Raw genomic sequence first — 55,926 nt, forward strand, 5'->3', positions numbered from 1 at the left:
GGTGGGGGCGCTTGGCCTATGCCGACTAACGGCAGGCGCAACGTAGGTTCGTCACCACGTATCACTGCGTGGACATCCCCGACCCGTCATCGAGAACGAACCAGACGCCTTTACGAAGAGGCCCCCGGGGCCCCGTCCGGAAGACGCCCCAGTCCGAGGCGAGCGCGGCGACGAGGCACAGCCCGCGCCCGCCCCCTTCCTCCGGCCCGGCCTTGCGCACGCACGGCCACTGAGGGGAGTTGTCCCACACCGAGCCCCGGACGAAGGTCGGTTCGACCACGACCTCCAGGTCCACGCGGGGGGCGCGGGTGTGGCGCACGACGTTGGTCACCAGCTCGGCCACGATGAGCTGCGCGTCGTCGATGTACTTCTGGTGACCGGTCACGCTGAGCAGGACGGAGATCCAGTTACGCATCAGCTTGGGGGCGAGTGTGTCGCGGGGGGCACGCAGTTCGAACGGGCGGCGGTGCGCGGGTGGTACCAGGAGGGGTGCGAGTGGTGGGGGGTGCATGGCTGATCTCCCAACGCGGGTTCGATTCGCGCTGCTCGTCACCGTGGCTCGACCGCACGCGAGTTCGGTCAACTCGCTTTCGTACGGCTGCACTTCGGGATTCCTTCGACGTGCCGCGCGGTACGGGGAGGACCATAGGGGGCGGCACTCAAGTACCGCAAGGGTGAGGCGAACAGCTCACCCTTGCGGTTGGTCTCGTGCCGCGATCGGCGGCAAACTGCTCACCGAGGACGAAGGAGAGGCGCCATGCCGGGACGGAGCTACCCAACCGCTCGCCAACGACGGTTGGGCGCAGAACTACGCAAGATGCGGGAACGAGCCGGCATGTCCGGCGCCGAAGCCGCCGCGTTCCTGGGCGGACAACGCGCACAGATCAGCCACATCGAGTCGGGACGGTTCGGCGTTAGCGCAGACCGAGTTCGCCGCCTCGCCTCTCATTACTCGGCGACCGACCGGCACCTGATCGATGCCCTCGCCGCCATGGCTGATGAGCGCGGGAAAGGCTGGTGGGAGGAATACCGCGGCATCCTCGCACCCGAGTTTTTGGACCTGTCGGAACTGGAACATCACGCCAGCTATCTTCGAAGCATTCAGTTGATGGTTATCCCAGGCATCTTCCAGACCGAATCCTACGCGCGATCACTGATCAGCAGCGGCATTGACGATTTGCCCGGTTCGGAAATAGACGCTCGGGTTCAGCACCGGATGCAGCGGCGGCGGATCTTTGACCGTCCGAAGCCCGCGCCATTCGAAGCGTTCATCCACGAGGCCGCACTTCGACTGAGGTACACGGACGCCGACGTGATGCGGGAACAGTTGGCGTTTTTGAATGAAGTTTCGCTGTGGCCAACAGTCACTATCCGAGTCATTCCGTTTTCCGCGCGGATCACTGGATCTGCGGAGTCGGCGTTGTATGCCGGCGCCGACCTTCCCGCGCTTGATTCCGTCCAGAGGGACCACGCGTTCGGTAGCGGAATCTTGGACGCAGAGGCTCACCTAGTGAGGTATCGAGCCCTGTTTGACTCCATCGCGTCCATCTCTCTCGACGCGGAGGAGTCCAGTAAACTCATCCAACGCACCGAACAGGAAATGTGAATGAGCGACGCAATCGCATGGCAGAAATCTTCGTTCTCGGGGGCAGGCCAGGGTCAGGACTGCATTGAAGTGGCTCCCGTGGACGGTGCAATCAAGATGCGGGAGAGCGACCATCCCGAGGTAATCATCACAACGAGCGTCCAGAAACTGCGCGCCTTCGTCCTGGGCGTCAAGGCCGGAGAATTCGATCACCTGATCTGATCTGCGCCATCGCCACCCATACGTCAAGCGCCCCCATCTGCGCAGGTGGGGGCGCTTGACGTATGCCACTTTACGGCGGGCGCAACATGCGGCCGTCACCACTGAAGCGGACGAGACCAGGACTCGGCATGTGGGCCGCTTTCGGCTAATACGCGGAGGGAGGTGGACCGACGTACGCACGCGGCCCACACTTGGACGCACCCGGAGAAGAGACTTTGATTCACCGAATAAGATCGGAAATGAAGCGCTTCCCCGTGAGCAAGCGACAGGGCCTCAACCACAAGGACACAAAGGAGCCGTGAAAGCGTGAATAAGACGACCTACTGGCAGAAGTCGTCATTCTCCGATCAGGGCGGCGGAAACTGCGTGGAAGTCGCGGCACGTGACGGTCTGATTCTCATGCGCGAGAGTGACGATCCTGCCGCGACACTGAAGGTCGGCCGGGGTCACCTCTCCGCACTGATGAGCCGGATCAAGGCGTCAGGGTTCGAACGACAGGGCTAAATTAGACCACCAGAGCCCCCGCCCATATCCGTACGGGCGGGGGTTTTCCGATTTATAGCCCCCCCCTTCGACATAACGCCACCTCACGCTTTATCCCCCAACCTGTTGGGGGTTCACGGCTCTAATGGCTAACGTCGCTTACACATTCCCCGATATCCCTCCCCCACCCCGTCAAAGTTGGGGAGAGGGACACCGAAAGAGGCAGCGTGGGACCATTGAAGCGCAGCATTGGCGAATGGGCGATCAATCGAGCGCCCGAGCGACATCTATATGGTTACGCCTTCATGCACACCAGTGACGGGCGTTTCCTCGTGCTCAAGCGAGAGGGAGAGGGTTGGGTGCTTCCCGGCGGGCCAGCGGAATCCGGTGAACTGGCGGTCTCCGCGTGCATGAGCCATGCTCTTGCCGCGACCGGCATCACCGTAACGCCGCACGGAATCCTGACGGTCGACCACCCCTCCGCCTGCACCGACATCGGTGGTTTCCGTGAGGCCGTGTTCATCATTTTCGACTGCGGCCCCTATGACAACAACCCTGACCAGTACGTCCGACTCGACGTCGACCACTATCGGGACCACCGATGGGTGACCGCTGAGGATATGGCGGAAATCTCCACCGGCTCCCAACAACGCCGCCTTACCGCAGCCCTGACGGCTTTGCGGACCGGCACCGTCCAGTACCTCAACAACGGACGCCCGGCCACCGCCGCCGCCCCCTGAGGCGGTTGATCGCGATGACCGACGCCCACTACAGGGACGAACTCAAACAGGCCTGCGCCGACCAACTCACCGCCGACGGACACCTCCACGGATGGCTGCGCACCGCATTCGCGATCGTGCCGCGCGAGGCGTTCGTGCCCGACCGCGTGTGGTGGCCCGTCATGGGACCTGACGGCACTTTTCCCGTCCGGGACCGCACAGCGGACCCGAGGGCGTGGTTGGAGGCCGTTTACGACCCACACCGACCCCTCATCACGCAGATGGACGACCACCTCGACCCGTCCGCCGGACCGGCCGCCGGCCGATTCAGCTCCTCCATCTCCGCCCCTGACATCGTGTGCCCGATGCTCCACCACCTCGACGTGCCCGGCGGGCACGGCGTGCTGGAGATCGGGACCGGCTCCGGGTACAACGCCGCGATGCTGTGCGAGCGGGTCGGCTCGTCCAACGTCATCACGGTCGAGATCGACGAGCGGATAGTCCACCACGCGCGCCAGTCGCTCTACGCGGCCGGGTATCGGCCGCACGTACGGTGCGGCGATGGGACGCGGCAGGTACACGGCGCCGCCCCGTTCGATCGCGTCATCGCCACCGCCAGCACGCGCGCGATTCCGTACGCATGGATCGAAGGGACCGTGCCCGGCGGCGCGATCCTCGCCCCCCACGCGACCACGACCGGCCCCTCCGGTCTCGTCCTGCTCCGGGTGGACGAAGCCGGGGCGGCTGCGGGGCGGTTCGTCGAGCTGGTCGACTTCATGCCGCTCCGTGGGCAGGTGTCCCAAGGAGACGCGGTGGCGCGGCTCCGCGAGTCGACCTGGGACGCTGCCGAGACGGCGACGGTCGAGGGGGATCTCGGCAACCTGGGGGACAACCGCAACGGCCTCTTCGCGCTCTGGGCGCGGCACCCGACGCTGCGAGCCGCCCGCAACCCGGAAGGGACGTGGTGGCTGTCCTCGACGGACCTCACGTCGTGGGCGGCTGCCCGGCCTCGCCCTGACGGTGAGTCGTTCCGCGTCAAGCGCCATGGCCCGCACGACCTGTTTGCCGAGCTGGCCGAGGGCGCAGAGTGGTGGCGCGTCTCCGGCTGGCCGGAGGTGGCGCGGTTCGGCCTGACGGTGACGGGCGAGGGCGAGACGGTGTGGCTCGACTCGCCGGGCCGGCCGGTCGCGGCCGGTCTCGGCTGATCGGCCGCGAGCGCCGACCCCTCCCCGCGATGTCGCCCGACTGTCCCCGCTCAAGCACAAGAACCTCAACGTCCCGGGCCGCACAGCTTCACCGCCTCGCAGCCGGTGGAAGGCTTGCAGCCACTGCGCGACCCGGACGCGGTGGGCCCCGGCAGCGCGGAGAACCGAAGAGAGGCGGGCGTGAGCAGCAGCGGGCAGGGCGGAAGAGCGAGAAGGAGGTACGCCCAGCCAGGACGCCAGTCCACGCAGCACACGGCCCCGGCCGCTGCCCGGAGGCAGTGCAGCCGGGGCCCTGCTCTCGGCAGTGGGCAGACCGTCCGTTTGCACCAGGGGCCCAAGATGGCCTTGACAGCGCGGGAAACCCGGCCCTGCTGGGTATCACCGGCCCACAGGTATGCGTCGTACTCGGTGAGCTTGACCATCTGACCGGTGACGGTGGCGGTGAAGGCGAACCGGGCGACGCGGCGGGCGGCTTCGGTGGCGTGGCCGTGGCCCCAGGTGTCCTCGCGGAGGATGTAACTGAGGCTGCCCATGACCGGGGTTCGTCGGCGCAGGGCGATCCGGCCGATCAGCTCGCCGTCGATGACAATTGCCCAGGTCCACTGCCGTCGGGGCCTTTCGGTCGCTCCTGCGAGGGCCGCACGGATCCTGTCGTGTGCCTCGCCGAGTGTGAGGGCCCTGCCGGTGGTGTAGCGGACCGAGGCGCCGCGATAGACGCGCTGGAGGGCCGGGGCGTCCTCGGGGACCAGGTCGCGAAGGATCACCATGCGGCGGCCAGTTCCTGAGCGGTGGGCCGGTGGGCGGGGTCTGCGGACAGGCAGGCGGTGAGGGCTTCTTCGAAGGCGGAAAAGGGCCACGGCCGGACCTTGCTGATGGCTGTCGTGCTGCCCTTGGCGATGGTGCGCAGCTTCTCCAGCCGGGGAAGGTCGTCGTCATAGGTGACGGGGCGGTGGCCGGTCCAGCACCAGAACAGGGAGGCGCCCAGGCTCCAGAGGTCGGCGGCAGGCGTGGCCTGGATGTGGGCGTCGGCGGGGGTGGCGAGGATCGCGGCGGCGATTTCGGGGGCGGTGGTGTGGGTGAGTGCGCCCCGGTAGGGGAGGCGGGGGCCGGTCGGCGGGCCGCAGGCGAGGGCGTAGTCGATGACCGCCGCGTGGACGTCCCGGGTCACGAGGGTGTTGGTGGGCTGCACGTCAGCGTGGGCCCAGCCGACGGCGTGCAGCCGGGCAAGGTGTTCGGCCCAGGTGCGGGCGATTCGCAGGAGCCGGGGGCGGGCCGAAGCGCGGTCCCCTTCGGATTCTCGGGTGGGGGCCAGTGCCTTCCACAGCGGCGTGCCGTCGATCCAGCGGACGGCGAGCCACCGGCCGCCCGGCCACGCCCCGGCATCGACCCGATAGCCGGGGCTGAGGGCCCCGGCCTTGGTGAGGCGGAGGAGGTGGTCGTCCTCCTGGGCCATTTCGGCGGCCTTGTCCCGGGCGTCGACGCTGTCGGGGCTGTTGGCCTTCAAGGCGACCGCGCCCCGGGGGCCTTGGATCTTCCAGGCTCGCGAGCCGCGCCGGTCGCTCAGGAGGCGTGTGGCGGTGGGCTTGCCGATGTGCCCGGTGAGGAGGTCGATGGCTTCGTCGGGGGGAGAAGGCGTCGGGCCCATGTACGGATCTCCGTCCATTGCGGGGGAAGGTGCGCGAACACGTCGCGGCCGTCGTCCTGGGCCGTGGCGAGCGCGGCGGCCAGGTGGGGGGTCGCGTGCAGAAAGCGCGGGTCGCGGCGCCGGACGGCGGCCCGCACGGGGAGGAACGAGACGGGAGCGGCCGGGATCCGGGCACCGGCCGCGGTGATTTCTTCTTCTCCCGCACAGAACTTGCCGAATCATGACCCCGACCGGCACTTGGACGTGGACATCGAGACAGTGCAGGGCTGGGAGTCGGGCCGACGGCCAGTGGCGAACGTGCGGGCCGGGACGCTGCTGGACTTGCGCCGACGGTTGCCCGCGCTGAGCGCGGATGCCGGACTGGTGGAGGGGCTGAGCGCCGCGATGGATGCGGACCGGTTCCTGGCGGCCAGGCTCGGCGAGGACGTGGCGGGCCGCATCCGCTGGCCGGATGGGTACACCCCCGTCAGACCGCGCACCTGCTCGCCTGGGCGCTGACCGGGACCGTTCCGCCGGCTCTTGCCGGATGGTTGACGGTACCCCGGTACGGGCCGGTCGGCATCGCACCACGACTGACGGTGACGGGGCGGGCGGTGTTCTTCGATCATCTGCGAGGCACCACCGAGACTGGAGTGGCAGAACAACTTCCTGCGCTGAGGCGCCGGGGCAGGCGTGCGCGGGTCCGGCGCTGGAGGGCCGCGCCCGTGACTTCAGCGTCCCGTGCGGGCTCGCCGGGCGCGTCGGGCGCGTCCCCGTCCTCGTCTGGCTCCTGACGCCTGCCCCTTCCACACTCGCTGAATAGAACGTTCGTACTAGTCCTGTGCTAGGTTCCCCTCACCCTGAGTGGAACGTTCGATCTAGCGAGGTGTCCATGATGAGCAAGCGGGAAGTGACGGTCATCGGTCTCGGTCCGATGGGGCGGGCGATGGCGAACGCGTTCCTCGATAAGGGCTACCGGGTCACCGTGTGGAACCGGACCGCGAGCAAGGCGGACGAGTTGGTGGCCGCCGGGGCCGAGCGGGCCGCCACGGTGCAGGACGCGCTCGCCGCGGGCGAGTTGGTCGTTCTCAGCCTGACGGACTACGACGCGATGTACGCGATCCTCGAACCGGCCGCCGGGGCGCTGGCCGGGCGGGTCCTCGTCAACCTCGGTTCGGACACGCCGGAGAGGGCCCGGGAGGCCGCGCGGTGGGCCGCACGGCATGGCGCGCGGTTCCTCACCGGGGGTGTGCAGGCTTCGCCTCCGCAGATCGGGCAGCCGGGGGCGTCCACGTTCTACAGCGGGCCCGAGGAGGTGTTCGAGGCGCACCGGGAGGCATTGGAGGTGCTCACCGAGACGAACTATCGCGGTGCGGACCCGGGGCTGGCGGCCCTGTACTACCAGGCGACGGTGGGCATCTTCTGGACCACCGTGCTCGGCTGGTTGCAGGCCCTCGCGCTGGCGGACGCCCATGGTGTCTCGGCCGGGGAACTGCTGCCCTCGGCGTCGTCCGTGCTGGCTGGTATGCCGGACTTCATGGGGTTCTACACGCAGCGGATCGACGCGGGCGACTTCGCGGGCGATATCGAAAAACTCGCCATGGGGGTGGCGAGTGTCGACCACGTCGTCCAGACGGCGAAGGACGCCGGTGTCGACACCACGTTGCCGGCGGCGCTCCTGGAGGTCTTCCGGCGGGGCGCCGCCGCCGGCCATGCCGACGACAGCGCCACGAGGTTGGTCGAGATTCTGAAGAAGCCCGCCGTGTGATCCGACCGGTGGGCCTTGGATGGCCGGGTTGGCGCCTCCCCCGGTCAGCGCTGGGGGGCGGGTGCCGACAGGCCGTCCAGAGCGACCACGGGCAGTGCTGCCGTGGGGTCGTCCGGGGCGTCCAGGCACACGCCGGTGCGCAGGTCGAAGGCCTGCTTGTGCATGGGGGAGATGACGACGGGGCGGCCGTCGCGCGTGCCCATGATGCCGTTGGCCATGACGTCCGCGCCCGAGAACGGGTCGCGATTGCCGACCGCGTACACCTCGCCGGTGGCCGGGTCCTTGAACAGGGCGGCCCGGCTGCCGTCGGGGAGTTCGGCGGCGCGTCCCCGGCCCGGTTCCAGCGCGTCGCGGAAGGACACGCCGTCGTCGGGCGCGGGCAGGAACGTCTCGAACCGGGCCAGCTTCTCCGGGTCGTCCAGGACGGCGCGCCACTCGTCCCGGTAGGCGGCGACGTGCCGCGCCATCTGCGCCTCCAACTCGGCGCACAGGCCGAGGCCGTCCTCGACCAGTACGTGCTTGAGGTGGTCCAGGCCGCCGTCGATCCGTTCCCGCCACGCCGAGGTGCGTTCCAGGCGCTCGGCGGTGCGCAGGTAGTACATGAGGAAGCGGTCGACGAGGCGGAACAGTTCCTCGGTGGTCAGGTCGGCGGCCAGCAGTTCGGCGTGGCGGGGGGTGGCGCCGCCGTTGCCGCAGACGTAGAGGTTCCAGCCGTGGGCGGTGGCGACGACGCCGATGTCCTTGCCGCGGGCCTCGGCGCATTCGCGCAGGCAGCCGGAGACGCCGCCCTTGATCTTGTGCGGGGCGCGCAGGCCCCGGTACCTCAGCTCCATGTCGATGGCGAGCTGCACGGAGTCCCCCTGCCCGAACCGGCACCAGCGGCTGCCCACGCACGACTTCACCGTCCGCAGGGACTTCCCGTACGCGTGCCCCGACTCGAACCCGGCGTCCACCAGGCGCCGCCAGATCGCGGGGAGCTGGTCGCTGCGGGCGCCGAACAGGTCGATCCGCTGGCCGCCGGTGATCTTCGTGTAGAGGCCGAAGTCCCGGGCGACCTCGCCGATGGTGATGAGCTGGTCCGGGGTCAGCTCGCCGCCCGGGATGCGGGGGACGACGGAGTACGTGCCGTCTTTTTGCAGGTTGGCGAGGTAGAGGTCGTTGGAGTCCTGGAGGGTGGCCTGTTCGCCGTCCAGGATGTGGGACAGGCCCAGTTCCGGACCGAGGGCCGCCAGGCAGTTGGCGACGACGGGTTTGCAGATCTCGCAGCCGCCGCCGGTGCCGTACTTCTCCAGCAGTGCGCCGAAGGAGCGGATGCGTTCGGTGCGGATCTTCTCGTAGATCTCCGAACGGGTGAGGGCGAAGTGTTCGCACAGGCCGCGGGGGCGGCCGGCGCCCCGGGCCGCCAGTTCCGCGTCCAGGACCTTGCGCAACGTGGGCAGGCAGCCCCCGCATCCCGTCCCGGCCTTCGTGTGGCGCTTGACGCCCGCGAGGTCGGTCAGCCCGTGCGCGGCGACGGCCTCGCGGACGGCGCCCTTGGTGACGTTGTGGCAGGAGCACAGCACCGCCTCGTCGGGCAGCGCGTCCGCGCCCGGCGCCGCCCCGCCCGCATCCGCGGGGAGCAGGAACGTCGCCGGGGGCGCGGGCAGCGGGCGGTCGGCTCCCGCGTACGGCTGGAGCGCGCCGTACGCCTCCGCGTCGCCGACCAGGATGCCGCCGAGCAGGCGGCCGTCGGAGCCGAGGACGAGCTTTTTGTATACGCCTTCGCGGGTGTCGGAGAAGACTACGGCGGTGATCGGGGCGTCTTTCCTGTTCTGGCTGTCCTGCCCGTTCTGGCTGTCCTGCCCGTTCTGGCTGTCCTGCCCGTTCTGGCTGTCCTGGGCGGCCTTCCCGTTCTTGTCCTCCGCGCTCTCGGCGCTCTCCGCTTTCTGCGCGTGCTCCGCCGCGAAGGGGTCGCCGAAGGAGGCGACGTCCGCGCCCATCAGCTTGAGCTTGGTGGAGGTGTCGGCGCCCGTGAACCGGGCGGTGCCCGTGCCCGCGAGGTGGTCGGCCACCGTCCCGGCCATCCGGTAACCGGGGGCGACCAGCCCGTAGGTCCGCCCGTCGACCGTCCGGGCGCACTCGCCGACGGCGTAGACGTACGGATCGGAAGTGCGGCACCGTTCGTCCACGACGACGCCGCCGTGCTCGTCCACCGCCAGGCCCGCGCGCCGCGCCAGCTCGTCGCGCGGGCGCACACCGGCGGAGAAGACGACCAGGTCCGCCGCGACGCGCTCCCCGTTGGACAGCAGCAGGCCACGCGTGACGCCGTCGGCGTCCGTCTCGATCTCGCGGGCGGCGGTGCCGGTGTGGACGGTGACGCCCAGGGACTCCACGGTCCGGCGCAGGGCGTCCCCGCCGTCGTCGTCGATCTGGAGCGGCATCAGCCGGTCGGCGAACTCCACGACGTGCGTCCGCAGCCCGAGGGTGCGCAGCGCCCCCGCCGCCTCCAGACCGAGCAGGCCGCCGCCGACGACTACGCCGGTTCGCGCCGGGGCGTCGGCGGGGGTGGGCCCCGCTCCGTTCTCGGCGTAGGCCCTGATGGCGGCGACGTCGTCGAGGGTGCGGTAGGTGAAGACGCCGGGGGCGTCGGTGTGCGCGACGGGCGGGACGAAGGGGACGGAGCCGGTGGCGAGGACCAGGGCGTCGTACGGCACGTCGCGCCCGCTGCGGGTGGTCACCTTGCGGGCGGTGGTGTCCACGGAGACGGCCGGGTCGCCCAGTCGGAGGTCGATGCCGTGGCGGGTGAAGAAGTCGTCGTCGGTGAGGGCGAGTTCGTCGGCGGGGGTGCCGGCGAAGACGGAGGAGAGGTGCACCCGGTCGTAGGCGGGCCGGTTCTCTTCTGCGAGGACGGTTACCTGCCAGCGGGGGGTGTCCGGGGCTGCGGGGCCGTCCGCGCTTCCGGGGGCGTTCGGGGATGCGGGGCTGTCCGGGTCTCTGGGGCCGCTCGGGTCTTTGGTCCCGCCCGGGTCTCCGGTCCCGCCCGCCCCGTCCGGACCCGCCAGTGCGTGGCGCTCCGCCAGTTCTTCCAGCAGTCGCTGGCCGACCATGCCGTGGCCTACGAGGACGAGTGTGTGCGTCATGGCGGGGACCTCTCGTTACGAGCCTGTGCGGCCGGTACGGCCTTCCGCCGTTGCCCCGCACTGCCCGGGCAACGTCACCGGCCGAACTGGCACACTTCGGACCCTAGACCGCGCTCTCGGCCGCGATTTGCGAAAACGGTCCCTCGTTACGGGCCGATGGTCCCTTCCTGCGCCCGGAGCACAGCCGTACCGTCGACTCGCTCCATCGGGTGCCGTGGGCGCCGTGCGCCGTGGGGTGCCCAGGTGGCGCGGATGCCGGTGAGCAGGTGGCGCGGATGCCGGTGACCAGGTGGCACGGATGCCGGGGCGGGTGAGGGGCGCCCCATTGGGGTAGCGGACGGCTCCGGCGTGCACGACGGTTCCGACGCGGTGGCTTCCGAACGGCCGTTATGACGTGGCCGAATGGCCGTTATGACGTACCGCCTGGCCGTTATTTCGTGGCCGCGTGGCCGTTATGACGTGACCACCTGGCGGTTCCGGCACGGACCGTCCCGGGTCTCCTCATGCGGCGCCACCGGCACGCGGGCCGCCCCCCTCCATGGCCCGCACCGACGTACCCGCGTACGCGCCGACGCGCGAACCGGCACCGGCGTCCCGTCCGATGGCGCAGACGTCATCACCGCACGCAGAAAGGCCCCGCACCATGCTCTCCCCCCACCCCGGCGCCCCCGCGCTCGTCCTCGCCGTCCACGGCAGCGCGTTGCCCCAGGCCGTGCGCCCCATCGAGCTGCTCGCCCTCAAGGTGACACAGTGGTACGGCGTAACCCCGCTCATCGGGCACCTCGACGTCCGGTCTCCCGATGTGGGTCAGGTCCTGTCTCGCGTGCGGCGTGCCGGAGGGGCGAGCGCGGTGGTGGTCCCGTTGCTGCTCGGCGACGGCTATCACCGGACCGTGGACCTTCCCGCTGTCGTGGACACCGCCCGCTCCGAAGGGCTGGCGTGCGTCCTCACCGACGGACTGAGTGACGAGCCCGCCCTCGCCACCGCCCTCTACGAGCGGCTGCGGCAGGCCGAACGCCGCGCGGGCGGCCTGGCCGATGCCGTCCTGCTCGCCGCCGCCGGCTCCGGCCGCCCCGGTGGCAACGCCGGTGCCGTCCGCACGGCCGACCGCCTTCGGGTGCTGCTCGGCGAGGAGCGCGGCCCGGTGCCGGTGGTAACCGGGTACTGCTCGGCGACCGGGCCGTCCGTCACCGAGGCGTACCAGTGCCTGCGCGCCCAAGGACACCGACGTGTCGCCGTGGCCACGTACCTCCTCGCCCCCGGCCGTTTCACCTGCGCCCTGCGCGACCTGGGCGCCTGGGCGGCGAGCGCGCCGCTGGCGGATCACCCCGTGGTGGCCCGACTGGTCGGGGAGCGGTACGTGGCGGCCCGCAGCGTCTTTCTCACTGCGTCGGGCGAATAGTCCGACCGGCTACCGCTCTGCTGTCGATCCGTCCGCGCCCGTGCCCATGCCCGTGCCGCGCCCATCCCCTCCGGGCGAACCGGGGCCCCACCCTGAGGCCACCCCCACCCCGGCCTCGGGTTATCCCCACCTCTCCCCTCCACCACCCGGCGGACCTCAAATCCAACCGGACGACGCTGTCGGCGGCACCGCCCCAACAGCAACAGTTGCCGTATGAATGAACGGTTGAACGGACGCCCCCCTGTAGCTGTGCGGGCTGCTCGCTGGAGCGCCTCGCATCCATGGCGGGCGATAGCGGGCTGGCTGGTGTTCGTCGTGCTGTGTCTGGGGTCCGGCATCGCCGTCGGCACGCACAACGCGACCACCGAGGACTACCGGGTCGGTGAGGCGGGACGGGCCGAGGCGATGGCGGCCGAGGGGCAGTTGCAGCGCAGGCCCACCGAGCAGGTGCTGATTTCGGCGAAGGCGGAGGCCGGGGACGAAGCCGGGAACGGTGACGGGGACGGAGCCGGGAACGGGAACGGGAACGGAGCCGGGGACGGAGCCGGGGCCGACTCCGGCTCCCGGGCCGGAGCGGCTCTCGACGAGACGGCCGCCCGATCCGCCGCGCGGGAGCTGACCACCAGGATGGCGAAGCTCCCCCAGGTCGCGTCCGTCGCCGCACCCCGCCTCTCCTCGAACGGCCGGGTCCTCATGGTCGAAGTGACCATGACCGGCTCGGAGCTGGCGGCGAAGAAGGACGTCGGCCTGTTGCGCGCGCAGACGGCCGAGGTGCAGCGGAACCACCCGGACCTGCTGGTGGAGGAGACCGGCAGCCCCTCCGTGGGGCAGGGGGTGGACGCGCAGCGCGGCAGTGACCTGGCGCTCTCGGAGGCGATCACGCTGCCCGTCACCCTGATCACGCTGCTGCTCGTCTTCGGCTCGGTGGTCATGGCCCTGGTGCCGCTGGTGCTGGCGCTCTCCTCGATCGCGGCGGCCATGGGGCTCTCGATGCTCGCCTCGCACCTCTCCCCCGACGCCGGGGTCGGCAACAACGTGATCCTGCTGATCGGCCTCGCCGTCGGCGTCGACTACACGCTCTTCTACCTCAAGCGCGAACGGGAGGAACGCGCCCGCGCTGGCGGCCGGCTGAGTCCCGAGGCCCTGGTCGAACTGGCCGCGGCGACCTCGGGCCGGGCGGTGGTGGTCTCCGGGCTGGCGGTGGTCGCCTCCACGGCGACGCTGTACCTGGCCTCGGACGTCATCTTCTCGTCCCTGGCCACCGGCACCATCGTCGTCGTCCTGGTCGCCGTGGCCAGTTCGCTGACGGTGCTGCCCGCGCTGCTCGTCAAGATCGGGCAACGAGCGGAACGCCGGGCGGAGCGCCGTGCCTCGCGTTCGCTTGATGCCTCCCCTCGTCCCCCTCGTACGCCCCGATGGCAGCGGAAGACCGGGAACGGCCGGATCGGCGCCGCCCTGATGCGCCCCGCGAGCCGGCGGCCCGCGCTGACGCTCGGCGTCTCCGTACTCGTCCTGCTCGGCCTGGCCGCCCCGCTCGCCGGGCTGAAGCTGACGGAGATGAGCCGGGACACCCACTCCCGCGCCGTCCCGGCCATGCGGACCTACGACCGGCTGAACGCGGCGTTCCCTGACCTGCGCGTGACGCACCAGGTCGTCGTCCGCGCGACGGCGGACCGGGCGCCCGACGTGCGGCGGGCGCTCACCGACCTCGGCCGCCGCGCGCAGGCCGACCCGCTGTTCACCGGGCGGCCCAGGCTGCGCACCTCCGCCGACCACCGCGTCTCCGTGCTGGAACTGTCCGTGCCGCACCTCGGCAACTCCGACGCGGCCCGCCAGTCGCTGGCCCACCTGCGGGAGACCTACGTCCCCGCGACGGTCGGCGCGGTGCCGGGAGCGGAGAGCGGGGTCACCGGGGACGTGGCCCGGTACGCGGACTATCCCGCGCACCAGAGCGGCAAGCTCCCGCTGGTCATCGGCGCGTTGCTGCTGGTCACCTTCGTCATGACGGTGTTCGCGTTCCGGTCGGTGGTGCTCGGGCTGGTCGGGGTGGTGCTCAATCTGCTGTCCGCGGCGGCGTCGTTGGGGCTGCTGGTCGTGGTGTTCCAGGGTGAGTGGGCGGAGGGGCTGCTCGGGTTCGAGTCGACCGGGTCGATCGGGTCGAGGGTGCCGCTGTTCCTGTTCGTCATCCTGTTCGGGCTGTCGATGGACTACCAGGTGTTCGTCGTGAGCCGGATCAGGGAGGCGGTGCTGCGCGGCGTGCCCACCCGGCAGGCGGTGCTCGACGGCATCGGCAAGTCGGCGAGCGTGGTGACCAGTGCGGCGATGGTCATGGTGACGGTCTTCGCCGCGTTCGTCTTCCTCCACCTCATCGAAATGAAGCAGATCGGTTTCGTCCTGGCGGCGGCCGTGCTGCTGGACGCCTTCGTCATCCGGATCATGGTGCTGCCGTCGGTGATGCTGCTGCTGGGAGAGGCGAGCTGGTGGCCCTCGCGGGGGGCGGCACGGTGGGGTCGGCCGGTGTCCGCGCCCGCTGTTCGCACGGTTCCCGCCGCTCCCACCGTTCGTGCTGGTTACGAATACGGGCACGAGCATGAGCGTGAGAACGGACACGAGCGCGAGCCCGAGCACGGGAACGAACACGGGCACGCTCAGACGCGCTGAAGGACGCGACGGGCCCGGCCTTCGGTTCGGGTCTGGGTCCGGGCCCAGGTCCGGAATCGGGCCCAGGTCCGGATCCGTGGGCGCGCGAGGCCGCTGCCGGGGCCGCTGCCGGGGCCGCCCGATCCAGTGCCCGCGGACGCCATACGCCGCCCCTGCGCCCCTGCCCTGCCGCCGTACCGCCCCGGTCCGCCTCGGACCGATCAGCGCCGGACCGGGGCGGACCGCGGCGACGAAGGGATGCGCGGCTCCTCGCCTCGGTATCAGATAGGCCGCCCGGCTCGTCGCCCCCATCTCAGGGAACGGCAGGAGAAAGCCGGATCTCAGTCGGGCAGCCCCCAGAAGGCCCCGTGCAGACCGACCTTGGCGAAGTAATCGCGCGCGGCGGCGGGGTCGCGGCGGGTATAGCCGGGATCGAGGCGGCCGGTGTACCAGTCTGCGGCGAGGCGCCACAGGGTGCCCAGATCCATGGTGCAACCGTGCACTTGGTCCGTGTCCCGCAACCAGGTGTCGACGCAGTCAGCGGAGCAGAACAGGCGCTGATTGCGGCAGGTGTGCACGACGTCGTCCCAGGCCCGGTGCATGGGGGTGAGGAAATGCGCGACCTGGCTGCCCGGCGGAGGCGCGTTGCGGCCGACGACCCAGGCGTGTGGGGTGTCGCAGGCCGGGCAGCGGGTGGCGACCAGGACCTCGGGCTCGTCCTTGAGCAGGTGGGGAATGGCGAACGAGTCCCAGGCGCAGCCGCCCCACCACAGGGTGCGCGCCCCCATGACGGAGAAGCCGAGTGGCACGGAGGCGAAGGGGTGGGCCATCAGGACCTGATCGCGATCCTGTGGGTCCAGGACCAGATCATGGCTTGCGTGAAGGGCGCCCAGTTCCCGACGTACCTGTTCGGGGGCCAGTCCGGTCAGTGCGGCGAGTTCCGGCACGCTCGGAGCACGGCCGGTGCGCGCGAAGCCGTCGTAGACGGCCAGGCGGACCCGCTCCGTCCCGTGCGGGGATGTCGGTGCCGTGGGGAGGTTCTCGGTCATTCCCGTGACTCCTTTCCGTGACTCCTTCGCCGACGGAGGCTCGTACGGCGGGAGCTCGTACATCGGAGGCTCGTACATTTATGCGCATGATTCCCTGGTCGCGGGCCGGCAGCCCTACGAACCCCTTCAGCGCCGCGGCCCTCGGCCCGCCCGCCCCCACCGACCCCTTCTGGGTCGCCACCCTCCGCCGGTGGAACACGGTGTGCTGGGTCCTGTTCGGCGCCATGGCCCTCGGTCTGGCCACGACGGGCGGCCCCGGCCCCGACCGGTACGCGGCCCTGGCCCTCCTCGGCTGCGTCATCCTCAGCTACGCCGTCGTCGACCGCCGCCCGCACAACCGCGTGGTCCGCCCGCACACCTACCTGTGGGTGCTCGTCCTCGGGCTGGGCGGGATGGCGTACCTGCGCAGCGGCTACGCGGCGCTGTTCATCGTGACGCTGCCGCACTTCTGGCTGTTCGCCCGGACGGTGCGCGCGTCGACGGTCTTCATCGGGCTCGTCACCGGCACGACGCTGACGGGGAGATGGTTGCAGGAGGGCTGGAGCGCGGAGTTCCTCAGCTCGACGCTCGTCTCCACCCTCGTCGTGGCAGCGGTGGGCGTCCTGATGGGGCTGTGGGTACGGGCGGTGGTCGAGCAGAGCCACGAGCGGGCCCGGCTGATCGGCGAGTTGGAACGGGCGCAACTTCAGCTCTCCGAGGCGCACCAGCGCCAGGGCGCGGCGGAGGAGCGGGAACGCATGGCGCGGGAGATCCACGACACCCTCGCCCAGGGGTTCGCGTCGATCATCGTGCTCGCCGAGGCCGCCCGCGCCGGGCTGCCGACCGCCCCCGACCACAGCGCCCAGCAACTCCGCTCCATCGAGAACACCGCCCGCGAGAACCTCGCCGAGGCCCGCGTCCTGGTCGGCTCCGCCCAGCACAGCCACGCCGCGGCGGGCTCGGTGGCCGATACGCTGCGCCGGACCCTGGACCGGTTCGCCGAGGACACCGGGCTCGCGGTCTCCGCCGAACTGGACGACGTCGACTGCGACCAGCCGGCCCGCATCGCCCTGCTGCGCTGCACGCAGGAGTCGCTGTCCAACGTCCGCAAGCACGCGGCGGCCTCCACGGTGGGCGTCGTCCTGACGCGGCAGCCGTTCGGGGTGGAACTGGAGATCACCGACGACGGACGCGGCTTCGTGGTCGAGGAATCCCAGGGCTTCGGCCTCGTGGGAATGCGCAAGCGCCTCGCGGAACTCGGCGGGCGGCTCACCGTCACCAGCTCGGTCGGGGACGGCACACGCGTTCTCGCGGTGTTGCCGATGATTCCTGAGGAGGGGGAGGTTGCGGTGGGGGTGGCGGGGATGTCGTGAGTGGAGTGACGAGGATGAAGAGACGGGGATGGGGAGACGACCATGACGGGGCAACGACCATGACGGGGGCGACGCGGAGTGAGGGCACAAGCGGCATGGCAGGCATAGGACTGAACGGCGGGACGGCTCCCGAAGGGCGCGGCAGCGGAACGACTCCCGCAACGCACGGCGGAGGCGCGCCCGGCACCCGGAAGCTCCGCGTCATCGTCGTCGACGACCACGCGGTGATGCGGGCCGGTGTCGTCGCCCTGCTCGCCTCCGAACCCACCATCGAGATCGTCGGCTCGGCGGACGACGGACGCGCCGCCCTCGAACTGGTCGCCCGCCACGAACCCGACGTCGCCCTCCTCGACCTGCGGATGCCCGTCCTCGACGGCGTCGCCACCACCACGGAGATCGTCGCCCGGCACCCGCGAACCCGGGTCCTGATCCTCACCACGTACGACACCGACGCCGAGATCGAACGCGCGGTCGAGGCGGGCGCCATCGGCTACCTGCTCAAGGACACCACCCGCGAGCAACTGGCCGACGCCATCCACGCGGCCTCACGCGGAGAGACCGTGCTCGCCCCACGCGTCGCCGCGAAGCTCGTCGCCCGGATGCGGCAGCCCGCACCCATCCCCCTGACGGCACGCGAGTCCGACGTCCTCAACGCGGTCGCCGACGGCCTCACCAACGCCGAAATCGGCGCCCGCCTCCACATCGCGGAGGCCACGGTGAAGACCCACCTCCTCCGCCTCTTCGCCAAGCTCGACGTGAACGACCGCACGCGCGCCGTGGTCGTCGCCTTGGAACGGGGGTTGTTGCGGCGGTCGGAGTAGGGGGGACCTGTTACGGGTCGCGGGTCAGGGGGCATGAGGTTCGCAGCCAAGTCGATGCGCACCGACTCGGCCGGGACCCGGTGCATGCACGGGTGGTGTCGTCACGCACACGGATGTTCTTCCGGCTGACGCGTGCACTGCATGATCTCCGCGGTTTCGCCGACGGACGTGGAAGCGTCCCTGGCCACGGCGTCCTGGAGCGTGCCCACGGTGCTTTCGTCGCGTGGCGTCCCTCTACCGGCCACCCAGGTGCGGACGAGCTCGGCGAGCTGGCGTTTCAGGAAACCGGTCTCCTTCGGCTGCTTTCGGCTCAGGTCCTGCTGCCAGGTCGCGGTCAGGTGCCGTACCGGGTCCTCGCGATAGGCGGGCGGTGTGGTCCCGCCGGTGGTGAGGTGGGAGATCACGGCCGCTCGCCAGGTGTGCGACGTGGCCTGCGGGATGTCATCCGCGATGCCGTCCAAGTAGCCGAGACCAGCGCCGCAGTCACGAGCCGATACGCGGAGAGCGGCCCCTGTCGCCTGCAGGGGCACACCGGCGAGGCCGATCGCGCACTGACGGGTCTGGGCCGTGCGCAACGTGGCATAGGCCGAGGGGTTCTCGGACACCGCGCGCATCGTCCGGACGACATCGACGCGCTTGACCGGCGTCCGCACGACGGCACCGTCGCGCCACGGGGCGTCATGGTCGTCGTAGTCGCCGTTGACGCCGGCGAGTATCTCGAACGTGTCCGCGCTGTAGTCCGCGAGCGCGGTGGCGACGGGCTCGCGGAGCGCCGGGGCGATGACGGGGTCCTTGCGCTGCGCGATGTCCTCGCTGATCGCGGTGACGGTCGCGCGCATGATCCGTGCCTGGGCCAGGGTGTGCCGGCCCGGCGTCGGCCCTGTGGCCGCGCCGCGCAGGGCCGCGCCGAGTTCGCCGCAGCTCATCCCCGGACGCATTCGCGCGCCCAGCTCCTGCCGCAGGGGCTCACTGTTGAGCAAGTGCTCGCAGCCGGGGTCGCTGTCACGGGTGGCGAGGACGTAACCGGTGGTGCCTCCGCCTACGAGGATCAGCGCCAGCGCGGCCCACAAGGCGATGCGCTTCCGCGACGTGCGGGGTTTCTCGGGCGCGGTGGGCTTCATCGGTCCAGTGCCTTGTTTGCTACTGCGCGGATGGTGTTGTGGTCGTTCCGTGCTACGAGATACCTGCTGCATTTGCCATTGACGTCGGCGAGGATTTCGTTCGTGTCGGTTGCGTTTTTCGTATCGTTCGCGTTGTTCGTGTAGGCGGCTGGCGCCTTGCTGTTCATCCCACTCCCCCGGGTGCCCTTCGGTGCTTCGCTCTCAATGACGAGACGGCCGTAACTCGCCCGGGGGTTTGGTTCTGCCCGGACTCGTGCTTGATATGACGGCGGTGGTGCCGCTTTCGGAATGACCAGCCACATACCGAGGTCCACCGCACCGGCCCGCTGATTCGGCGGGTCGGCACGGTGGGCATCAGCTCAATTCGTCGGCGGCTTGGCGAAGTTCAGGGTACAGCCGTGTGAGCGCGCCGAGCGTTCGGCGAAGTGCTTCAGAGCGGCTTGCTGGGCGGCGGGATCCGGTTCGGTGAGCCGGTCCCCGTCACGCAGCGTCTCGGCGCTGAAAAAAGCGGTGCCTCCCTGCTTCGGGCAAGCTGTAGAGGTCCAATACGCGCCTTCTGTACCGTTCGCGCGTTTGGTGAACACGAAGTCGCGCAGCGAGACTTTCGCCGTTCCCTTCTCGACAAAGGGACCGTAATAGGCAGCCAACCGGAAGCGACCTTGGCCCTTCTTATCGGCCATGATGCAGTCCTCAATAGGGGCGAGAGGATCGGCGGTGGTCTCATAGGTGGGAGCGTTGATCCCTGCACAGGTGCCGGTGCCCTTTCCCGCCGGTGTGGGTGCATTGGGCGGGACATCCGGGACTGTTTTAATGTCTCGTCCGGACGGCACTTCGCATCCAGCCTGCTTGGCGGCGTTTGCCGCGGTCTGCGTGACAATCCGCGCAAAACGAGCCCGCTGTTCGGGTGTTCTGGTGTCCTTGCTGCTGCCTCCCATCCGGGCCATCGCCTGTACGTTGACGGCAAGGTCGTCGCGCGCCTCACCACCACATCGCACGACGACCGTCGCCACGCTGTATGGCGTGGTGAAATTTCCCAAAACACCCCGCCAACCGTTACCTATAGGGGTGACGAACGGGCCAAAGGCGTAACTCTCAGTGCGGGCGAGGTCGGTCAAGAGATCCCGGCTCGACTTGCCTCGACCAAGATTCACCTTGAGCCATCCGAACCTTCCCTTCTCCTCTCCCACACGCGTGGAAATGGAACACCGGCGGTCGTCCCGGGCGTTACTTTCCCACGCCTGGCGGGAGGTGAGCCGGCCCACACCGAGATACTCCTCCAATTCGCCCTGGGGGACGATGCCGCCACAGGCCTGGGAAACCGCTCTCCCGTCCCGCCATCTTTCGAATGTCCCGGTGTAGTAGAGGGCGCCCGCCGCCACCCCCAAAACGGCCACCGATGCCGCCCCGACGCGGAATATCTTGCTGTTCTTCCAGCTCCCGCGGGCGCCCATCAGTGTTCCGATCTCAGGACCGCCATGGCTCCGACGCGCCCGGTGATGTAACTCTGCTCGGATTCCTGCTTGATCTGGCGGATGGTGTTGCTCTCCGAGTCCTGGCCGCGCACCGCCGCCCATCGGTCGATGAGCTGGTGCGTACCGTCCACGCCGGCCGCGTTCTTCGAGGCGGCTTCGCCACCCGCGTTCGCGTCGGCCGTGGCTTTGACGTCTTTGGACCAGTCGTAGGTGCCCTGGTCGAGAAGGCGTTGCGCGGTGTCGCCCACGACGGGGACCGCGGTCAGGGGAATTCCCGCACCGTGGTAGACGTATTTCGCGGTGTCATCCGCCCACTGCTTCTTGGTGTCCCGTTCGTCGTAAATGACGTCGGCGCCGATGGCGTTGTAGGCGCCCAGGACACTGCCCGCGTCGCGTGCCGGGGTTTCCCAGTCCGAGTGCGCGCCGCCCGGCGTGGCGGGAGATTTGCCCATTTGCTCTGCCGCGTAGAAGCGCTCAGCCTCGTAGATGTGCGCGTAGTTCTCGGAGTCGTCGGACACTCCGCGCAAGACGCGGAGCACGCTGGCGTGGGGGACGCCGATGTGGTACTTGTCCTCCCCATCCTTGTGCCAGGCGTCCGCCCGCCCGTGCTCCCTGCTGCCGTAGGTGTCCCCGTGGCCGCCGGCGAGGATGTTGTGGGTGTCCTCCGTGTAGTCCGCCAGCGCGCGAGCCATGGGCCGCTGCATGTTCTCGGGGATCTTGTCGCCCTTCCCACCCTCGTCCAGGCGCTCGATCGTGTCGTGCATGATCCGGGCCTGCGCCTCGGTGTGCCCGCCGTACCTGGTCTTCTCCGCGCCGGGCTGGGCGCCGGTCGTAGCGGCTTCCAGGGCGTTGCCGAAACCGGCGCGGGAGTTGGTGGCGTCAAGGTGCTTGACGTCCCCCACCGGCTCCATGCCGCGGAAGGTTTCCTGGACCTCCAGGTCCGGCCAGTCGCGCTTCTTGAGCAGGTATTCCAGCCGGTCGTGGTCCCCGTCGGTCTTGGGGTCGAGGTAGCGGGTGGCGGTGTCCGGGTCCTTGCTCATGACGTTGAGCATGTCGTCCACCGGGTCACTGATCTTGACGCGGTCCACGTCGGCGCCCGCCGCGACCTGCTTGTGCTTGTCCCACAGGCCCGGGTCCTTCTTCTCCGCCGCGATCATGTCGTCGGTCAGGCCCATGGTCATGTGCGCCGGGTAGCCGCTGCCGTCGCCGTGCTTGAGCAGGCCGGCCAGCGCCTGGTAGCCCAGGGGGCGATCGGAGCCCTTGTGATGGTCGCCGATCTGTTCGGTGCCGAGGTCGCGCATGTCCTTGCGCCACCTCTCGGAGAAGCCCTTGTCCTGGTTGGCCGCGCCGATGCCGTTGGCCAGCGCGCGTTCGACGACCCCGTACTGCTTGCGGTTGCCTTCGTAAACGTCGTCGTCGCCTTTGAGGTGATCGAGTTCGGTGGCGAGTTCCAGGGTCTTTTTCGGGCCGAGACTGTTCAGCAGCATCCGGCTGAACTCGGGGTCGTTCTGGTTGTGCTCCATGACGCGTTCGAGCTCGTTGAGGTCGTGCTGGGACAGTTTCCCGTCCTTGTCCAACTTGCTCAGCAGGTTGGTCGCACGGGCGGACTCGTCCGCGTCGATGGAGGTGACGGCCTTGCCGTTGAAGTCGCCGTCGTTCTTGCCGATGTTGTGGCGCAGCGCGAGGGCGGCGGACCGGTCGGCCTCGGCCGCCTCGTTGAGGACCTTTTCCAGGCGGGCCTTGAGGGCTTCGACCTTGCGGTTCTGATCCGCGATGGCCGCCGGCCCGTCCGGGTCGTGCACCGCGCCGGGGTCCTTGGACAGGTCGTGACGCGGGGTGATCTCGCCCTTCGCGCTGACGAACAGGCCGTCCCGCTTGGCGTCCTCCTCGGCGATGCGCTTCAAGTCGCTTTGGTGCTTCTTCAGCTCGTCGTGCGCGTCCATCAGTACGCCGCGGATGCCCTTGGCCTCCTGCAGGGCGTCGCTGAACTCCTGATTGACGGCGGCGACCCGGGCCTGGGCAATGGCAGAGGTCCCGTCGAAGCTCATCCACCCGGCCTTGTCGAAGGGTTTGACGACCTTGTCGTCACATGCCTCGTCCATCGCCTTGAGCTTGGTGATGTACTGGTCCCACTGATCGGCCGCCCAGGACAGGCTGGAGACGTCGAGGTTGTAAAGCTGTTCGTACGTGATCATGTGCGGGCGCGCCTCAGCCGAAGGGGGAACGGGTCTTGGAGAGGGCGTTCATCGTCTCGGTGTTCGCCGTCTCGGTCTTCGTGTAGTTGTCGGCCGTGCTGGTGCACTGCGCGTGCAGATCGCGGCAGACCTGCACCAGCGCGTCGGACTGCTTGGCCCACCGGTCCTTCGCCTCGAAGATGGCGTTGCCCAGCTCGCCACCCCAGGAATCGCCGATCATGCCCATGCCACCGATGTGCAGGGCGCTGCAGGCCCCTTCCTTCTTGGAGTTCAGCTCCCCGGCCAGTTCCAGGGCTCCCGCTCCGGCCTGCCGCAGCGAGCCCGGGTCGTCGATCTTCGTCGAGAACAGGTCGCTCACTGCTCCGCCTCCCGACGCGATCGCCCGGTGGCAGCCCTGTACAGGGACGGGTCCGTACTGATCACTTCTCCCCCATGCATGTCGTGACAGCCAAGGCACCAGATCTTTGGCGGATCTTTGGCCTATGAAATGACTTCCCGACACCCTACAGGCCACGTCAGCACGCGGCTCAGGAGTCACAGGAGTAGCAGGAGCGTCTTAACGCATCATGTGCACCACAGTTGGTTCCCTGTGGTGGTTTGCGGGAGGCGCGGAACCCTGCGCCGTTCCCTGGGGGTGCGGAACCCTCCGCCGCGCCCTGGGGACGCGCGATAGGGGCACGAAGTGTCCGCGCACAGCAACGGGCGCGGCCACGCCCCTCCCAAGGTCGTCATGGCCGCGCCCGTCGTTCACCGCATCGCCGTCGTTCACGTCTTGCCGTCGTTCACGGCCTTGCCGTCGTTCACGGCCTTGCCGTCGTTCACGGCCTTGCCGTCGTTCACGGCCTTGCCGTCGTTCACGGACTCGCCGTCGTTCACGGACTCGCCGTCGTCCGCTGGGGAACTCCCGCGGACGTCACCGGGTCGGGTTGCCGATGCCCGCGAAGCACCGGGCAACCCTGAAGCCGAGGAGATCAGACGGAGTCGAAGCGCCACATCTGCTGGCTGGCGCCCCGCCAGTGCTCCAGGGTGACCTGGGTGCCCTCCTTCTCCTCGCGGAGGGTGGCGGTGCCGTCGATGTACGGGAAGTGGATCCGGTACTTGCCCTCACCGACCGGCTCGATCGACCACTTCTCGTAGTACGGCTGGCCGGCGATCTGCGGCGGGAAGATCCGGAGGTCGCTCAGGGCGAAGTAGCTGGTCCCCGAGGTGATCTTGCTCTTGATGATGTACAGGTTCGCGCCGTTCGTCGACTGGAGCTCCCACTGCTGGTTGTCGCCCTTGTGGTAGGGCCAGCCGATGATGGGGGTGTTGGGCTCGGGGTTGGCCCCACTCAGGTCGGCGACCCGGTCTTCGAACGCGGCGTTCCTGATGACGTACACGCCGTTGGGCAGGAGCTGTGCCATGAACCCTCCTAGAGAGACGAGCGTGCCTGAAGAGGAGCGCCCTCACCCTAAGAGGCCACCACGAGCCCCGAAAGGGATGGTTCAGGACGAGACATAGCCTTTGGTTATGGCTGGTCCGTAACAGCGTCAGTTGTCGCTCATGTACCTATAGCCTGTTAGGCACCTGGAGCATGGGGTGCATCCCGTTCAGCACTTGCCTCCTTCGTCGCCCGGTGCGCTCCGCTCCCCTCCGTGCCCCTCCACGGGCCGCGTACGCCAGGAAGACGTGTGCGCGGCACCGGGCGGGAGCGGACCGGCCCGCCATTCCGGACGAACCGGGGCGGGCCGCGTCCACCCCCAGGACGGGCCGATCCCGATCCCCGTCGACTGGCCGAGGCTCGTCCTCATCGTTGTGCGACGACGCAGGAGTGCGCTGGCTCAGAGGGTGTGCGGGCGCGGCGTGTGGTCGATCTCTGCGTGCGTTCGATGTCTGCGTGCGTTCGATGTCTGCGCGTGTGCGGTCGCGGCGTGTGCGTGCATCCGGCGCGTACGTGTACCCGGCGCGTACGTGCACCCGGCGCGTGTGTGGGTCCGGCGCGTGTGTGGGTCCGGCATCGGGTCACGGGGGCCGCTTCCAGAAAGCCGGAGAGCTCACTCGTCCAGCACCCCGACAACGAGCCCACGCAGTCGCTCCGGCTCGGCGATCACTTCGTACCCGGTGATCCGCTCGCCCTCGATGGTGAAGGTGAGGGCCAGGAGCAGCCGTCCGCGCGGGGCGACGACCGCGCCCACGGAGCCGTTCACGAGCGCCGGTTCGGCGTACTGCGCCCTGCGCCCGAACGCCATGACTCCCTCGGTCACGGCCCGCACGCCGCGGACCACCGTCGCCGCGCCCGCCGGCAGCGCCGCGCGGTCGGCCCGGCGTACGACGTCCGGGGCCAGCAGCGCGAGCAGGGCGTCCAGGTCGCCGCCCCGCGACGCGGCGAGGAAGGCGTCGACGAGGTGCCGGTGGCGGGCGAGTACGGTTCCGGGCACGGTGGCCACACCGCGCACCCGTAGGCGCGCGCGGCTGGCGAGCTTCTTGGTGGTGGCCGGTGAGCGTCCCACGATGGGCGCGATCTGATCGAACGGCACCGCGAAGGTGTCGTGCAGCACGAAGGCGATCCGCTCGGCGGGCCCCAGCGTGTCCAGCACCACGAGCAGCGCCCGGCCCACCGACTCGGCGAGCAGGGCCTCGGCCTCCGGATCACCGCCGTCCCCGGCCCGGTCGGACGGTCGCTGGTCCAGCGGTTCCTCCCGCCGGGACGTGCGGGAGCGCAGCAGGTCCAGGCACACGCGCGAGACGACCGTCGTCAGCCAGCCGCCCAGGTTCTCCACACCGCCGATGCCGACGCGGTCGAGCCGCAACCAGGTCTCCTGCACGGCGTCCTCCGCCTCGCTGAGCGAACCGAGCATCCGATAGGCGACCGCCCGCAGCCGCTCCCGATGCGCCTCGAACCGTTCCGCCGCACCGTCGTGTTCGTCCATCGGTCACCTTTCCTCGCCGGGTTTCGTCTCCTTGGTGACGCGCCTTCGTGGCGCGTCTTCACGGCGCGTACGGGGCCGGGGCCGGTTGGGGCTGGGTCTTGTACGGAGCCGGTTCACCGGCCGCGGGAGCTCGGCTCCGTCCGTGGGCTCGTGCGCACACATGGGGCCATCCACGTTTATGACGAGTCCGAACGACCAGAAGTGACCGCCACAACGCCGACCACAACGGCAGCGGCAGTGGCAGTGGCAGCAACAACAACGGAAGCGGCAGTGGAAACGGCGGCAACAACCGCGAACCACCGCAACGACGCCACAACGACAGATCGGAGACCTCCTCATGACATCCCTCCTGCACCTGGATGCCGGCGCGACTCACACCGGAGACTCGGTCAGCCGGCAACTGACCTCCTTGTTCGCCGACACCTGGCGGGAGCTGCACGGACCGGACGCATACCGGTACCGGGACTTGGCCGCCGATCCCGTGCCGCCGATCGGACCGGCGTACGTCGATCTCGGTGTGCGCGTGGAGCGTCGCGGCGTCGTCCCGGCGGGCCGGGTGGCCGCGCTGACGGAGGGGCAGGCGGAACGGCGCGAGTGGGCGCTGACCCTGCCGTTGATCACGGAACTCATGGCTGCGGACACCGTGCTGATCGGGGCCCCGATGTACAACCTTTCGGTGCCCGCCTTCCTGAAGGCGTGGATCGACCGCGTGTCCTTTCCCGGAGCTTTCACCGACCTGGAAACCGGCAACAGCCTCCTGAGCGGTACGCGGGTGGTGGTGGTCGTCTCCCGTGGCGGGGGCCATCGTTCCGGCAGCCCGCGAGCGGCGTACGACTTCCACACGCCTTACCTTCGCGCGTACTTCACGGCCTTGGGGGTGCACGAGGAATGCCTGCACTTCGTCCACGCGGAATTCACCCGGGCCGGAGACATACCGGAGCTGGCTCAATTCCAGGGCGTGGCGGCGAATTCGCTGACGGCGGCGCGGGATGCGGTGGTGGAACTGGCCGCCCGGCCGGTCGGGGCCATCGCGTTGGCGTCACAGTGACGTGAGGTCCCGGCCCGCGATGGACTCGGGGCCGAAACCCGTCCCCGTTGCTCCGTCGCGGCTCGACCACCGTCCGACCGTCCGACCAGCATCCAATATCCGTCCGTTCCCCGTCCGGCCAGCGTCCAATCTCCGACCGTTCCCCGTCCGACCAACCACCCCGGCCCACCCGTCCGTCCGCCTGTCTGCCTGCCCGCCTGCCTGCCTGCCTGCCTGCCGCCCGAACACCACCCCACACAGCAACAACAGGCAAATACATGTTCGACACCAGGCGCAGGACCAGTAGGGTTGTTGAGCACGAAGACACAGAAATCGCTCAACGAGGTTGACTCGTCGGCCTGCTCGACGAGCCACCGGCCCGTTCGGTCGGCCGGCCCTCGGTGCATGGATGAGCTGTGGTGCCCGCGCCGCGCCCGCTGGTGCGGACACCGCAGCGGTCAGGGAGAGCACGGTGCACCCTCCGCACTTTTCGGTAGGTACTTGGTGGATCATCGCGGCAATCACGACGGCGTTGTTCTTGGCCGTCTGTGTTCCCCTGATGCCGTCACCGAAGTACAAGCTCCGGATATCCGGCATTCCCTTGCTCGGAATCCTTTACCTGGGCGGAGATTACTGGCTGAAGGACCACGGCCCCGAACAGGCACTGTCCATCCATTCCGTGATGATGCTGACGTTTCTTACCTTCTGCGTGGCGTCCCACAAGACGATAAAGAGAGCGGTGGAAGAAGAAAGACTGTACGGCAGCCCCACTCCGTCGCCGAACGGGATCGTACGCGGCATCGCCATAGTCTTTGGAGGGCTACTCCTGTGGCTATGGCTCAATTACGGCTGACCCCCAGCAGCGCTTCGGCGCCCCCTGCGCGTGCCGAACTTCGGTGACCCCTGCGTACACCGAGGTTCGGCGACCCCTGCGTACACCGACCAGAGCAGCGCAAGCAGGCCCCGGGCGCAACGCCGCGGCCCGGCCTCAGCCGGTCGTGGCACCGCCGACCGCCGGCACGGGCGGGTACGGAGACGACCTCGCTCGGCTGCGGAGCGGCTACCCGCACCGGCTTCCCGAAGTCGGTGCGGTTCATCGTCACGGTGGCCCCCCCGCCCCCGCTCACCGGTACTGCCGCAGCGCCCCGGAGCCTCACGGGCATACGACCTCGGACCAGCCCACCCACCCGACCTCGCAGCCCCGCAGCCCCGCAGCCTCACGGCCGAATGTGCCGCAGCGTGAATCCCGGCTCGGCGAACCGGCCGGCCTGCGGTGTCGAATCATCTGCGGGGAAAGGGGCGCCGGAGACGCGGGCGGCGTACTCCTCGGCATCGTCGACGGGGGTGTAGTCCAGGACGGACGCCTCGGGGAGCTCCCAAAACCGGCGGGAGTTGGCGGACACCGCGTACACGGCGGCGAAGCCGGGGGTGGGCGGTGCGGCGAGTGCGGCACGGAAGTAGCCCACGGCGTCGCGCGGGCTCAGCCAGGTCGACAAGTGGCGCGGCTCGGACGGCTCCCGCTCGAAACTGCCGATCCGCAGGCAGATCACGGACAACCCGAACTTGTCCGCGTACAACCGCCCCAGCGCCTCCACCGCGACCTTGCTCACCCCGTACAGGCCGTCCGGACGCACCGGGTCCCGCGGCCCGATGTGGTGCGCGGCGGGGTGGAAACCCGTCACCCGGTTGCTGCTCGCCAGCACCACCCGCACGCCACCGATCCGCCGGGCGGCTTCGAGCACGTGATGGGTGCCCAGGACGTTCCCCTCCAGCAGGTCCGGGAGCGGCGCCTCGTCCGACACCCCGCCGAGATGCAGCACCGCGTCCGCCCCGGCGAGCGCCACCTCGACGGCCTTGGCATCCAGCAGATCCACCGCCCGCACCTCCTCGTTCGGCGCCTGCGCTCGCAGCGGAACCCGGTCGAGCAACACCAACCGCCCGGCCTCCTCCCGCAACGCCTCGCGGACGGCGGAACCGATACGGCCCGCGGCCCCGGTCATGATCACTGTTCCGAGGGTCATGCTGCCTCCCTGGGGATCTTTGCGCTTTGCGGGTCTCATCGTGGATCTCATCGTGAGTCTCGCCGTGGCTCTCGTCGTGCGTCTCGTCGTGGGTCTCGTCGATTTCCGTGAGTCTGGCAGTCGGCGGCGGGTGTGGCCGGGGATAAACCCTGAATGGCCGATTCCTCGACTATGCACGCGCGGAGGCCACCCCTTTCCTCCCAAGAACATCCGGCTGCTATCTGGGGTCCCACTCCTGCCGCAACCCGACGCCACCGTTGTGACGCCCGAACGGACCGGCATGCATCATCCTCTTCCCTCTTTCCCCAAGTGAGCGCAGGGTGAGGCAAGTTGGCCCGTGTTAGCGTGGATGCGATGAATACCTCGTCCGCCACTCCGGTGAGCAGTCCCCCAACGGGAGAAACACACCAGCGAGTCGTCCACGGCTCCTTCTCCCTGCCGGTTGACTTCTCTGTATCTCCAGCTCAGGTCTTCGCGGCCTTCGCCGAACCAGCGCTGCGTACCCGCTGGTTCCGCCTCCCCGGCTCGTCAAAAACCGCCCAACACCAGTTGGATTTCCGCGTCGGCGGGGGCGAACTCGCCCGCAACGTATTCATATCCCTGGGAATCGAAGAACACCTCGAATACCGGTCACGGTTCATCGACATCGTTCCCGACAAACGCATCGTCTTCTCATACGAAACCCATGTGGACGGCCTGCGCCGCTGGGTATCACTCGTAACGATCGAGCTTTCCGCGCAGAGCCCCGGAGCACGCCTCGATTGGACCGAACAGTACGCGTACCTCGTCCTCACCGGGGACGGCAGCCAAGATGTGGCTCATCTACGGGGTAGCACTCAACTGCTCCTCAATGGTCTGTCCAGGGTCGTGGAACCGGACCGCTACCAGCACCTGCCGAAGCCCGGCAACGACCTGCCTTAGCAGGGACGGCGGACGAAAACAATTGACCGTTTCTTCGGTTACGGGGCACCCTGGCATACATGATCGATCGTGAATTCGCCTTGCGGCTGGTGCGGGACGAACTGGACCGTGACCAATCCCTACGCCTCGTCATCACATGGGTCGAGGAACACGAACTGGCGTGGGTGGTGTATTACCAGAGCGCGAAGTACGTGCGCACGAAAGATCCGATGGACATGCTCGTGGGAACCGGGCCGTACCTGGTAGACCGCGAGGACGGCGGCCTCCACCTGATCAATTATGCAGCCGTGAAGTCCGGGGAATGGGAGGCGGATTACCGGAGGCACATCCGAAAACTTCCCGTGAGGACAGCGGTGGACGAACTTCACGAGGAAATACGGGAATTCGCGGCGGCCCACAGTCGGGTTCCGGCCGCGCGACTGCTGCGCGCACGGTTCCCGGAGCTCCCGTCCGCCGGCGCCCACGCCTACGTAACCGCTCTCCAATCCGGCGGCCCTCCACCCGCTCCCTTTTTGGCCATCGTCACCAGGAAACTCGTACCGCCGCGAAATGCCGCCCACAGCGTGCACACCGTCCGTGAAGGGCAGCCCCATGCCCATTGAGCCCAGCACGAACGCCTCACTCGCGATGCCACGAGAGCCCTCGCGCTCAGCAGTCCCGTAACCGCGAAATTCCGTCCCGGTCCTCTACCGGAAATCCCCCGCATGCTCCTCCGCCCACGCGCGGAACGTTCGCGCCGGGCGGCCGAGGAGCTGCTCGACGGTGTCCGTCACCCGTTCCGGCGTGTCGACGAAACCGGCCCACGCCTTGAGCCGGGCCGCCACGAATTCCGGGTTGCCCCAGGCCGCCGTGAGCTGTTCGCGGGCGATGTCCGGTGGCAGGTCCTCCCAACGGACCTCGCGGCCGATCGCCTCGCCGATGATGCGGACCTGGTCGGCGTGGGTGATCGCCTCCGGGCCGGTGATCAGGTACTTGGCTTTGTCGTGGCCCGGGGTGGTCAGGGCGTGGACGGCCACATCGGCGATGTCGCGTTCGTGGATCAGTGACCGGGCGGCCCGGCCGTAGGGCCAGCGGACGACTCCGCGCTTGATCTGGTCGGCCCAGGCCAGCGTGTTGGTGGCGAAGTCGATGGCGCGGACGAAGGTCCAGCGCAGGCCTGACGCGCGGATCAGGCGCTCGATCTCCTGGTGGTAGATCGTCGGCCGCTCGCCGTCGGCGAGGTCGGTGACGTCGGCCGACAGGTAGACGACGTGCTCGGCGTGGCCGGCGATGCGTTCCACCACGCCGGGTTCGACCGGGATTCCGGGCCACATGAGGTACACGCTCCGTACGCCGCGCAGCGCGGGCTCCAGGGTCTCCGGGGCGGACAGGTCGCCGCGTACGGCCTCGACCCCGGCGGGGAGCGAGGCGGTGTCCGGGTCGCGCACCAGCGCGCGGACCTCGGACCCCGCCGCCGCCAGCGAGGAGACGATGTGCTTGCCGATGGTGCCGGTCGCGCCGGTCACCAGGATCTTGGTCATGCGGGGACGGTAAAACCTGAAGTGCGGTTGAGGTCAACCCTCGTCGCGGAGTCGTCCCCTCCGGTCGTGCGTCAGGCCTCGCCGCCGTTCCTCGTGGTTAAGCGCCGCCGTTCCTCGTGGTTATGCGTCGCCGTCCCGTCTGGTTGCGCGCCGCCTTCCCTTCCGGTTACGCGTCACCGTCCCGTCCGATCATGCATCCCCGTCCCGTCCGGCTACGCGTCACCGTCGCCCTCCCACAGCTCGGTCCGGTACGCCGCGATCAGGGCCCCGACGCGGTCCAGCACCTCAGTGGCGGGCAGCGGCTCCAGTCGGCGGCCATCGCGCAGGCGCAGGGCGACCCGGTCATCGACGGCCTCCTTCGGGCCGATCACCGCCTGATAGGGGACGAGCCGGGCGGCGCGCACCCGTGCGCCCAGGGTGCCGTGTTCCGGGCCCACGAGCCGGACGCGCAGGCCCCGTTCGGCGCCGCGCGCCACGAAGGCGGCGGCCTGCGGGAGCTCGTCCTCGGTGATTGGAAGGACCACGAGCTGGGTGGGCGCCAGCCAGGCGGGGAACGCGCCGCCGTAGACCTCGATGAGGTGCGCGACCGCGCGTTCCACGCTCCCTATGACGCTGCGGTGCACCATGACGGCCCGGTGCTTGGCACCGTCGGGACCGATGTAGTGCAGGCCGAACCGCTCCGGTTGGTGGAAGTCGATCTGGACGGTGGAGAGGGTGGTTTCGCGCCCGGCGCCGTCGGCGATCTGGACGTCGATCTTCGGCCCGTAGAACGCCGCCTCGCCCTCCACCGACTCGTACGGCACACCGGCCTCTTCCAGGACCTCGGTCAGCAGGGCGGCGGCCCGCTGCCACATCTCCGGGTCCGCGACGTACTTCCCGCCCGCGCCGGGGAGGGAGAGCCGGTAACGGGTCGGACGGATGCCGAGGGCCCGGTACGCCTCACGGATCAGGCGCAGCGCGGCCCCCGCCTCCTCGGCGGCCTGGTCCGGGGTGCAGAAGATGTGCGCGTCGTTGAGCTGGATGGCCCGTACGCGGCTCAGCCCGCCGAGGACGCCGGAGCGTTCGGAACGGTACATGCCGCCCAACTCGGCCATACGCAGCGGCAACTCGCGGTAACTGTGCGAACGGGATCGGTAGATCAGCGCGTGGTGCGGACACAGGCTCGGCCGCAGAACAACCTCTTCGCCCTCCTGACTCTCCTGGCCCTCCTGACTCTCCTGGCCCGCCGCGCCGCCGAGCGCCATCGGGGGGAACATGTCCTCGCTGTAATGGGACCAGTGTCCGGAGGTCTCGTACAGCTCCCGTTTGCCCAGCACCGGGGAATACACGTGCTGGTAGCCCGCCCGGAGCTCCGCTCGGCGGACGTACTCCTCCAAGGCGTGCCGCACCGCGGCGCCATCGGGCAGCCAGTACGGCAGGCCCGCGCCCATCAGCGGGTCGGTGTCGAACAGGTTCAGCTCGCGGCCGAGCTTGCGGTGGTCGTGCCGGTGCTTGCGGTTGTCGTGCCGGTGCATCGGGGTCTCCTCGCGTGCGGCGGTATCGGTGGCGGGTACCGGAGGTATCGGATACCGGCCACCGGATATCGGTCATCGGGCGAGTGACCGCACGGCGAAGCCCCGGGGCACTCGCCCCGGGGCTTCGGATCAAGACAAACGGATCTCAGCGCGCCGGGACACTCTCCGGCGTCGTCGTCATGGCGATAGCGGCGCGCTTCATGCCGACCACGGTAGCAGGGGTGAGCGGATGGTTGTCCAGATTTGATTGGACGTTCGAGTGGGGGTGGGGTGAGGGTGGTCGGGGCCCGGACGGTCGACGGGGCGAGCTCTCGCAGGGCCGGTCTGTGCTGTCGCGGTCGCGGCTGGTCGGTGGCGCTGGTCTGCGTCCTTGCCGCCGGTCATGGTTACGTCCGGGACGCTGTGGCTGGGCACGCCGGCGATCTGCACGCTGTCGCCGTGATGCCGTACATGGGGCTGTCGTGGCCTGGTTCATGGGGCTGTCGTGGCCTGGTTCATGGGGCCGTCGTGGCCTGGTTCGTGGGGCCGTCGTCCGTGTAGCCCGACCGTCCAGCGGGCCGTCCACGACGGCGACTTGGGAACGTCATCCCGTGCCCCCATGCCCCCGCGTCCTGTGTCCCGCACCCGCACCCCGCACGAAAGGAGCACCACCATGCCCTCCCCCTCCCCCTCCCCCTACCCCGACACCGCCACCCGCTTCATCGTCGTAACGGGCGGCCCCGGTGCCGGGAAGACCACGCTCGTCGAGCGCCTCGCGGAACGCGGCATCCGCACCGCGCCCGAAGCCGGTCGGAGCGTCATCAAGGACCAGATGGCCATCGCCGGACGCGCCCTGCCCTGGATCGACCCGGATCTGTTCGCCGAGCTGATGCTCGCCCAGGACATGCGCTCGTACCGTGCCGCATCGGCCCACTCCGGACCCGTCGTCTTCGACCGCGGCATCGTCGACGTCGTCGGCTACCTCCGGCTCCTCGGGCACCCGGTGCCCGCTCATCTGCACACGGCGGCGCAGGCGTTCCCATACCACCGGAGGGTCTTCGTCGCACCGCCGTGGCCGGAGATCTACGCGCGGGACACCGAGCGGAAGCAGAGTTACGAGGAAGCGGTGCGGACTTACGAAGCCCAAGTCGCCGCCTACAGCGACTACGGGTACGAGGTCGTGCACCTCCCGCTCGCCCCGGTGGAAGAGCGGGCCCGGTTCGTCCTCGATCACCTGGGACAGGAGACCGGGCGCACGGGCGGATCCCAGGAAGCCGAGCACGCGGGCTGATTCCAGGTAGCCGGGCGCACAGGCGGATCCCAGGAAGCCGGGTGCGCAAGCTGATCACGGGAAATGGGCACGCAGGCTGGCCTGTTGCGGGAAACGCACTGGTTTCCGGGCGTTGTCAGTGCTGACGGTTAGGCTGTTCGCAGCCTTCGAAGCTATTCGCACACACTGCGACGTGAGTGGTGACCGCGAAGGCGGCGAGCAGGTAGGAGGGGTGGAGCATGGCGATCACACGGAGGCCGGGGGCGTATCACTGCGGTACCGACGCCGCACTGGGCGTGATCGGTGGGAGGTGGAAGGTGGTCATCCTGTGGGCTCTCAGCGAACGACCGGCCCGCTTCGGCGAGCTGCGCAGACTGATTCCGGGAGTGACCGAAAAGGTCCTCGCCTCCCAGCTCCGTGAGCTGGAAGAGGACGGCATCGTGCACCGCCGGGCCTATGACCAGGTGCCGCCCCGCGTCGAATACTCGCTGACCCCTGAAGGCCGCTCCCTCAACGAGGCCCTGATACCCCTCGGCATATGGGGACGGGACAACGTCCTCGGGGAGACCTACCAGCCGGACGCCGCGCGCACCGAAGCGGGCCGGGCGGCGAGCTGAGGGCCGGCCGGACGGCTCCCCCGCGCCCGGAAGCCCGAGCCGGATCCGGAGCCGGCCGGACGGTAGCCGGTCGTCAGCCGGCCGGCTCACCGGCGGCCTGGGAGCTCACCGTGAGTCCCGATCCGTCCTCGTGCACCCATCCCCACGCATCCGTCCCCGCACATCCATCCCCGTGAAAATGGCGCCCGCGAAAACGGCGTCATGGATGTTGGACACCGCCTGGACGCGCTCCTGAGCTCCCTGGTCGGCAAGGTGCCGTTGTAACCCGCAAAGTGCGGACGAGGGGACGGGGGACGGGGCTTCGCGGCCCCCAGCCTGCAAAGCGAGGACGGAGGGGACAAGGCTTCGCGGCGTGCCGCGATCGGCATACCTCCGACCGCCGCACCACAACCGGCGTGCCATCGCGCTACTCGTCCCCGGTAGACGGACCGGTCGTACCGCCCGGCAGACAGTCGGCTCCACCGCGCACGCCCCACAACCTCACACCCGCGCTGCGGATCAGAACCGGCCGCTCCACCATTCGCAAGCGTGACGCACCGGAAGCGGTCACGCAGTAGTCGGGATGCCCGCGTTGCGGAGGATTTCGCGTGCCGGCAGGGCGGTGCTCGCGGCGGCGGTCAGGCCCGAGGCAGCCAGGTGGGCGTCCACGATCCGGAGTCCGACCGGGTACCCGGCGAAGTCCGGCAACCCCACGGGCTCTTGACCCATGCGCCGCGCGGTGGCGTCACCCAGCACGTACGCGGTCAGCCGATGCATTCCGGTCACGTCGATGTCAGCGGTGATCTTGTCGTAGGCGCGGTCCAGTTCGGCGCCGGCCAGCGCCGTGGCCCACGGCCCCATGGCCTGTTCGCCGGCCAGCTCCCGGACGAACGCCTCGGCCAAGCCCTCGGCGATGGCGTACTCGCCGACCGTGACGGTCATCGGGTCCCAGACCACGTTCGCGTAGCGGACATTGTGGTGGAGCTCGTGGGCGGCGACGTGGCCGATCGTCTTCAGGGTCGTGTCGGTCGGCCACATCACCAAGTGGATCGCGCCCGGAAACCCGCCCAAACCGAAGGAGCCACCGCTCCGGATCATCAGGTGGTCATCGTCCGGATTACCGAGCACCAGGACGACGTGCACGGTCTCGGCGTGCTTGATGCCCGGCGCCGCACCGCTGATCCGCTCCCACGCGGCGGCGAGGGAGTCCTCGATTCGGCTCCACACCCCCGCGTCCCGCATCTGCCGCAGCGCGGGCAGGTACCGGGGGTCGTCATGGTCGAGTCGGAAACCACTGCCGAGGCTTTGGTGCGCCTCGACAAGGTCGATGTCACCCATCACGGACATAGCGCTGTGCAGCGGGCCGAGCATCTCTCGCAGGGCGTCGGGCCGCTCCTCCAACGGTCGCTGGAGGAGGTCGAGCATGGCGGACGCCGTGTCATGAACAACGATCTTCATGACTCGGACCGTAGGGCCTCCTGTTACCGGAGGGTCAAGCCGCGCGCGTTGGCACAGGCCGACGATCACGGAGCAGCGCCGACGATCACGGAGCCGAGGTCGATGGTCAGGGAGCAGGCGCCGACGATTACGGGGCAGGCGCCGACGATCACGGAACAGGGACCGACGATCACGGAGCGGGCCAGGGCGGAGCAGTGCCACACGAGCCGCATTCGCCGCCTGCGCACCGCCCTTGCCCTGCCCTCCCCCGTACGTACCGCACCCGCCACCGACTACGGCTGAAGACCACCAACGCCTGCCCCGCAGCCCCGTCGAACGGCACCGAACTGTGCTCGTGGACGATCTCCCAGCCGTCCTCCCCTGCCGTCAGCCATCAGCCATCAACCATCAGCCATCAGCCATCAGCCATCAGCCATCAGCCATCAGCGTCAAGGCGTAGACGATCCGCTGGCCAGGGACGATGCCGTAGTGCACGGAGGCGAAGGCGAGCACCTCGCTCACCGAGGCAGGACCACAGATGCCGCGAAGCCCGACCGGCCTACGGCGACGAACTCCACACACCGGCCATCAAGTGGTCGCAAGGCGAGGAGGAGGGGAAACCCGACCGACCGGACAGCCACCAGGCCCCTCCGTTAAAGACTGCTACCGACCAGCAGGGCAAGGTCGATGAGGCGGTTCGAGTAGCCCCACTCGTTGTCGTACCAACCGACGACCTTGACCTGCGGGCCGACGACACGGGTGAGTTCGGCGTCGAAGACGCAGGACGCGGGGTCGCCCACGATGTCGGTGCTGACGATGGGCGCCTCGGTGTAGGACAGCAGGCCCTTGTACGGACCGGCGGCGGCCCGGGCATAGATCTCCTTGATCTCTTCCACGGTGGTGCGGCGCCCGGTGGTGACGGTCAGGTCGGTGACCGAACCGGTGGGAACGGGCACCCGCAGGGCGAAGGCGTCCATACGCCCTTGCAGTTCGGGCAGGACCAGCCCGATGGCCTTCGCGGCTCCGCTGGACGTGGGCACCACGTTGAGGGCTGCGGCGCGGGCGCGGCGCAGGTCTTTGTGCGGGGCGTCCTGGAGGTTCTGGTCCTGGGTGTAGGCGTGGACGGTGGTCATCATGCCGGACTCGATCCCCACGGCGTCGTGCAGCACCTTGGCCAGTACACCGAGGCAGTTGGTGGTGCAGGAGGCGTTGGAGATGATCGTGTGGCGGTCCGGATCGTAGGCGTCCTCGTTCACACCGAGCACGATCGTGACGTCCTCGCCGCTCGCCGGAGCAGCGATGATGACCTTCTTCGCGCCACCCTCGACGTGCGCGCGGGCCTTCGCGGCCTGGGTGAAGATGCCGGTGGACTCGATGACCACGTCCACGCCCAGGTCGCCCCACGGCAGGTCGGCGGGGTCGCGCTCGGCCAGGACCTTGACGGTGGTGCCCCCGACCCGGATGGCGCCGGGCTCCGCGCTGATCTCCTCGGGGAAACGTCCGAGGACGGAGTCGTGGGCCAGCAGGTGGGCCATGGTCGCCACGTCGCCGAGGTCGTTGAGGGCGACGATCTCCAGGTCCGCGCGCCGGTCGACTGCCGCGCGGAAGACGTTGCGGCCGATCCGCCCGAAGCCGTTGATGCCGATACGAACAGTCATGAGCTCTCCCCTTGCGCTGACGTAGCGTCACGAGCGCCCGGCACCCCACCGCGAAGCGACAGGGCGGCGCCCAGGGCCACATCATAAGCAACTTAAATAAATCTGCGATATATTTTTCGGGTGGACGACACCTCGAATCGCACTCCCCGCCACGACGCCCAGCTCGACGCCCGCCACGACGCCCGACTCGACGGCCTGGGCCGGGGGCCTGGCGACAGCACCCCGAACGCCGCTACGGACGACGGCCCGGACACCGCTCCGAACGACGGCCCGAACGACGGCCCGGACGCCACCCCGGACGACGACCTGGACACCCACGCCTTCACCGCCGCGATCGAAAACTTCAACCGCTTCTACATCCGGCTCCCCGTGCTGGAACAACGGTCGTTCACGACCCTGTCCGTCCTGGACACCCTCGCGTTCAGCGACAAACCGATGCGGCTTTCCGAACTGACCAAGACCGAGCAGGTCAGCCAGCCCGGCCTCACCCAGTTGGTGACCCGCCTGGAACGCGAAGGGCTGGTGGAGCGGCGCCCCGACCCTCGTGACGGGCGCGCCGTGCTCGTCCATATCACGGAGGCAGGCCGGCGGATCGGCCGCTCCCGCCACGCCGACCGGACGCGCCACCTGGTGCCGCTCCTCGCGCAGTTGACGACCGAGGAACGGCAGGCACTCGCCAACGCCCTCCCCGCCTTGTCCCGCCTCGCGGAACTCGGGCGGGGGCAGGGGCAGGGGCAGAGGCAGAGGCAGGGGCAAGGATGACCTGACGGCGCCCCGTCCTCCGTACCCATTGGACACATAGCGCCGCCGCAGGTCCCAGCCCAGACCTCTGGCCACCGTCCCGTACCAACTTCCGCCCTGTCAGACGCCTTTCGCCGTGCGGCGCGTCTCACGTACCGATCGCATCCGCCGGAAGCCGGTGCCACCGAGGGACACGGCCGTCCGGCCTGCCCTCGGCTTGCCCTCGGTCCACCACCGGTCCACCACCGGTCCACCACCGCGACGATCGGTGCGCTTCGTGCACTCCGTGCACTCCGTGCGTTGCGCACCGTCGGCGGTCGCGACGGCAGCCCCGTAAAACGGTTCGACGGCGGTGCGGGCTCCTGACACAGTTGCGCGCTATGACGAACGTCGACTCTGTGACCGGCGCGGACATACGGCTCATGCAGGGCCTGGCGCAGCGCGTCACCGCCACCCGCCCGGACCTGGTGAACAGCGACGCGTCGTTCGGCGAGCTGGCCTGGAACTGGGGCAAGGGGCACGCGGCCGAGGGCGCGAGCTGGCGGCGCCGACTGTGGTTCTCCGGCGGGGACCTGGTGGCGTGGGGCTGGGCCCAACTTCCGCGCCGGGTGCGGCGGAACGACGGGTCGGTACGGGAGGTCACCGGCGCCTACCTGGCGTATCAGGTCCATCCCGATCATGCCGGACTGGTCGACGAGGTGATCGACTGGTACGAGGGTACGGGGGCGGGCCTCGAACGCACGGTGGTGCCGAGCGCCGCCGACGAGTTCGCCCTGCGGCGGTGGGCGGCGCGTGGTTACGAGACCGACCCGGCCTCGCTCGGTGACACCGGGTCCTGGATGCAACTCAACGAGCGGGACCTGACCGACGTGGAACAGCCGGTACTGCCGGACGGCTTCCGTTTCCGCACCGCCGACGAGGCCGGGCCAGAGGCTGCCGTCCAAGCTCATCTGGACGCCTGGGCCCCCTCGACGTACACGGCCGAGGGCTACCAGGGCGTCCGGCAGACGGCGGGCTACCGCGGCGACCTGCACATCCTGGTGGAAGCGCCGGACGGAACGATGGCGGCCTCGACGATCACGTGGCTCGACGAAGCGAACAAGACCGCCGAGTTCGAGCCGGTCGGGACGCACCCGGACTACCGGCGTCGGGGTCTGGCACGGGCGATGCTGCTGCACGGGATGCGGCAGGTGCGGGCGGCCGGAGCCACGCACGCGACGGTCGTCTGCCTGGGTGCGCCGGGGCACCCCCAGGCGCGCGGGCTGTACTACAGCGTCGGGTTCCGGAAGTTCACACGGGACATGCCGCTCATCCAGGCTACGACCGCGCTCTGAGAGTGATCATGGGTGGTCCGGATAACCGCTGGTCATGCCGTCGGGAATCGGGCGACGACCTGAGGAAGGCGCGCGGATCGGCCCCCGACGCGCCACCTGCCCCGCAGGCGCGGCGGCGGCAACCGTCGCGCCCGCGGTAACCGTCGATCAGCCCCGAGAGCCGTCCAAGACGCCCGGGTCGGTCACGGCCTGGTCAGCCACGGCCTGGTCGGTCACGGCGTCAGCCGGTGTGGCAGCGCCGGTGGCTCCGACGGGTCCGGTGCCTTCAACAGGTCCAGCGGCTTCGACACCTCTGGCGGCTTCGGCACGTCCGGTGTCTGCGGCACCTCCGACCACTTCGACGGGTCCGGCGGCTTCGGCACGTCCGGTGTCTGCGGCACCTCCGACCGCTTCGACGGGTCCGGTGTCTGCGACACGTCCGGCGGCGAGGAAGGCCCCGACGGTCCGGACGAACCAAGCCGGGTCGTCGAGCCAGGGAAAGTGGCCCCCGCCCGGCTGGACGGTCCACTGGCCGTCGGGGAACAGTTTCGCGACGTCGGCGGCGACGCGGGGCAGCGGGCCGCCGTCCAGTTCACCGGCCAGGACCAGGACCGGCGCGCTCAGTCCGGCGATGGCCGCGCGAGTGGTGGCAGGGTCGAAGGCACCGACGGACGCATAGGCCTCCGCGGCCTCGTCGTTGCCCTGTTCCCCTTCGGCCGCGGCGTGGTCCTGGGCCGCCGCGTCCCAACGTCCGTAGAAGAAGGGAATCACGGCATCCCAGTCGGTGTCGGTCGCGGTGCCCGCCCAGACGGCCTGGTACGCGGCGAAGGCGGGCCCGAACCACGGCTCGTCCCGGCGCAGGGCAGCCGCCTCGCGGCGGTGCTGCTCGGTGAAGTCGACGCCGAGGGCGCGAGCGCGGGCGGTGATCAGGGAGAGGGTCCGAACGCGTTCGGGGTGCCGGGCCGCGTAGAGGATCGCGAGATCGCCACCCGCGGAGTGCGCCAGAACGTCCACCCGCTCCAAGCCGAGGTGCCGCCGCAGAGCCTCGACGTCGTCCACCTGCCGGTCACAGCGGTAGGTGGACGAATCGGCAGGGGCACCCGAGTCGCCGGTCCCCCGCAGGTCGAGCATGATCAACTGGCGGTGGCGCGACAGACCACCGAGATCACCGAGATAGGCGGTGGCACGCATGGGACCACCGGGGATGCAGAGCAACGGTTCTCCCTCCCCCAGTACGCGATAGGCGAGTTCGGTCCCGTCCGGAGCGGTGAAGGCAGGCATGGGACCCATCCTCTTGACCATGAGACGACCCCGACAAGCGATTTCCACTCGGCTCAGCAGGTACCTCCCGGCCTCTCCCGTTCTCTCCCGGTCTCTCCGAGGCGAGACAGGCAAGACGAGGCAAGGCGAGACGAGGCGAGGCGGCCAGAGGGCGATCAGCAGCGCTCGGCAGCGAACGCGCTCACCACGCCACCGTCATTCAGTTGGCCTACGGGGGAGGAAAGGCGAATCGGTGGGACACCGCGACAGTTCATAGGGCGATCAGTAACTTCTACGTGCGCGTGATTTGAAGAAGTCACTCAGCGGCTTTCGGCGCACCGGCTTCGTTCTCGCGCTGGCAGATGTGGTGTTTTCTCCGTTGCGCCAAGGCGGGTATGGACGGAAGAGGCCAGTTACAAATGGTAGGCCAGCAGGCTCCCACGGCTGCGGAGCATTACTCCAAACAGATGGATCGCCGACGACACCGTCTTCCCACGGCCGACCTGAGCCGGGATCAGTTGGGAGCGGCCGTTCCTTCTTGAGATTCCGCCGTGGCAGAGGTGGGTGCCCAGAGGGAGCCGACAGCCTTGGGGGCAGTGGCGACGCGTCCTGGAACTGCTCGGCCTGCCTTTCGGAGCACGTGGTTCGGTCGGGCATGCAGATGGCACAGAGGGCCGCGGTCCAACCTTTCGCCGCGTCATAGCCAAACGAGGGCCGTCGGCACTGCGGGCAGGCGAGTTCTCCTCGTCGCTGCGCCTGGTCGACCAGGAGTTCACGGACCATGCGAGCGGACTTTTGCGCGTCAGCATCTTTCGGGTCTGGGATGTTGACAAGTAGCCTAATTCCGGGCCTATTACGTGCGGACGCTTCCAGGTCACTCATCAGCAACTGCAGGTCACGTGGTGTGACGCGGTCATGTGTGGTGAGGCGCTCTTGCAAACTTCCCGGCTTTGGCTCCTTGTAGCGTGCGCGAGTGCTGCGGCGGTCGGCATCTGCACGGTCCCATGCCCTTGCCCATTCCGCGAGCTCGGCATTGCGAACGCCGCATGCCTCGGCGAAGGCTTGGACGAAGGCGCGGCTGGGCATTGAGCGGCCTTTGAGAACTCGTCCGGCCGTACTGCGGGGTAAACGTCCCACTCCGCCGATGCGCTTATCCAGGCTACGCAGAGGAGGACTTCCAGTGTCCTGGTAAAGATCGATGATGGCGGAGTGTAAATCGGCAAAGTCCTTGACGACGCTGATGTGGGCTCCGCCTCGGTGTCCGCTCAGAGCTCCCTGCGCCCGGGCCTCGTCACGGCGAGCGTGCTTCCATAACCGCTCCGCCTCTTTGGCACTGCGGCCGCAGGCCTGAGCGTACGCGATGACGACACTCAGATTTTGAGGCACGCTGCGTCCGGAGGCGGCGCGCGCGAGGGTATCGGCGCTGAAGCCCGCGTGTTCGGCGAGCTGGTGGTACGTCAGCCCGACTTCCGCACGGCCGGCGCGCAACCAGGTCACCAGAGCGAACAAGGATTTGCTGCACTGAACGATCGGATTCTCGCGGCGCCCCATGTTCGGTCAGACCTCCGTGATGCCCAGCTCAGCGCGGCTGCTGCCGCGCAGCCTGTGCAGCAGCCGCAGACCAACCGTTGCTGCCTCCACGATAAGGACGATCACGCTGACGCTCTGGAACCCGACGGCTGCCAGTACCGCAGCGGAGATCACGATGATGATCAGAACACTGACTTCCGCTCCGGTGAGGGGACGCGACGCGACGCAGGGCGTACTGCAGGATGGATTGTTCATGTTGCCTCTCCAAGCATGGGTGTATCGCGGGCAGATAGACCTGTGAACGGGGCGGTTGCCGCCGCCTTCGTAGGTAGTGATGTTGCAGCATGTGCGGCCGCGTGACTAACCCGAAAGAGCGTCAATCCGCGCTTTTGTCCCCGCACTACGCTTACCCAGGCCGCTTTATCATTCTCATATCTTGTCAGGTCAGACTGTGAAGCGGGGAAGATTTTCCGCGGATACGTCCCACCTGTTTCTGTGCCGTGGTCACCGTTGTACAGAAATTTCCGCAGCAATGTCTCGCATACCGGCACACCCATTGGTCATGGTTCGTCCCATTTTTGTCCAGCTCAGTGGGCCGGCATGGCAGAGTTTCCGCGACCGTGTCTCCGTGTTGACCTGCTGGCAGGTCATGCCCGATCTTTGGTCGTGCACCTGCGGTTGGTATAGGCCTGCTGCGGGGCTCTCCGATGTCCTGCGGGCAATCAGTCATCCGGAGACAGAGCAGACGCGTTGCCGCGAGTCCTTGCTTACGGTCCTGGTACTGCTCGGCAGTGCCAGGACCCGGGTGGACCGGAATAGCGCGGTCAAGGACAGCCGGCTTCCCCCTTGACAGAGAATTGGGATTATTGACATTTCAACGGTGAGGACCTGGAAGGCCTCAGAAGACCCGGACGATGAGGCAAAAAGACCCGGGTCGGACACCTCTGCGCCATCGCCGACGGCGATGTGCTGCCTGAGCCCGGCGAGCGCGAAGTCGTCCTCAGCATGCAGGAGTTCGGTTCACTCAATCTCCAGCCCCCATTACCGGACGTCAGTGGCGCTGAACGCGGTGGGACCAGCCCTACGGCCACACGAGATCGAGGCCCAGTTCACCGCCCTCCGCTGCTTCGTCCTGTACGACAGCGACCACCCGGCCCACAAGGCGCAGGGCCGTGTGATCCGCCGATACCTCACCTTGCGGAGCAAGTACGCCGCCGGCACGCGCCTCACTGCCTCGTTCATAGGGCGATCGCGGCCTGACCCGGCGCCGTCGGCGTCTGTCTTGGCTACTCGGGTCCGGGCCGTCGGCGTCTGCCTTGGTTCCTCGGGTCCGGCTCGGTGGCGCGCTCATCGCTGCCGGCAGGAACGTGATCGTCCGTCGCCGGTCCGCCTCGCCCGTTGCCGGGGGCACGCGGCCAGGGAAGGGCTGCTGGTTGGCCTGAAGGCGGACGAGGGCCGACACAGCAAGGATTTCCCGCATCCGGAACCGCAGCTCCTCCGGGGCACGGCCGGGCAGTACGCGAGCGAAGGCTGCGAGGTAACGCTCGCGGACCGCGTCCTCGGCCGGACCCGGCCAACTGCCTGCCTTGCCTCCTCGGCCGGGGCGCTGAGGATCGTCACGATCAGTCGGGACGTCTGTGCGCCGCCCTCGTCGCCGGCAGGCATCTCGTCGAACAGCGGCCCCGCGATGCCTCCACCGGTTCGCTGACCAGTGGGTCGGGGAGCCGGGCGAGCAAGGTGTCGAGCCCGGCACAGTGGGCGGCGGTGACGGGCTCGATCGCGCGGTGGACGACCGCGGCCATCACCACCGCCTTCGAGCCGAAGCGGTTAACCCACGGCGGCCAGGTTCGCTCCGGCACGTTTGGTGATCGCGCGGACCGAGGTGCCACGGCAGCCGTGCGCGGCGAAGGGGTGCCCGGCCACGTCGATGGTCTGGGTGCGGGTGTCCGAGGTCGCCACACGAGGGACTCGACTCTCCATACGTTTGAATGAAACGCATGCATGAAACAAACGAACGTGTGAATGAGGGCTTTCAGTGAAACTGCTCGTGTACGGCGCCGGGGTGCTCGGCAGCCTGTTCGCTGCCCGCCTGCACGAGGCCGGTCACGATGTCTCGCTCCTCGCCCGGGGCGAGCGCCTGACCGCCCTGCGCCGGCACGGCGTGCGGCTCGCCGAGGGCGACAGTCCAGTCGTCAGGCGGATATCCGTACCGGTGGTCGAGCACCCGGACGGCGGGTACGACCTGATCACCGTCTTCGTCCGCACCCACCAGGTGGACGCGGTGCTGGAGTCACTCGCCCGTGTCGAAGGCGACGTGCTGTTCCTCCACAACTGGGCGGCCGGCGCGCAACCGCTGGGCGCGGCGATCGGCCACGAGCGGGTGCTGCTCGGCTTCCCCACGGCCGCCGGCACGATGGACGGCGATGTCGTCCGCTACCGCAGGAGCAGCTTCATGACCCGCCGGGTTGCGATGCCGATCGGCGAGCCCGACGGGCGCACCACTCCCCGGCTGGAACGGATCGTGGAGACGTTCCGCACCGCCGGGATCAACGCCAGGGCCGAACCGCGCATGGATGCCTGGCTCAAGACGCACGCCGCGTTCGAGGTGCCGCTCGGGCAGGCGGTGCACATGGCGGGCGGCCCGGTGGAGCTGGCCGACGATCCCGACGCGGTCCGCGGCATGCTCCACCTCGTGCGGCACAACCTCGCCGCCATGGCGACGCCACCGGTACCTCGCGCGTTCGCCGCGTTGCGGACGCTGCCGCAGGGCTTGCTCGTGACCGCGTTCCGGCGCTTCCTGAGGAGCCCGACGGCCGTGCACAGCGGGCTCAACGCCGCCTCGCCCGCCACCGCGGCCGAACTCCAGCGGCTGGCCGAACAGCTCCGTGCCCCTGCGGAGGCCCGCTGAGCGGCCCAGGACGGCGAAAACCTCACCACGCGCACACCACCGCCGGTCCCACAGTCCTCGAACTCGGCCCCCTGGCTCCACGGACGGCAACCGTGAACTGATGACGCGTCGGCAAACCCGGCTCGGCGACGAGGCGCACGCGGTCTCGTCCAGCCGTAACCCGCCGGAACTGTTGCTTGTGGTCTGTGGGAGTGGGGGGCTCTCCCCCCGTCCGCCCTCCCCTTCGGCCCAAAGCTCGTGTCGGGAACTCACCGCATGCTGCGCACGGTGTCCCGCAGGCGCCGGGCCTCGTCGATGCGCTTCTCGTAGGTGGCTCCGAGCAGCAGCAGGAGCAGGCCGGCCGCGGCCAGGGGGAGCCAGCGGGGGATGAGGCCGAGTACCTGGACCACGGCCGGGGCGAGTTCGTGGAGTCCGACCGTCATGAGGACGCCGCCACCGACGATCAGTGGTGCCTGTAGGCGGGAGCGTACGCCGATGACGGTGAGGAGCAGGGCGGCTGTGCCGAGGAGCAGCGGGCGCAGCCAGTTCGGGTCGGTCCAGGTGGCGGCGAGGCTGGGGAGCATGGTGGCGCCCAGGCCCGGTCCGTAGGCGGGCCAGGAGCCCGTCTCCGGGATGCTGGTGCGGCGGCGGTGGCCGATGACCAGCGCGACCACGGTGACGGGGAGCGTGTACGCCTCGGGGAGGGTGATGTCCGCCAGCGCGAGGCGCACCCAGGAGGAGGCGATGAGCAGGGCTGTTCCGGCGAGTGCGGCGCGGCGGCGGTCCGGGCGCAGTGCGATGGCCAGGCCCGCGAGTCCGGTTACGGCGAGGGCGAGGCTGAGGGCGTCGGCGTGGGAGGCCGTCAGGGCGAGGGCGAGGGCCGCGAGGGCGTAACCGGTGCCTTCCACGGTGGCGGAGACCTGTTCGCGCCCCGGGAGCCGGTGCCAGGCGGCTGCGGCACCGGCGGAGACGAGGGCGACCGCGAGGACCGCGAACCCGATGAGGTGCCAGGGCAGGTCGGCCGTGCGGCCGGAGGCGACCGCTTCGACTCCCAGGGCCAGGGCGGCGAAGGCACCCGCGACGCGCGCCGTCGTGACGCGCGCCGTCGCGACGCGCGCCGTCGCGACGCGCGCCGTCGCGCGCTCGGCGGGCCGGGCGGATGGTTCGGTCGGTTCGATCGGTTCGATCGGTTCGATCGGCATGGACGACGCGGACGGCACGGACGACGTGGGCGGCACGGGTGGCACGACCGGCGCGATCGACACCGACGGCACGGACGGCGCCGTCGGCGCGGACAGGACGTGGGCGAGTACGGCGGCCGACACGGCGCAGGTCCCCCACACCGCGAGCACGCCGGCCCGGTCGGCCCACGACCACATCAGGGCGAGAGCGCCGCTGACGGCCAGCACCAGGAGCCGCGGTACGAACGCGCTCCCCGGCCGACGCACGAAGTCCACGACCACGGCGACGGCCGTCCCGGTAGCGACCGCCAGTACCCACCCGTACGGCAGCCCCAGCACCACCGGCACCAGGAGCAGCGCGGGGACGGCCGCCACCACCCAAGCGTTGCGCAGCGCGTCGCCCAGTCCGTCCGTGTTCCGGTTCTCGACGGCAAGGGCACGCAGGACGGCCGCCACCGCCCGGGCGCTGCGTGGCGCGTTGCCCAGTCCGTCCACGTGCCGGTCCTCGACGGCACGGGCACGCAGGACGGCCGTGGCGGCCAGGACGGAGACGAGCAGCCAGAGCACGATCAGTGGCGCCGCCGCGAGCTGCCAACTCCACTGCGCTGCATGGCCGTTGCGCCAGCGTGCCACGCCGGGGGTGAGGGGCTGGAGGAGGGCGTGGGCGAGTTCCGGCAGGACCACGACACCGGCCAGCAGCAGCGCGGTCGAGGCCGCGATCAGCCCGCCCACCGCGGGCGCGGCCTCGGACGGCGGAACGGGCGACGGCACGGATGGCGGCACGGACGGTCCTTCGTCCTTCGCCGGCTTCGTCCACCGGCCATGGCGCGCACAGGCCGCCGCCGTCCACACCGTGGCGAGCGCGGCCGGTATCGCGTAGCCGACCACCGCCCACCCCAGGGGCACGACGTACCGCAAGCCGGCGCCGACAGCCACGATCACCGCCACGACGGCCGCCCCGGCACCGCCGGAACGCAGCCCGAACGGCAGAGTGCGGAAGCCCCGGCACAGCGCCACCCCCAGCAGCGCCAGCAGGCCCAGCGGCAGCCAGGCCCGCATCACCTCGGCCGGCGAGTGGGCGGCCACCGCGTGCGTCACCGCGAGCGCGCCGCCCAGCACCGCCCACCCGCCGCCGACCGCTTGGACCCCCGTGACCAGGGCGGTGGCGATCCGCTCGCCACCCAGGCGGTCGCGAAACCGTTCGTACCCGGTGGCGCGGGCCGTGAGCGCGTACAGGACCGCGAAGTCCACCGCGGCGGTGACGATCATCGCGGTCGCGTAGTCCACAGTGGTCGTTCCGCCCCAGGCGGCGATGGCCAAGGGGCCGGGCAACTGCGCCACCAGGAATCCCACGGGCAGCGGGAGCCGGAGCCGCTGCCACCAGCCGTATGCCGCCGCCCCCACGCCCGCCAGCAGGGTGAGCACGGCCCAGTAGCCCGCCGCCCCGATGCGGTCCAGACTGACGAGTCCGGCCTGCCGGGCCGCGTAACCGTCCAGGAGCACCAGGGCCAGGCCCACCGCGGCCGATGCCTCGGCGGTAGCCGTGAGCTGCCGCCGGCGCAGCGGACGAGGCAGTGCCAGCGCGCACGCGGTCAGCGCGAGCAGCACGGCGGCCCGCCCGCCGATGCCCAACCGTCCCCAGCTCACCACGGTGAACACCAGCGCGGCCACGATGACCAGCACTCCACCGACGATCAGCAACGCGGTCCGAGCGGACGGCACGGAGACCTCCCGCCTCGAACCGCCCGCCGCACCACCGCGCCCGCCACCGCCCCCGTCCGCGAGAACGCTCTCCGGCGTCCCCGCAGACGCGGCTGCCGGCACCCCCGCGGGTGCGTCCCGGCGCGCCCGCAGCGCGGCCAGCAACTCGTCATGGCGCCGCACCAGCCACCCCCGGCGTGCGTCCAGCGCGCTCAACTCGTCCCTGACCTGCCACAGTTCGGAGGCGTCCGGGCCGGTCAAGGGCAGTTGGCAATAGATACACCGAGCGGACGGAGACGACCCCAAAGGCATTCCGCAGTCCGGGCATCCCGGCGATTCCATGCGCATGGCCCGAGTATGTGCGGCATTACCGCCCACGGGCCTGAGTACCCGTACTCACTGTCGTCTTGGTACTTCAGGCGACCACGGGTCGTGCCGGTGCTTTGCCTTTCGGAGAACGAGGAGGCTGTTCAGCCGCCGTATCGGTGATTCTCGGCAACGCCGTGAAGCCGATCCGCTGGGTCAGAGCCGGGACAGAGCCAGAGCAGATCTGAGTCGGGTCTGAGTCAGTCCTGACTCAGAGCTGGATCGCGTCAGGCGTTCTCGCTCCCCAGGCGGCTCAGTGCCTGCATGGCCTCGCGCTCTATTCGTGAAAGGTCGAAGAGGACCGCGCCTGCCTGCACGAGGCACTGCTCATCGCCTGATTCACCGGCTTTTGTGATCAGTGCCGCGCATTCCGTCCACAGGGTGGCTGCCTGCGTGTACAGCTCGTGACCGGTGCGCAGGTGGCTGCTGTCGAGCAGTTGGGCGCATTCGCCGAGGAAGTCGCGGTAGAGGTTGCGGAAAAGGGCGCCGCCGGTACCGGCCTTCTCCATCAAGAGGGCGGCCTGCGGCAGGTCGCGCTGCGGATCGCCGGTCCGCCGGAGCCAGGTGCGCACCAGCTTGCCGGCCTTCTCTATTCCTCGATAGCCGAGGTTGGCGATGGGCGGGTTGAGGAAGGCGTCGGCGCAGGCGGTGATGGCGGGAATGATCCGGTCCTGTGGGGAGGTCAGGTCCTTGGGAGCGGTGAGCGTGAAGGACCGGCGTTTGGCGCTCATCGGGCCGCGCGCGGCCCTGGCCTGGGAGAGGCTGGTCAGGCTGGTGGTCACCGTTCCGCCTTGCTGGTCGGTGTCCACCAGGTAGGCGTCGTGGTCGTCGTAGCCGTACATGGCGACGACGTGACCGCCGAAGTGCACCTTCGACGTGAAGTAGTCCAGGTAGTAGCTGTCGAGCTGCAATCCGACAGGGTGGCCGGCGTCAATGGGGGCCGCCACGTTCTCCCAGGCCTTACGGGGAGAGGTGGTCTCCTGGACCAGGAGTTCCAGCCCGAGTGTGGTGGCCAGGTTTCTGGTGAGCTCGAAAGGCTTGACCCGTCCCCCGAGGAAGGGAAATCCCATCTGCTTGCTGTCCCAGTAGATGAAGGACAGACCGGACCCGAGGCCGAAGAGCATGGGCTCGGACAGATCGAGCCCTTGGTGCCGTAGCAGCACTCCCAGAGCTGTCGTCTCGCAGTGCTGCGTATCGCGGGCGTCGATCCGAATCTTCGTGGTCATGTCGCGCGCGCCTTCCTGGTCAAGGGAGTCCGGGGCCCCGGGTCATCAGTTCTCCCACTGCTCGACCACGCTAGGGCACACCACTGACAACGCCCTTCCGCGCTTCTCCTCCCCCAGGTCGTCCGCACCGCCCTTGCCCCACGGCCCGCGCCCGCCGTCTCACCGCGGCGATCGCTAGGACGGCGGCGATCGCTAGGACCGCCGCAACCCGCCGCGCCCCGCCACGGCCACCGCTCCCGTACCGGCTTGCAGCCTCCTCGCCACCACCGGGCACACCACAGCCTCGATACCGCATCACCACCGACACACCACAGCCTCGATACCAGCACCTCTCCATCTCCCCTTCATCACGGGAGCCTTCGGAGAGCCGGAGCGCCGCCCCATGAGCCAACCCACCCGATATCACCCGCTATTACCCGGCATCTCCGAGCACCCCTCACTCCCCGACTTGCCCACCAGGAAAGTCTGACTTAGCTTTCCGATCAGGAAAGTCGAAACGGCAACGTGTTGCCTCGGGGAGGAGATGCGCATGAGCACACCGGTGGACGCCGAACGCGCCTGGGCGGACCTGCAACGCATTCGGGTGCCGCAGGAACGGGTCTACGACGAGATGGAGCGCTCGACGGCCACGGGATGGCGCGGGTTCCTGCCCATCGCGGCGGCGGCGTGGATCTACCTGGTGATCAGTGGGCTGGAACTCCCCTTGTGGGGGCTCTTGTCGGTCACGGGCGCCTATGTCGCGGTGCTGGGCGGGATGGCCGTACGGGCTTGCCGCAAGTCCCGCATGCGCCTGCACCACACGCGGTACAGCTGGCGATCGGGCGTCGCGTTCCTCGGTGCGGGCGCGGTGACCGGTGCCACCGTCATCCTGTCCGGGCGGCTGGTGGACTGGGCGGAACTGCCCTTTGGCAGCGTCATCCAGGCCACGGTGACCGTCGGCCTCCTGCTGCTCTTCGGGGCACCGGTCAACCGCTGGGCTATCGCCCCCCTGCGTGGCCGCGGTGGGAGTCGGCCATGAGCACGCCCGCCGGGTTCGACGAGCTGATCCATCCCTCCACCCGGTTGTCGGTGGTCGCCCTGCTCGCCGCGACCGCGTGGGCCGACTTCGCCTTCGTCCGCGACAGCCTCTCGCTGAGCGACTCGGCGCTCTCCAAGCAGCTGCACACCTTGGAGGAGGCCGGTTACCTGGAGATCCGCAAGGAGGGTGGCGGACGCAAGCGCCGTACGAAGGTGCGGCTCACCGACCGTGGGCGAAACGCCTTCGAAGGCCACGTCGCGGCACTCCGCGCGATCGTCGAAGGCGCCGCTCAGACCGCCGGGCCAGGCCCGTCCCCGTCCGATCCCGACCCATCCGAACTCGACCCATCCGCCGAGAGCGCTCCTCGTCCGCCCGCCACCGCGGCCTCGCTCACCCCGGCACGTACGGAGGCCAACCGGTGACCGCGTCCCACCCCACCGTGATCCACGTCCGCGACCTGCGGATGTCCTACGGCGCCAACGAGGTGCTGCGCGGCGTCGATCTCGACATCCGGCGCGGCGAGATCTTCGCCCTGCTCGGGCCGAACGGCGCCGGCAAGACCACCACCATCGAGATCCTGGAAGGCTTCCGGCGCCGGTCGGCCGGTGAGGTGCGGGTGCTCGGCACGGACCCGGTACGCGGGGACGACGCGTGGCGCGGACGGCTCGGGCTCGTCCTCCAGTCCTGGCGCGACCACGGACGGTGGCAGGTGGCCGAATTGCTACGCCACTTCGCCGACTTCCACCCGGACCCGTACGACCCGGCCGAGCTCCTGGAACTCGTCGGCCTGACCGAGCACGCCAAGCAGCGGGTCAGCCTGCTCTCCGGTGGGCAACGGCGCCGGCTCGATGTCGCGCTGGGCATCGTCGGCCGCCCCGAACTGCTCTTCCTCGACGAACCGACCACCGGTTTCGACCCGGAAGCGCGCCGCCACTTCCACACCCTGGTCGGGAAGCTCGCCCGCGAACAGGGCGTGACGATCGTCCTTACCACGCACGACCTCGCCGAGGCCGAGCGCCTGGCCGACCGCATCGCCGTGCTGGTCGACGGACGCGTACGCATCTGCGGCACCCCCGACGAACTGGCCCGGCAGGCCGCCGCGCGCGCCGAGGTGCGCTGGACCGCCGCCGACGGGACCGCCCGGCGCGAACGGACGGACGATCCCTCCCTGCTGGTCTGGGAACTGCACCGCGACGCCCACAGGCCGATCCCCGACCTGGAGGTGCGCCGCCCGACGCTGGAGGACGTCTACCTGCACATGGTCAACAGGGTCGATGCGGGCGATCCACACGACGTTGGCGACGTGGGCGACGCGGGTGGTGCGAGCGGTGCGGACGGTGCGGGCGATGCGCCTGACGGAGGCCATGCGGTGGACGCACGCGATGCCGCGGGCGGCGACGCGCACGAGATGGGCCAGGCGATCGGCATGAACGATACGCCCCACATCAAACACCGGAAGGACAGCGCGGCATGAGCAAGACCGGCACGGCGGAGAAGACCACGGCGGAGGAAACCACGGCGGAACACCACACGGCCACGGCCGAGGTGCCCGGCCCCGGCACGGCCTCCGGCCCCGGCCGGACGTCAGGCTTCCCGACCACCCGGCCCACGGGCCCCCGCAGGTACATACGGGCGGGGCTGCGGCGCGGAGTCATCGAGCTGCGGCACGTGCTGCGCAACCGCAAGGAATTGAGCGGCCACCTGCTGAACATCGTGATCGCCGTCGCCGTGGTGATGGTGTTCGACAAGAAGGTGCCCGGCACACCGGTACCCCTGGGGCACCTGTCGATCGCCGGCTTCGCCGCCTTTCTGCTGTTCAGTTTCGGGCTGATGAGCGTCCCGCAGATCCTGGTCACCGAGCGCGAGGAGGGCGCGCTGCTGCGGCTGCGCGCGACGCCCGGCGGCATCCCCGCATACCTCCTGGCCAAGGCGCTGCTGATCGTCGGTCTGGCGGTCGGCAGCCTCGTGCTGCTGCTCGGGGTCAGTGCGCTGGTGGCCGACGGACCGTTGCCCGCCGGGCCGGCGCAGTGGCTCACCCTGATCTGGGTCACCGGGCTCGGGCTGCTGGCCGTCGTACCGCTCGGCGCCGCCATCGGGGCCGTCCTGCCCAATCCCCGTGAGGCCGTCGCCCTGGTCGCGTTGCCTGCCATGGTCCTCCTGGGGATTTCGGGCGCCCTGTTCCCGGCCGACAAGCTGCCTCAGTTCGTCCAGCAGATCTCCGCCGTCTTCCCGCTCAAGTGGATGGCGCAGGGCGTTCGCGCGTCCTTGCTGCCGGATTCCATGCTCGCGGCCGAGGCGGCGGGTTCCTGGCAACTCCCGCAGGTGGCCATGGTCCTGGCGGCCTGGGCGGTCTTCGGATTCCTCCTTGCCGTACCGCTGCTCCGCCGGACGACCCGCCGCGAGTCGGGCTCCCGGCTGGCCGCCCGCCAGCAGAAGGCGGCGGCGGGAGGAGGCGCTTCGGTCGGCTGATCCGGTGGTGGGCTCCCGTTCTCCACGGTGACGAGTTACGGACCCCAGGGAACGAGCGCCCGCCCGATGGGCTATCGCCCACGCGATCCAAAAAGTAAACAACTCGTTCAACACAACTCGTTGACAACACTCCGTGGTGCGCCCATGCTGTCGGCATGTCAGCGATCCCCGAGCAGTCAACCGATCAGTCAACCGATCAGTCGATCGATCCCTTCACGCCCCCTCATCCGGAGCAGGCGCGAGCGCACCGCGTCCACGCCGCCCTGTTCCGCATCGCCGAGCGGCACGCCGCCACCGACGCGCAACGCCGTCGCCAGGTCCACCCCACGGCCATCGGGCCGCACGAGGCCGTCAGGCTCGTCGCGTTCCTGCTCAGCGGGGCCGCCCGGCGGGACGAGGACGAGCCGGAGGTGGACCAAGCCGACATCACCGCCGCCCTGAGCCTCGTCCCGAGGATGCGCGGCGAGATGGACGAGTTGGAGACCGGCCTCCTCCAGATGGCCCGGGGCCGCGGCATGACCTGGCAGGAGGTCGCCTTCGGCCTCGGCCTCGGTACGCCCCAGGCCGCCAGGCAGCGTTACGAACGGCTGGTCGGTCGCACGGCCACCGAGTCGGAGGACGAGGAGCGGGAGTCGTCACCGTCCCGGTCCGGGGACGAAGAGTAGAAGTCGCCCCGGTCCGGGGACGAAGAGTAGAAGCCGCCCCCTCCCCGTCCGAGGACGAAGCGCGGAGGCTCTCCCCGTCCCCGTCCCCGTCCCCCGTCCGAAGACGAGGAGCGGAAACCGTCCCCGTCCGCCAAATCCCCGACCGACCCGACCGCAGGTCGGCGACTGATCGCCGTCAGCGGGAGCCGCCCGACCCGCCGCCCGTGCGGGGTGACCGTCTCCCCCGCCCCGCCCCGCGACGTCCACGGAACCAGGGAAACGCCGCAAGCGTCCATCGGATCACTGCCCAACGCCATGATCATGACGTTCCAACCATGATCACGAACGTGTCGACGACGCTTCGACGGGAACCCCACCATGACCGGCACAACCACCATGACCGGCACAACCACCACGACCGGCACAACCACCATGCCCCGCACAGCCACCCGCTACCTCTACCTCGCCCGGCACGGTGAGGCCACGCCCGACGAGAGTGGCCTCACCGCGGCCGGCCGCCGGCAAGCCACGCTGCTCGGCCAACGGCTCAGGGACGTACCGCTGTCGGTGATCCACCACGGGCCCCTCGGCCGCGCCGAACAGACCGCCAAGCTGATCGGCGAGCAACTGGATGGCGTGCCGCTGCGCGTCTCCGAAGCGGCCGGGGATTACGTTCCGTACGTCCCCGAGGAGGCCGAGCTCCCCGCGGACTCGGCGGCGGGCGTGCTCCAGCGTCTCGCCCGCTTCTCCCCGGAGGAGCGCGAGCGTGGCTCCACGCTGGCCCGTGCCGCCCTCGCACGCTTCACCGGCCCGGTCGACGCCGACGACCGGGACGACTCGCGCCACGAACTGATCGTCACCCACAATTTCCTCATCGGCTGGCTCGTGCGCGCCGCCCATGACGCTCCGAAATGGCGCTGGTTGGGCCTCAATCACTGCAATGCGGCCTTGACGGTCATCCGTTACGCACCGGACCGGCCGTCTTCCGTTCTCCTCTTCAACGACATGCGGCACCTGCCCGCGGAATTGCGCTGGACCGGTTTCCCGGCCGAGTACCGCATGTGCTGATCAGCGCAGAGTTCAGCATCTGCGTACCACCTGTGCTGATCGGCGCGGAGTTCCCCATCCGCTGGTCAGCGCGGAGTTCGCCACGTACTGGCCAGCACGGGCCCTCCACCAAGGAAGGCCGCTTCTCCCCCGCCCGCCGACCGTCCACCGACCCGCCCACCGCCGGACGCTCGCTCGGCCGAAATCGTACGAACGCGGCCGGGCACATTCCGCCGCTCCTCGGGAACCATCGATACGGCAGAGGGGCTCTATCAAGGCGAGGGGAGCACCGGCGGACCGTACGGAAGCCGGGTGGCCGCCGCGAAAGGCGGGAGGGATGGACGTACCGGACTACGGGGATCCGAGTCCGATCGGGGCGATCGGGCGCGTGACCGTCTCCATTCCGCGGGACGGGCCGGGGGAAGTGCTCCTGGCCATCCGTGGCGGCAGCGAGGCGTTCGCCGCCTGGTCCGACGAACCCATCGCCAGGCACGTCCGGGTGGTCGTCGTGGACTCCCTGTCGGCCCGTTCGGTCCTCGTCGCTCCCCTGCCGGTGTCGTAGTGCGAGTCGTGGTACGAGGAGGGTTCGGTCATGTTCTTCTGGCGCGTCCCGGCGCCCAATGAGGCGCTGCTCATCTCCGGTTCCAAACGGCAGGCGCAGGACACACAGTTCCGCATCGTCACGGGGCACGGTTGCTTCGTCATGCCGGTCAAGCAGAAGGCACGCATCCTGTCCCTGGCGCTGCGCGAGGCGGAGATCGCCGAGGACTGCGTCACGAAGCAGGGCATCCGCCTCAACGTGCGCGCCGTGACCGTCTTCAAGGTCGGCGACGACCCGGTGTCCATCGCCAACGCCGCCCGCCGGTTCCTCTCGGAACAGCACCGCATGGAGGAGCTGGTCGGGCGGATCTTCT

At 69.5% G+C, this 55,926-nt stretch carries 51 protein-coding genes and 1 pseudogene (1 of these 52 only partly in view); 29 read left to right on the forward strand and 23 right to left on the reverse strand.

Annotated elements, in window-relative coordinates; genetic code table 11:
* Window positions 1–61: 61 nt before the first annotated feature.
* Window positions 62–511 carry an ATP-binding protein gene (locus ABZX96_RS16955; protein WP_355544726.1) on the reverse strand — a complete coding sequence of 150 codons (450 nt, stop codon included), beginning with the start codon at window positions 509–511 and terminating at the stop codon, window positions 62–64.
* Window positions 512–757: 246 nt separating this feature from the next.
* On the opposite strand from ABZX96_RS16955, the gene ABZX96_RS16960 reads away from it, so the two are divergent.
* The 5 genes from ABZX96_RS16960 to ABZX96_RS16980 all read left to right on the forward strand — a co-directional run bounded on the left by ABZX96_RS16960 (window position 758) and on the right by ABZX96_RS16980 (window position 4,214).
* Window positions 758–1,606: a helix-turn-helix transcriptional regulator gene (locus ABZX96_RS16960; protein WP_355544729.1), complete on the forward strand. Its 849-nt coding sequence runs from the start codon at window positions 758–760 to the stop codon at window positions 1,604–1,606.
* Window positions 1,607–1,807, forward strand: coding sequence for a DUF397 domain-containing protein (locus ABZX96_RS16965; RefSeq protein ID WP_355544731.1), 201 nt, complete (start codon window positions 1,607–1,609; stop codon window positions 1,805–1,807).
* 306 nt (window positions 1,808–2,113) lie between these two features.
* The gene (locus ABZX96_RS16970) at window positions 2,114–2,311 is read left to right on the forward strand and encodes a DUF397 domain-containing protein (protein WP_355544734.1); all 198 of its coding nucleotides are present in this window, start codon (window positions 2,114–2,116) and stop codon (window positions 2,309–2,311) included.
* Between the two features lie 215 nt (window positions 2,312–2,526).
* Window positions 2,527–3,030 (forward strand): NUDIX domain-containing protein, encoded by a 504-nt coding sequence (locus ABZX96_RS16975; protein WP_355544737.1) that lies wholly within the window; start codon window positions 2,527–2,529, stop codon window positions 3,028–3,030.
* Window positions 3,031–3,044: 14 nt separating this feature from the next.
* Window positions 3,045–4,214, forward strand: coding sequence for a methyltransferase domain-containing protein (locus ABZX96_RS16980; protein ID WP_355544740.1), 1,170 nt, complete (start codon window positions 3,045–3,047; stop codon window positions 4,212–4,214).
* A 65-nt stretch (window positions 4,215–4,279) separates the two neighbouring features.
* Here ABZX96_RS16980 and ABZX96_RS16985 read toward each other — a convergent pair whose 3' ends face one another.
* Together ABZX96_RS16985 and ABZX96_RS16990 are read right to left on the reverse strand one after the other, a co-directional pair.
* Window positions 4,280–4,981 (reverse strand): GNAT family N-acetyltransferase, encoded by a 702-nt coding sequence (locus ABZX96_RS16985; RefSeq protein WP_355544743.1) that lies wholly within the window; start codon window positions 4,979–4,981, stop codon window positions 4,280–4,282.
* Entirely contained in the window at window positions 4,975–5,859 is an 885-nt protein-coding gene (locus tag ABZX96_RS16990; RefSeq protein ID WP_355544746.1) for a protein kinase, read from the reverse strand. The genes ABZX96_RS16985 and ABZX96_RS16990 overlap by 7 nt, the downstream gene beginning before the upstream one ends.
* 210 nt (window positions 5,860–6,069) lie before the next feature.
* Here ABZX96_RS16990 and ABZX96_RS16995 point away from each other — a divergent pair, with 210 nt between their 5' ends.
* Both ABZX96_RS16995 and ABZX96_RS17000 read left to right on the forward strand, forming a co-directional pair.
* Window positions 6,070–6,357, forward strand: a complete 288-nt coding sequence (locus ABZX96_RS16995; RefSeq protein ID WP_355544749.1) for a hypothetical protein — start codon at window positions 6,070–6,072, stop codon at window positions 6,355–6,357.
* A 322-nt stretch (window positions 6,358–6,679) separates the two neighbouring features.
* Complete coding sequence (locus ABZX96_RS17000) at window positions 6,680–7,606, forward strand: NAD(P)-binding domain-containing protein (protein ID WP_355544752.1); 927 nt, start codon at window positions 6,680–6,682, stop codon at window positions 7,604–7,606.
* 44 nt (window positions 7,607–7,650) lie between these two features.
* On the opposite strand, the gene nirB is transcribed toward ABZX96_RS17000, so the two are convergent.
* A complete protein-coding gene (gene nirB, locus ABZX96_RS17005) occupies window positions 7,651–10,725 on the reverse strand; it encodes a nitrite reductase large subunit NirB (RefSeq protein WP_355544754.1) in 3,075 nt (1,024 codons plus the stop codon).
* 643 nt (window positions 10,726–11,368) lie between these two features.
* Between nirB and ABZX96_RS17010 the strand changes: the two genes are divergently transcribed.
* Together ABZX96_RS17010 and ABZX96_RS17015 are read left to right on the forward strand one after the other, a co-directional pair.
* Window positions 11,369–12,127, forward strand: coding sequence for a CbiX/SirB N-terminal domain-containing protein (locus tag ABZX96_RS17010; RefSeq protein ID WP_355544757.1), 759 nt, complete (start codon window positions 11,369–11,371; stop codon window positions 12,125–12,127).
* A 213-nt stretch (window positions 12,128–12,340) separates the two neighbouring features.
* A complete protein-coding gene (locus ABZX96_RS17015) occupies window positions 12,341–14,788 on the forward strand; it encodes an MMPL family transporter (protein ID WP_355544760.1) in 2,448 nt (815 codons plus the stop codon).
* 320 nt (window positions 14,789–15,108) lie between these two features.
* On the opposite strand, the gene merB is transcribed toward ABZX96_RS17015, so the two are convergent.
* Window positions 15,109–15,816, reverse strand: a complete 708-nt coding sequence (gene merB / locus ABZX96_RS17020; RefSeq protein WP_355544762.1) for an organomercurial lyase — start codon at window positions 15,814–15,816, stop codon at window positions 15,109–15,111.
* Window positions 15,817–15,902: 86 nt separating this feature from the next.
* Between merB and ABZX96_RS17025 the strand changes: the two genes are divergently transcribed.
* Window positions 15,903–17,168, forward strand: coding sequence for a sensor histidine kinase (locus tag ABZX96_RS17025; RefSeq protein WP_355544765.1), 1,266 nt, complete (start codon window positions 15,903–15,905; stop codon window positions 17,166–17,168).
* 95 nt (window positions 17,169–17,263) lie between these two features.
* Window positions 17,264–17,989 (forward strand): response regulator transcription factor, encoded by a 726-nt coding sequence (locus tag ABZX96_RS17030; protein WP_355544768.1) that lies wholly within the window; start codon window positions 17,264–17,266, stop codon window positions 17,987–17,989.
* Between the two features lie 101 nt (window positions 17,990–18,090).
* Here ABZX96_RS17030 and ABZX96_RS17035 read toward each other — a convergent pair whose 3' ends face one another.
* The 7 genes from ABZX96_RS17035 to ABZX96_RS17065 all read right to left on the reverse strand — a co-directional run bounded on the left by ABZX96_RS17035 (window position 18,091) and on the right by ABZX96_RS17065 (window position 25,686).
* Window positions 18,091–19,110: a hypothetical protein gene (locus ABZX96_RS17035; protein WP_355544771.1), complete on the reverse strand. Its 1,020-nt coding sequence runs from the start codon at window positions 19,108–19,110 to the stop codon at window positions 18,091–18,093.
* Window positions 19,107–19,277 carry a hypothetical protein gene (locus ABZX96_RS17040; RefSeq protein WP_355544774.1) on the reverse strand — a complete coding sequence of 57 codons (171 nt, stop codon included), beginning with the start codon at window positions 19,275–19,277 and terminating at the stop codon, window positions 19,107–19,109. Before ABZX96_RS17040 ends, ABZX96_RS17035 begins: the two co-directional genes overlap by 4 nt.
* Window positions 19,278–19,469: 192 nt before the next feature.
* Complete coding sequence (locus ABZX96_RS17045; protein ID WP_355544777.1) at window positions 19,470–20,561, reverse strand: hypothetical protein; 1,092 nt, start codon at window positions 20,559–20,561, stop codon at window positions 19,470–19,472.
* Complete coding sequence (locus ABZX96_RS17050; protein ID WP_355544780.1) at window positions 20,561–22,777, reverse strand: hypothetical protein; 2,217 nt, start codon at window positions 22,775–22,777, stop codon at window positions 20,561–20,563. The genes ABZX96_RS17045 and ABZX96_RS17050 overlap by 1 nt, the downstream gene beginning before the upstream one ends.
* Before the next feature lie 13 nt (window positions 22,778–22,790).
* Entirely contained in the window at window positions 22,791–23,135 is a 345-nt protein-coding gene (locus ABZX96_RS17055) for a hypothetical protein (protein WP_355544783.1), read from the reverse strand.
* Between the two features lie 613 nt (window positions 23,136–23,748).
* A complete protein-coding gene (locus ABZX96_RS17060; RefSeq protein WP_355544786.1) occupies window positions 23,749–24,180 on the reverse strand; it encodes an RICIN domain-containing protein in 432 nt (143 codons plus the stop codon).
* A 630-nt stretch (window positions 24,181–24,810) separates the two neighbouring features.
* Window positions 24,811–25,686: a sigma-70 family RNA polymerase sigma factor gene (locus tag ABZX96_RS17065; protein WP_355544789.1), complete on the reverse strand. Its 876-nt coding sequence runs from the start codon at window positions 25,684–25,686 to the stop codon at window positions 24,811–24,813.
* A gap of 337 nt (window positions 25,687–26,023) precedes the next feature.
* Between ABZX96_RS17065 and ABZX96_RS17070 the strand changes: the two genes are divergently transcribed.
* Both ABZX96_RS17070 and ABZX96_RS17075 read left to right on the forward strand, forming a co-directional pair.
* Window positions 26,024–26,734, forward strand: coding sequence for an NAD(P)H-dependent oxidoreductase (locus tag ABZX96_RS17070; protein ID WP_355544792.1), 711 nt, complete (start codon window positions 26,024–26,026; stop codon window positions 26,732–26,734).
* Between the two features lie 451 nt (window positions 26,735–27,185).
* Window positions 27,186–27,566 (forward strand): hypothetical protein, encoded by a 381-nt coding sequence (locus ABZX96_RS17075; RefSeq protein WP_355544795.1) that lies wholly within the window; start codon window positions 27,186–27,188, stop codon window positions 27,564–27,566.
* 364 nt (window positions 27,567–27,930) lie between these two features.
* Here the strand turns inward: ABZX96_RS17075 and ABZX96_RS17080 are convergent, their stop codons facing one another.
* Window positions 27,931–28,734, reverse strand: coding sequence for an NAD(P)-dependent oxidoreductase (locus ABZX96_RS17080; protein ID WP_355544798.1), 804 nt, complete (start codon window positions 28,732–28,734; stop codon window positions 27,931–27,933).
* Between the two features lie 354 nt (window positions 28,735–29,088).
* Here ABZX96_RS17080 and ABZX96_RS17085 point away from each other — a divergent pair, with 354 nt between their 5' ends.
* Both ABZX96_RS17085 and ABZX96_RS17090 read left to right on the forward strand, forming a co-directional pair.
* Window positions 29,089–29,655, forward strand: coding sequence for an SRPBCC domain-containing protein (locus ABZX96_RS17085; protein WP_355544801.1), 567 nt, complete (start codon window positions 29,089–29,091; stop codon window positions 29,653–29,655).
* A 59-nt stretch (window positions 29,656–29,714) separates the two neighbouring features.
* A complete protein-coding gene (locus ABZX96_RS17090; RefSeq protein WP_355544804.1) occupies window positions 29,715–30,257 on the forward strand; it encodes a YrhB domain-containing protein in 543 nt (180 codons plus the stop codon).
* A gap of 84 nt (window positions 30,258–30,341) precedes the next feature.
* Here the strand turns inward: ABZX96_RS17090 and ABZX96_RS17095 are convergent, their stop codons facing one another.
* Window positions 30,342–31,175, reverse strand: a complete 834-nt coding sequence (locus ABZX96_RS17095) for an NmrA family NAD(P)-binding protein (protein WP_355544807.1) — start codon at window positions 31,173–31,175, stop codon at window positions 30,342–30,344.
* Window positions 31,176–31,387: 212 nt separating this feature from the next.
* Window positions 31,388–32,689: a threonine--tRNA ligase gene (thrS, locus tag ABZX96_RS17100; RefSeq protein WP_355544810.1), complete on the reverse strand. Its 1,302-nt coding sequence runs from the start codon at window positions 32,687–32,689 to the stop codon at window positions 31,388–31,390.
* Window positions 32,690–33,341: 652 nt separating this feature from the next.
* Between thrS and ABZX96_RS17105 the strand changes: the two genes are divergently transcribed.
* The gene (locus ABZX96_RS17105) at window positions 33,342–33,959 is read left to right on the forward strand and encodes an AAA family ATPase (protein WP_355544813.1); all 618 of its coding nucleotides are present in this window, start codon (window positions 33,342–33,344) and stop codon (window positions 33,957–33,959) included.
* Window positions 33,960–34,177: 218 nt separating this feature from the next.
* Window positions 34,178–34,555 (forward strand): helix-turn-helix domain-containing protein, encoded by a 378-nt coding sequence (locus tag ABZX96_RS17110; protein ID WP_355544816.1) that lies wholly within the window; start codon window positions 34,178–34,180, stop codon window positions 34,553–34,555.
* A 546-nt stretch (window positions 34,556–35,101) separates the two neighbouring features.
* Here the strand turns inward: ABZX96_RS17110 and ABZX96_RS17115 are convergent.
* Complete coding sequence (locus ABZX96_RS17115) at window positions 35,102–35,992, reverse strand: DUF2268 domain-containing putative Zn-dependent protease (protein ID WP_355544819.1); 891 nt, start codon at window positions 35,990–35,992, stop codon at window positions 35,102–35,104.
* A 102-nt stretch (window positions 35,993–36,094) separates the two neighbouring features.
* On the opposite strand from ABZX96_RS17115, the gene ABZX96_RS17120 reads away from it, so the two are divergent.
* Window positions 36,095–36,274, forward strand: a complete 180-nt coding sequence (locus ABZX96_RS17120) for a hypothetical protein (RefSeq protein ID WP_355544821.1) — start codon at window positions 36,095–36,097, stop codon at window positions 36,272–36,274.
* A 350-nt stretch (window positions 36,275–36,624) separates the two neighbouring features.
* Here ABZX96_RS17120 and gap read toward each other — a convergent pair whose 3' ends face one another.
* Window positions 36,625–37,629 (reverse strand): type I glyceraldehyde-3-phosphate dehydrogenase, encoded by a 1,005-nt coding sequence (gap, locus tag ABZX96_RS17125; RefSeq protein ID WP_355544824.1) that lies wholly within the window; start codon window positions 37,627–37,629, stop codon window positions 36,625–36,627.
* Between the two features lie 120 nt (window positions 37,630–37,749).
* Between gap and ABZX96_RS17130 the strand changes: the two genes are divergently transcribed.
* Window positions 37,750–38,391 carry a MarR family transcriptional regulator gene (locus ABZX96_RS17130; protein WP_355544827.1) on the forward strand — a complete coding sequence of 214 codons (642 nt, stop codon included), beginning with the start codon at window positions 37,750–37,752 and terminating at the stop codon, window positions 38,389–38,391.
* 359 nt (window positions 38,392–38,750) lie between these two features.
* Window positions 38,751–39,704, forward strand: coding sequence for a GNAT family N-acetyltransferase (locus tag ABZX96_RS17135; protein WP_355544830.1), 954 nt, complete (start codon window positions 38,751–38,753; stop codon window positions 39,702–39,704).
* Window positions 39,705–40,124: 420 nt separating this feature from the next.
* On the opposite strand, the pseudogene ABZX96_RS17140 reads toward ABZX96_RS17135, so the two are convergent.
* From ABZX96_RS17140 to ABZX96_RS17155, 4 genes and pseudogenes are all read right to left on the reverse strand, one after another.
* Window positions 40,125–40,964 (reverse strand): annotated as a pseudogene (locus ABZX96_RS17140) (alpha/beta hydrolase); the annotation flags it as partial.
* Window positions 40,965–41,225: 261 nt separating this feature from the next.
* Window positions 41,226–42,494 carry a helix-turn-helix transcriptional regulator gene (locus ABZX96_RS17145; protein ID WP_355544833.1) on the reverse strand — a complete coding sequence of 423 codons (1,269 nt, stop codon included), beginning with the start codon at window positions 42,492–42,494 and terminating at the stop codon, window positions 41,226–41,228.
* Window positions 42,495–42,500: 6 nt separating this feature from the next.
* Window positions 42,501–42,728: a hypothetical protein gene (locus ABZX96_RS17150; protein WP_355544836.1), complete on the reverse strand. Its 228-nt coding sequence runs from the start codon at window positions 42,726–42,728 to the stop codon at window positions 42,501–42,503.
* Window positions 42,729–44,300: 1,572 nt separating this feature from the next.
* On the reverse strand, window positions 44,301–44,432 hold the full coding sequence (locus ABZX96_RS17155) for a hypothetical protein (RefSeq protein WP_355544839.1): 132 nt from the start codon (window positions 44,430–44,432) through the stop codon (window positions 44,301–44,303).
* Between the two features lie 76 nt (window positions 44,433–44,508).
* Between ABZX96_RS17155 and ABZX96_RS17160 the strand changes: the two genes are divergently transcribed.
* Window positions 44,509–45,381, forward strand: a complete 873-nt coding sequence (locus tag ABZX96_RS17160; RefSeq protein WP_355544842.1) for a 2-dehydropantoate 2-reductase N-terminal domain-containing protein — start codon at window positions 44,509–44,511, stop codon at window positions 45,379–45,381.
* A gap of 248 nt (window positions 45,382–45,629) precedes the next feature.
* Here the strand turns inward: ABZX96_RS17160 and ABZX96_RS17165 are convergent, their stop codons facing one another.
* Both ABZX96_RS17165 and ABZX96_RS17170 read right to left on the reverse strand, forming a co-directional pair.
* Complete coding sequence (locus ABZX96_RS17165) at window positions 45,630–48,503, reverse strand: hypothetical protein (protein WP_355544845.1); 2,874 nt, start codon at window positions 48,501–48,503, stop codon at window positions 45,630–45,632.
* Between the two features lie 332 nt (window positions 48,504–48,835).
* A complete protein-coding gene (locus tag ABZX96_RS17170; protein WP_355544848.1) occupies window positions 48,836–49,834 on the reverse strand; it encodes a BtrH N-terminal domain-containing protein in 999 nt (332 codons plus the stop codon).
* A gap of 529 nt (window positions 49,835–50,363) precedes the next feature.
* On the opposite strand from ABZX96_RS17170, the gene ABZX96_RS17175 reads away from it, so the two are divergent.
* The 8 genes from ABZX96_RS17175 to ABZX96_RS17210 all read left to right on the forward strand — a co-directional run.
* The gene (locus tag ABZX96_RS17175) at window positions 50,364–50,852 is read left to right on the forward strand and encodes a hypothetical protein (protein WP_355544851.1); all 489 of its coding nucleotides are present in this window, start codon (window positions 50,364–50,366) and stop codon (window positions 50,850–50,852) included.
* Window positions 50,849–51,274: a transcriptional regulator gene (locus ABZX96_RS17180; RefSeq protein ID WP_355544854.1), complete on the forward strand. Its 426-nt coding sequence runs from the start codon at window positions 50,849–50,851 to the stop codon at window positions 51,272–51,274. Before ABZX96_RS17175 ends, ABZX96_RS17180 begins: the two co-directional genes overlap by 4 nt.
* Window positions 51,275–51,315: 41 nt before the next feature.
* Entirely contained in the window at window positions 51,316–52,326 is a 1,011-nt protein-coding gene (locus ABZX96_RS17185; RefSeq protein WP_355545022.1) for an ABC transporter ATP-binding protein, read from the forward strand.
* A complete protein-coding gene (locus ABZX96_RS17190; RefSeq protein WP_355544857.1) occupies window positions 52,323–53,321 on the forward strand; it encodes an ABC transporter permease in 999 nt (332 codons plus the stop codon). Before ABZX96_RS17185 ends, ABZX96_RS17190 begins: the two co-directional genes overlap by 4 nt.
* A gap of 155 nt (window positions 53,322–53,476) precedes the next feature.
* Complete coding sequence (locus ABZX96_RS17195) at window positions 53,477–53,986, forward strand: DNA-binding protein (protein WP_355544860.1); 510 nt, start codon at window positions 53,477–53,479, stop codon at window positions 53,984–53,986.
* 411 nt (window positions 53,987–54,397) lie between these two features.
* The gene (locus ABZX96_RS17200) at window positions 54,398–55,033 is read left to right on the forward strand and encodes a histidine phosphatase family protein (RefSeq protein ID WP_355545025.1); all 636 of its coding nucleotides are present in this window, start codon (window positions 54,398–54,400) and stop codon (window positions 55,031–55,033) included.
* Between the two features lie 316 nt (window positions 55,034–55,349).
* Window positions 55,350–55,574, forward strand: a complete 225-nt coding sequence (locus ABZX96_RS17205; protein WP_355544863.1) for a hypothetical protein — start codon at window positions 55,350–55,352, stop codon at window positions 55,572–55,574.
* Between the two features lie 30 nt (window positions 55,575–55,604).
* Window positions 55,605–55,926, forward strand: partial view of an SPFH domain-containing protein gene (locus tag ABZX96_RS17210; protein WP_355544866.1) — the 5' end (the start) only. It continues 911 nt past the right edge of the window; only the first 322 of its 1,233 coding nucleotides appear in the window; its start codon is at window positions 55,605–55,607; its stop codon lies off the right edge, out of view.

This window comes from Streptomyces sp. NPDC003077, from assembly GCF_040611095.1.
Taxonomy (GTDB): Bacteria; Actinomycetota; Actinomycetes; order Streptomycetales; family Streptomycetaceae; genus Streptomyces.

Bases quoted from the DNA above. Each gene is read 5' to 3' on its own strand.
- ABZX96_RS16955 (WP_355544726.1), bottom strand. From the start codon at position 511: ATGCACCCCCCACCACTCGCACCCCTCCTGGTACCACCCGCGCACCGC.
- ABZX96_RS16960 (WP_355544729.1), top strand. From the start codon at position 758: ATGCCGGGACGGAGCTACCCAACCGCTCGCCAACGACGGTTGGGCGCA.
- ABZX96_RS16965 (WP_355544731.1), top strand. From the start codon at position 1,607: ATGAGCGACGCAATCGCATGGCAGAAATCTTCGTTCTCGGGGGCAGGC.
- ABZX96_RS16980 (WP_355544740.1), top strand. From the start codon at position 3,045: ATGACCGACGCCCACTACAGGGACGAACTCAAACAGGCCTGCGCCGAC.
- ABZX96_RS16985 (WP_355544743.1), bottom strand. From the start codon at position 4,981: ATGGTGATCCTTCGCGACCTGGTCCCCGAGGACGCCCCGGCCCTCCAG.
- ABZX96_RS16990 (WP_355544746.1), bottom strand. From the start codon at position 5,859: ATGGGCCCGACGCCTTCTCCCCCCGACGAAGCCATCGACCTCCTCACC.
- nirB (WP_355544754.1), bottom strand. From the start codon at position 10,725: ATGACGCACACACTCGTCCTCGTAGGCCACGGCATGGTCGGCCAGCGA.
- ABZX96_RS17010 (WP_355544757.1), top strand. From the start codon at position 11,369: ATGCTCTCCCCCCACCCCGGCGCCCCCGCGCTCGTCCTCGCCGTCCAC.
- ABZX96_RS17015 (WP_355544760.1), top strand. From the start codon at position 12,341: ATGAATGAACGGTTGAACGGACGCCCCCCTGTAGCTGTGCGGGCTGCT.
- merB (WP_355544762.1), bottom strand. From the start codon at position 15,816: ATGACCGAGAACCTCCCCACGGCACCGACATCCCCGCACGGGACGGAG.
- ABZX96_RS17025 (WP_355544765.1), top strand. From the start codon at position 15,903: ATGATTCCCTGGTCGCGGGCCGGCAGCCCTACGAACCCCTTCAGCGCC.
- ABZX96_RS17030 (WP_355544768.1), top strand. From the start codon at position 17,264: ATGGCAGGCATAGGACTGAACGGCGGGACGGCTCCCGAAGGGCGCGGC.
- ABZX96_RS17035 (WP_355544771.1), bottom strand. From the start codon at position 19,110: ATGAAGCCCACCGCGCCCGAGAAACCCCGCACGTCGCGGAAGCGCATC.
- ABZX96_RS17040 (WP_355544774.1), bottom strand. From the start codon at position 19,277: ATGAACAGCAAGGCGCCAGCCGCCTACACGAACAACGCGAACGATACG.
- ABZX96_RS17045 (WP_355544777.1), bottom strand. From the start codon at position 20,561: ATGGGCGCCCGCGGGAGCTGGAAGAACAGCAAGATATTCCGCGTCGGG.
- ABZX96_RS17050 (WP_355544780.1), bottom strand. From the start codon at position 22,777: ATGATCACGTACGAACAGCTTTACAACCTCGACGTCTCCAGCCTGTCC.
- ABZX96_RS17060 (WP_355544786.1), bottom strand. From the start codon at position 24,180: ATGGCACAGCTCCTGCCCAACGGCGTGTACGTCATCAGGAACGCCGCG.
- ABZX96_RS17065 (WP_355544789.1), bottom strand. From the start codon at position 25,686: ATGGACGAACACGACGGTGCGGCGGAACGGTTCGAGGCGCATCGGGAG.
- ABZX96_RS17070 (WP_355544792.1), top strand. From the start codon at position 26,024: ATGACATCCCTCCTGCACCTGGATGCCGGCGCGACTCACACCGGAGAC.
- ABZX96_RS17080 (WP_355544798.1), bottom strand. From the start codon at position 28,734: ATGACCCTCGGAACAGTGATCATGACCGGGGCCGCGGGCCGTATCGGT.
- ABZX96_RS17085 (WP_355544801.1), top strand. From the start codon at position 29,089: ATGAATACCTCGTCCGCCACTCCGGTGAGCAGTCCCCCAACGGGAGAA.
- ABZX96_RS17090 (WP_355544804.1), top strand. From the start codon at position 29,715: ATGATCGATCGTGAATTCGCCTTGCGGCTGGTGCGGGACGAACTGGAC.
- ABZX96_RS17095 (WP_355544807.1), bottom strand. From the start codon at position 31,175: ATGACCAAGATCCTGGTGACCGGCGCGACCGGCACCATCGGCAAGCAC.
- thrS (WP_355544810.1), bottom strand. From the start codon at position 32,689: ATGCACCGGCACGACAACCGCAAGCACCGGCACGACCACCGCAAGCTC.
- ABZX96_RS17105 (WP_355544813.1), top strand. From the start codon at position 33,342: ATGCCCTCCCCCTCCCCCTCCCCCTACCCCGACACCGCCACCCGCTTC.
- ABZX96_RS17110 (WP_355544816.1), top strand. From the start codon at position 34,178: ATGGCGATCACACGGAGGCCGGGGGCGTATCACTGCGGTACCGACGCC.
- ABZX96_RS17115 (WP_355544819.1), bottom strand. From the start codon at position 35,992: ATGAAGATCGTTGTTCATGACACGGCGTCCGCCATGCTCGACCTCCTC.
- ABZX96_RS17120 (WP_355544821.1), top strand. From the start codon at position 36,095: ATGGTCAGGGAGCAGGCGCCGACGATTACGGGGCAGGCGCCGACGATC.
- gap (WP_355544824.1), bottom strand. From the start codon at position 37,629: ATGACTGTTCGTATCGGCATCAACGGCTTCGGGCGGATCGGCCGCAAC.
- ABZX96_RS17135 (WP_355544830.1), top strand. From the start codon at position 38,751: ATGACGAACGTCGACTCTGTGACCGGCGCGGACATACGGCTCATGCAG.
- ABZX96_RS17145 (WP_355544833.1), bottom strand. From the start codon at position 42,494: ATGGGGCGCCGCGAGAATCCGATCGTTCAGTGCAGCAAATCCTTGTTC.
- ABZX96_RS17150 (WP_355544836.1), bottom strand. From the start codon at position 42,728: ATGAACAATCCATCCTGCAGTACGCCCTGCGTCGCGTCGCGTCCCCTC.
- ABZX96_RS17170 (WP_355544848.1), bottom strand. From the start codon at position 49,834: ATGACCACGAAGATTCGGATCGACGCCCGCGATACGCAGCACTGCGAG.
- ABZX96_RS17175 (WP_355544851.1), top strand. From the start codon at position 50,364: ATGAGCACACCGGTGGACGCCGAACGCGCCTGGGCGGACCTGCAACGC.
- ABZX96_RS17180 (WP_355544854.1), top strand. From the start codon at position 50,849: ATGAGCACGCCCGCCGGGTTCGACGAGCTGATCCATCCCTCCACCCGG.
- ABZX96_RS17185 (WP_355545022.1), top strand. From the start codon at position 51,316: ATGTCCTACGGCGCCAACGAGGTGCTGCGCGGCGTCGATCTCGACATC.
- ABZX96_RS17190 (WP_355544857.1), top strand. From the start codon at position 52,323: ATGAGCAAGACCGGCACGGCGGAGAAGACCACGGCGGAGGAAACCACG.
- ABZX96_RS17195 (WP_355544860.1), top strand. From the start codon at position 53,477: ATGTCAGCGATCCCCGAGCAGTCAACCGATCAGTCAACCGATCAGTCG.
- ABZX96_RS17200 (WP_355545025.1), top strand. From the start codon at position 54,398: ATGCCCCGCACAGCCACCCGCTACCTCTACCTCGCCCGGCACGGTGAG.
- ABZX96_RS17205 (WP_355544863.1), top strand. From the start codon at position 55,350: ATGGACGTACCGGACTACGGGGATCCGAGTCCGATCGGGGCGATCGGG.